Annotated in this window: 43 protein-coding genes (1 of these 43 cut by a window edge); 25 read left to right on the top strand and 18 right to left on the bottom strand. The window is 59.1% G+C overall.

From position 1 onward, the window contains the following. On the bottom strand, nucleotides 1-638 hold the 5' portion of the coding sequence (locus VY732_RS07585) for a UDP-2,3-diacylglucosamine diphosphatase (protein ID WP_025110572.1). It extends 178 nt beyond the left edge of the window; only the first 638 of its 816 coding nucleotides appear in the window; the start codon lies at nucleotides 636-638; its stop codon lies beyond the left edge, outside the window. Between the two features lie 136 nt (nucleotides 639-774). Between VY732_RS07585 and VY732_RS07580 the strand changes: the two genes are divergently transcribed. Both VY732_RS07580 and VY732_RS07575 read left to right on the top strand, forming a co-directional pair. Next, nucleotides 775-1,539, top strand: coding sequence for an AraC family transcriptional regulator (locus tag VY732_RS07580; protein ID WP_331695121.1), 765 nt, complete (start codon nucleotides 775-777; stop codon nucleotides 1,537-1,539). 149 nt (nucleotides 1,540-1,688) lie between these two features. Further along, a complete protein-coding gene (locus VY732_RS07575; protein ID WP_123594733.1) occupies nucleotides 1,689-2,582 on the top strand; it encodes a DMT family transporter in 894 nt (297 codons plus the stop codon). On the opposite strand, the gene VY732_RS07570 is transcribed toward VY732_RS07575, so the two are convergent. Then, nucleotides 2,576-2,863: a SelT/SelW/SelH family protein gene (locus VY732_RS07570; protein WP_116028916.1), complete on the bottom strand. Its 288-nt coding sequence runs from the start codon at nucleotides 2,861-2,863 to the stop codon at nucleotides 2,576-2,578. The genes VY732_RS07575 and VY732_RS07570 overlap by 7 nt on opposite strands. A gap of 71 nt (nucleotides 2,864-2,934) precedes the next feature. Here VY732_RS07570 and VY732_RS07565 point away from each other — a divergent pair, with 71 nt between their 5' ends. Continuing rightward, on the top strand, nucleotides 2,935-5,124 hold the full coding sequence (locus VY732_RS07565) for a patatin-like phospholipase family protein (protein WP_123594734.1): 2,190 nt from the start codon (nucleotides 2,935-2,937) through the stop codon (nucleotides 5,122-5,124). A 119-nt stretch (nucleotides 5,125-5,243) separates the two neighbouring features. On the opposite strand, the gene VY732_RS07560 is transcribed toward VY732_RS07565, so the two are convergent. From VY732_RS07560 to recQ, 3 genes are all read right to left on the bottom strand, one after another. Then, complete coding sequence (locus tag VY732_RS07560; protein ID WP_331695120.1) at nucleotides 5,244-7,022, bottom strand: FimV/HubP family polar landmark protein; 1,779 nt, start codon at nucleotides 7,020-7,022, stop codon at nucleotides 5,244-5,246. Nucleotides 7,023-7,149: 127 nt separating this feature from the next. Then, nucleotides 7,150-7,584 (bottom strand): MarR family transcriptional regulator, encoded by a 435-nt coding sequence (locus tag VY732_RS07555; protein ID WP_007919713.1) that lies wholly within the window; start codon nucleotides 7,582-7,584, stop codon nucleotides 7,150-7,152. A gap of 605 nt (nucleotides 7,585-8,189) precedes the next feature. Next, a complete protein-coding gene (gene recQ / locus VY732_RS07550; RefSeq protein ID WP_077571601.1) occupies nucleotides 8,190-10,319 on the bottom strand; it encodes a DNA helicase RecQ in 2,130 nt (709 codons plus the stop codon). 396 nt (nucleotides 10,320-10,715) lie between these two features. Between recQ and VY732_RS07545 the strand changes: the two genes are divergently transcribed. From VY732_RS07545 to VY732_RS07525, 5 genes are all read left to right on the top strand, one after another. Next, on the top strand, nucleotides 10,716-11,303 hold the full coding sequence (locus tag VY732_RS07545) for a UPF0149 family protein (RefSeq protein ID WP_122593282.1): 588 nt from the start codon (nucleotides 10,716-10,718) through the stop codon (nucleotides 11,301-11,303). A gap of 10 nt (nucleotides 11,304-11,313) precedes the next feature. After that, on the top strand, nucleotides 11,314-11,709 hold the full coding sequence (locus VY732_RS07540; RefSeq protein ID WP_077571600.1) for a YbaN family protein: 396 nt from the start codon (nucleotides 11,314-11,316) through the stop codon (nucleotides 11,707-11,709). 248 nt (nucleotides 11,710-11,957) lie between these two features. Next, complete coding sequence (locus VY732_RS07535; RefSeq protein WP_331695119.1) at nucleotides 11,958-13,889, top strand: hypothetical protein; 1,932 nt, start codon at nucleotides 11,958-11,960, stop codon at nucleotides 13,887-13,889. Next, nucleotides 13,886-16,078 carry a hypothetical protein gene (locus tag VY732_RS07530; protein ID WP_331695118.1) on the top strand — a complete coding sequence of 731 codons (2,193 nt, stop codon included), beginning with the start codon at nucleotides 13,886-13,888 and terminating at the stop codon, nucleotides 16,076-16,078. Before VY732_RS07535 ends, VY732_RS07530 begins: the two co-directional genes overlap by 4 nt. Beyond that, nucleotides 16,023-16,475 carry an Ig-like domain-containing protein gene (locus VY732_RS07525; protein WP_331695117.1) on the top strand — a complete coding sequence of 151 codons (453 nt, stop codon included), beginning with the start codon at nucleotides 16,023-16,025 and terminating at the stop codon, nucleotides 16,473-16,475. Before VY732_RS07530 ends, VY732_RS07525 begins: the two co-directional genes overlap by 56 nt. A gap of 61 nt (nucleotides 16,476-16,536) precedes the next feature. On the opposite strand, the gene VY732_RS07520 is transcribed toward VY732_RS07525, so the two are convergent. The 4 genes from VY732_RS07520 to VY732_RS07505 form a co-directional block, all read right to left on the bottom strand. Beyond that, nucleotides 16,537-18,822: an autotransporter outer membrane beta-barrel domain-containing protein gene (locus tag VY732_RS07520; RefSeq protein ID WP_331695116.1), complete on the bottom strand. Its 2,286-nt coding sequence runs from the start codon at nucleotides 18,820-18,822 to the stop codon at nucleotides 16,537-16,539. 224 nt (nucleotides 18,823-19,046) lie between these two features. After that, nucleotides 19,047-20,978 carry a hypothetical protein gene (locus tag VY732_RS07515; RefSeq protein WP_331695115.1) on the bottom strand — a complete coding sequence of 644 codons (1,932 nt, stop codon included), beginning with the start codon at nucleotides 20,976-20,978 and terminating at the stop codon, nucleotides 19,047-19,049. A gap of 130 nt (nucleotides 20,979-21,108) precedes the next feature. Continuing rightward, entirely contained in the window at nucleotides 21,109-23,079 is a 1,971-nt protein-coding gene (locus VY732_RS07510) for a hypothetical protein (RefSeq protein WP_331695114.1), read from the bottom strand. A gap of 529 nt (nucleotides 23,080-23,608) precedes the next feature. Continuing rightward, nucleotides 23,609-32,221, bottom strand: a complete 8,613-nt coding sequence (locus VY732_RS07505) for a retention module-containing protein (RefSeq protein ID WP_331695113.1) — start codon at nucleotides 32,219-32,221, stop codon at nucleotides 23,609-23,611. 532 nt (nucleotides 32,222-32,753) lie between these two features. On the opposite strand from VY732_RS07505, the gene VY732_RS07500 reads away from it, so the two are divergent. From VY732_RS07500 to VY732_RS07490, 3 genes are all read left to right on the top strand, one after another. Then, the gene (locus tag VY732_RS07500) at nucleotides 32,754-34,112 is read left to right on the top strand and encodes a TolC family outer membrane protein (protein ID WP_064388304.1); all 1,359 of its coding nucleotides are present in this window, start codon (nucleotides 32,754-32,756) and stop codon (nucleotides 34,110-34,112) included. A gap of 156 nt (nucleotides 34,113-34,268) precedes the next feature. Then, entirely contained in the window at nucleotides 34,269-36,428 is a 2,160-nt protein-coding gene (locus tag VY732_RS07495; protein WP_331695112.1) for a type I secretion system permease/ATPase, read from the top strand. A 10-nt stretch (nucleotides 36,429-36,438) separates the two neighbouring features. Continuing rightward, a complete protein-coding gene (locus VY732_RS07490; RefSeq protein ID WP_016985930.1) occupies nucleotides 36,439-37,800 on the top strand; it encodes an HlyD family type I secretion periplasmic adaptor subunit in 1,362 nt (453 codons plus the stop codon). Nucleotides 37,801-37,920: 120 nt separating this feature from the next. Here VY732_RS07490 and VY732_RS07485 read toward each other — a convergent pair whose 3' ends face one another. Next, nucleotides 37,921-38,517, bottom strand: a complete 597-nt coding sequence (locus tag VY732_RS07485) for a tRNA-uridine aminocarboxypropyltransferase (protein ID WP_331695111.1) — start codon at nucleotides 38,515-38,517, stop codon at nucleotides 37,921-37,923. 18 nt (nucleotides 38,518-38,535) lie between these two features. Then, on the bottom strand, nucleotides 38,536-39,429 hold the full coding sequence (locus VY732_RS07480) for a LysR family transcriptional regulator (RefSeq protein ID WP_007956593.1): 894 nt from the start codon (nucleotides 39,427-39,429) through the stop codon (nucleotides 38,536-38,538). 395 nt (nucleotides 39,430-39,824) lie between these two features. Here VY732_RS07480 and speB point away from each other — a divergent pair, with 395 nt between their 5' ends. The 6 genes from speB (at nucleotide 39,825) to VY732_RS07450 (ending at nucleotide 45,414) form a co-directional block, all read left to right on the top strand. Then, nucleotides 39,825-40,775, top strand: a complete 951-nt coding sequence (gene speB / locus VY732_RS07475; protein ID WP_003222717.1) for an agmatinase — start codon at nucleotides 39,825-39,827, stop codon at nucleotides 40,773-40,775. Nucleotides 40,776-40,785: 10 nt separating this feature from the next. Continuing rightward, a complete protein-coding gene (locus tag VY732_RS07470) occupies nucleotides 40,786-41,208 on the top strand; it encodes a YybH family protein (RefSeq protein ID WP_034153227.1) in 423 nt (140 codons plus the stop codon). Between the two features lie 57 nt (nucleotides 41,209-41,265). After that, on the top strand, nucleotides 41,266-42,768 hold the full coding sequence (locus tag VY732_RS07465) for a purine-cytosine permease family protein (RefSeq protein ID WP_331695109.1): 1,503 nt from the start codon (nucleotides 41,266-41,268) through the stop codon (nucleotides 42,766-42,768). A 163-nt stretch (nucleotides 42,769-42,931) separates the two neighbouring features. Continuing rightward, nucleotides 42,932-44,311 (top strand): sodium:solute symporter, encoded by a 1,380-nt coding sequence (locus VY732_RS07460; protein ID WP_331695108.1) that lies wholly within the window; start codon nucleotides 42,932-42,934, stop codon nucleotides 44,309-44,311. An 85-nt stretch (nucleotides 44,312-44,396) separates the two neighbouring features. After that, entirely contained in the window at nucleotides 44,397-45,122 is a 726-nt protein-coding gene (locus VY732_RS07455) for an MBL fold metallo-hydrolase (RefSeq protein ID WP_331695107.1), read from the top strand. Between the two features lie 43 nt (nucleotides 45,123-45,165). Further along, the gene (locus tag VY732_RS07450; RefSeq protein WP_016985936.1) at nucleotides 45,166-45,414 is read left to right on the top strand and encodes a phosphopantetheine-containing protein; all 249 of its coding nucleotides are present in this window, start codon (nucleotides 45,166-45,168) and stop codon (nucleotides 45,412-45,414) included. Nucleotides 45,415-45,519: 105 nt separating this feature from the next. Here the strand turns inward: VY732_RS07450 and VY732_RS07445 are convergent, their stop codons facing one another. Then, a complete protein-coding gene (locus VY732_RS07445; protein ID WP_007914492.1) occupies nucleotides 45,520-45,648 on the bottom strand; it encodes a PA1414 family protein in 129 nt (42 codons plus the stop codon). A 142-nt stretch (nucleotides 45,649-45,790) separates the two neighbouring features. Next, nucleotides 45,791-46,684: a putrescine utilization regulator PtrR gene (ptrR, locus tag VY732_RS07440; protein ID WP_077571590.1), complete on the bottom strand. Its 894-nt coding sequence runs from the start codon at nucleotides 46,682-46,684 to the stop codon at nucleotides 45,791-45,793. Between the two features lie 104 nt (nucleotides 46,685-46,788). Between ptrR and VY732_RS07435 the strand changes: the two genes are divergently transcribed. Next, nucleotides 46,789-47,970 (top strand): MFS transporter, encoded by a 1,182-nt coding sequence (locus VY732_RS07435; protein ID WP_331695104.1) that lies wholly within the window; start codon nucleotides 46,789-46,791, stop codon nucleotides 47,968-47,970. Here the strand turns inward: VY732_RS07435 and VY732_RS07430 are convergent. The 3 genes from VY732_RS07430 to VY732_RS07420 all read right to left on the bottom strand — a co-directional run bounded on the left by VY732_RS07430 (nucleotide 47,915) and on the right by VY732_RS07420 (nucleotide 50,434). Continuing rightward, a complete protein-coding gene (locus tag VY732_RS07430) occupies nucleotides 47,915-48,883 on the bottom strand; it encodes a DMT family transporter (protein WP_442968561.1) in 969 nt (322 codons plus the stop codon). The two genes, VY732_RS07435 and VY732_RS07430, sit on opposite strands and share 56 nt — an antisense overlap. A gap of 206 nt (nucleotides 48,884-49,089) precedes the next feature. Then, nucleotides 49,090-49,494 carry a DUF2177 family protein gene (locus VY732_RS07425; protein WP_116028901.1) on the bottom strand — a complete coding sequence of 135 codons (405 nt, stop codon included), beginning with the start codon at nucleotides 49,492-49,494 and terminating at the stop codon, nucleotides 49,090-49,092. Between the two features lie 103 nt (nucleotides 49,495-49,597). Continuing rightward, a complete protein-coding gene (locus VY732_RS07420; RefSeq protein WP_077571586.1) occupies nucleotides 49,598-50,434 on the bottom strand; it encodes a CvfB family protein in 837 nt (278 codons plus the stop codon). 340 nt (nucleotides 50,435-50,774) lie between these two features. Here VY732_RS07420 and VY732_RS07415 point away from each other — a divergent pair, with 340 nt between their 5' ends. From VY732_RS07415 to VY732_RS07405, 3 genes are all read left to right on the top strand, one after another. After that, nucleotides 50,775-50,963, top strand: coding sequence for a hypothetical protein (locus tag VY732_RS07415; RefSeq protein ID WP_016985943.1), 189 nt, complete (start codon nucleotides 50,775-50,777; stop codon nucleotides 50,961-50,963). Nucleotides 50,964-51,169: 206 nt separating this feature from the next. Next, the gene (locus tag VY732_RS07410) at nucleotides 51,170-51,886 is read left to right on the top strand and encodes a TorF family putative porin (RefSeq protein ID WP_331695102.1); all 717 of its coding nucleotides are present in this window, start codon (nucleotides 51,170-51,172) and stop codon (nucleotides 51,884-51,886) included. Between the two features lie 78 nt (nucleotides 51,887-51,964). Continuing rightward, on the top strand, nucleotides 51,965-52,834 hold the full coding sequence (locus VY732_RS07405) for a DUF6279 family lipoprotein (protein WP_331695101.1): 870 nt from the start codon (nucleotides 51,965-51,967) through the stop codon (nucleotides 52,832-52,834). Nucleotides 52,835-52,956: 122 nt separating this feature from the next. On the opposite strand, the gene VY732_RS07400 is transcribed toward VY732_RS07405, so the two are convergent. Then, a complete protein-coding gene (locus VY732_RS07400; RefSeq protein ID WP_034153215.1) occupies nucleotides 52,957-53,349 on the bottom strand; it encodes a hypothetical protein in 393 nt (130 codons plus the stop codon). 176 nt (nucleotides 53,350-53,525) lie between these two features. Here VY732_RS07400 and VY732_RS07395 point away from each other — a divergent pair, with 176 nt between their 5' ends. From VY732_RS07395 to VY732_RS07380, 4 genes are all read left to right on the top strand, one after another. Continuing rightward, complete coding sequence (locus VY732_RS07395; protein WP_331695100.1) at nucleotides 53,526-54,260, top strand: DUF899 domain-containing protein; 735 nt, start codon at nucleotides 53,526-53,528, stop codon at nucleotides 54,258-54,260. 107 nt (nucleotides 54,261-54,367) lie between these two features. After that, the gene (locus tag VY732_RS07390) at nucleotides 54,368-54,643 is read left to right on the top strand and encodes a hypothetical protein (protein WP_123594750.1); all 276 of its coding nucleotides are present in this window, start codon (nucleotides 54,368-54,370) and stop codon (nucleotides 54,641-54,643) included. 261 nt (nucleotides 54,644-54,904) lie between these two features. Next, nucleotides 54,905-55,489, top strand: coding sequence for a papain-like cysteine protease family protein (locus VY732_RS07385; protein ID WP_150795646.1), 585 nt, complete (start codon nucleotides 54,905-54,907; stop codon nucleotides 55,487-55,489). A 12-nt stretch (nucleotides 55,490-55,501) separates the two neighbouring features. Continuing rightward, the gene (locus VY732_RS07380) at nucleotides 55,502-56,101 is read left to right on the top strand and encodes a hypothetical protein (protein WP_331695098.1); all 600 of its coding nucleotides are present in this window, start codon (nucleotides 55,502-55,504) and stop codon (nucleotides 56,099-56,101) included. Nucleotides 56,102-56,155: 54 nt separating this feature from the next. Here VY732_RS07380 and VY732_RS07375 read toward each other — a convergent pair whose 3' ends face one another. Further along, nucleotides 56,156-57,496, bottom strand: coding sequence for a DEAD/DEAH box helicase (locus tag VY732_RS07375; protein ID WP_007914470.1), 1,341 nt, complete (start codon nucleotides 57,494-57,496; stop codon nucleotides 56,156-56,158). Nucleotides 57,497-57,671: the final 175 nt, after the last annotated feature.

Below are 57,671 nucleotides of genomic sequence, written 5' to 3'. Positions count from 1 at the left end.
ATGTGCCCGCAGACCACGCCATGCAACTCGCGCTTCACGCATTCATGGGCGATGGCTTCTTCAAAGTCGCTGATGAAACTCACCGCGGTTTTCACCTTGTGTTTCAGGTACGCCGACAGCGACCAATAGCCGTAACCATAGCGCGCACGCCAGTGGTTGAGCCAGCGATTGAGGGTCAGGGTGAATTCGTAGGCGGAGTCGCCAAGGAAGGCCAGCCAGCGGTGATAGCGGGTGATGACATCGAACTGATCGCCGTGAATCACCAGCAGATGCCGCCCGTCTGCGGTGACATGCACCGCCTCGTCGACCAGTTGGATATTGCCCAGAATCAGCTTCGAATAACGCCGCAGGAATTCGTCATGGTTGCCGGTGACGTAGATCACTTCGGTGCCGCGCTTGCTCATGGTCAGCAAGCGGCGGATCACATTGGTATGCGCCTGCGGCCAGTACATGCCGCCGCGCAGTTTCCAGCCGTCGATGATGTCGCCGACCAGGTAAATCTTGTCGGCATGGTAGCCCTTGAGAAATTGCGACAGGTGCTCGGCCTGGCAATCCCGTGTGCCCAGGTGCACGTCGGAGATCCACAGGGTTCGCACCCGTTGTTTGCGGCTGGGTCTGGCGAGCTCGGCGCTGGTCATGGGCAACCCTCTGCGATGTTTTCGCCACTCTGCGCTTGTCCGGTTAATCGACCATGACAAGCGTGAGTCAGTCGTGTGACAACGCATCCGGCGTGGGTCGGTGTAGACTGGCGATCACTTCGGAGACGACACTGCCATGCGACCGATCCTCACCCTGCGTCAGTACACCCACGATCTGATCGTGCACAGCCACGACCACGCGCAACTGGTGTTCGGGCTGTCCGGTGCGTTGGATTTCGAGGTCGAGGGTTGTGGCAGCCAGGTTCGTCAGCAGAGTTTTGTGGTGATCCCTTCGGGTGCGCATCACGCTTGCGGCAGTCCCGATGGCAGCCGCTGTCTGGTGATGGATATTCCTGACGGGCAATGGCTGGTCGACTCGTTGGGCGATCATGCCGACGCCAGCCGCCGCTTGCTTGATCAGCCCGCGCGCCTGTCGCTGGATTCCGGGCAGAGTCAGTTGGTCAGTTGGCTGGCGAACAGCCCGGTCAGCGATCCGTTGATCGCCCAGCAAGGTTCAGTGTTGCTCCTGGCCAGCCTCAATCAGGCGCGGCCGGCCGAGCTGGCGGCCCGACGCCTGCCCTATGCCGCGCTGGATGCGCACATCGAACAACACGCCGCTTATCCGCTGCAGGTTGCCGATCTGGCGCGGGTTGCCGGGCTCTCAAGCGCGCGCCTGCATGCACGCTTCATGGCCGAGTGCGGGCAGACGCCGATGGATTACATCCGCAGCCGGCGCTTGCATCTGGCCGTGCAAATGCTCCGCGACACGCTGTTGCCGATGGGTGAAATTGCCAGTCGCGTCGGTTACAGCTCGCAGAGTGCCTTCTCGGCCGCCGTGCTGCGCGAGTTCGGCGCATCACCCGGCCAGCTTCGTCGCGACTCCTGCGACAAAAGACGATAGTCCGCCGACAGACTTGCTGACCTCTACACGCTTAAATGTAGGAGCTGCCGAAGGCTGCGATCTTTTGATGTTGTTTTTTGAAAGCAAGATCAAAAGATCGCAGCCTTCGGCAGCTCCAGTGAGATTGTGTTTGCGATAGAAGGATTGCAATGACTCCGCGTACCGCCCTCGGCGCTCTGCATATCGGTGCTTTGATGTTTGGCCTGACCGGTGTGTTCGGCAAACTCGCTGCCGCGTCCCCCGCTGTGATCGTCTTCGGTCGCGCTGCTTTCGCCGTGCTCGCCCTGGCATTTTTCGCCCGTTTTGCCAGTCAGCACGGCTGGCAGAAACTTCAGGCCGTGGATTGGCGGCGCCTGGCCCTCAGCGGCGTGTTGCTGGCCGGGCACTGGGTGAGTTTCTTCCTGTCGGTGAAGATCGCCGGTGTCGCCATTGCAACATTGGGCTTCGCCAGTTTCCCGGCCTTCACGGTGATTCTCGAAGGGCTGATTTTCCGCGAACGCATCCGTGCCAATGAAATTGTGCTGGTGGTGCTGGTCAGCATCGGCCTGATTCTGGTGACCCCGGCCTTCGACCTGGGCAGCGGCGCGACCATCGGTTTGCTTTGGTCGGTGCTGTCGGGACTGCTGTTCTCGCTGTTGTCACTGACCAACCGCGTCAGCTCCGGGCGGATTCCGGCGGTGCAAGCGGCGCTGTGCCAAAACGTCGTGGTGGCGCTGTGTCTACTCCCAGTTGCAGCACCGCAACTGAGCGAAGTGCGCGCACTCGACTGGCTGTGGATTGCGCTGCTCGGGGTGTTCTGTACCGGCGTCGCGCACAGCCTGTTTGTGGCCAGTCTGGCGGTGATCAAGGCGCGTACGGCGGCGGTAGTGTTTGCGCTGGAGCCGGTCTACGGCATCACCGTCGCCTGGCTGTTGTTCAATGAAAACCCGACGCCGAAGATGTTGATCGGCGGTGCGTTGATCATTGTCGCCATCGTTGTGTCAGCGCGGATGTCCGGCCATGCCGACAAGAAAACCGTCGCCGCCGAGGCCACGTCTCACTGAGTGCGGTCGTTGTGACCGAGATCGCGGTCAGGATCGATCTGATCGCGAACCCGCTGCTTCAACACCTTGGCCTCGGGAAAACCGCCGTCGGCCTTGCGTTCCCAGATCTGCACGCCGGCGCAGGTGATGTGAAATACCCCGCCGGTGCCTGGCACCAACGAGACTTTGCCGAGGTCATCGCCGAAGGTACTGAGCAGCTCCTGCGCCAGCCACGCGGCGCGCAACAGCCACTGGCATTGGCTGCAATAAGTGATGACAACTTCTGCTTTTGCGACAGTCATGTTCGCTGAAACTCCTGAGACAGAGGGCGCCGCTATAATAGCCGGCTTTAACGCTTGCCCCGAGACTCACAATGCGCCGTCTGCTGTTCTGCCTGCTGCTTGGTTTCCTTCCTCTGCTTGTCCATGCCAGTGAGGCGTCACGACCGAAAGTCGGCCTGGTGCTGTCCGGCGGTGCCGCGCGCGGGCTGGCGCATATCGGCGTGCTCAAGGCGCTGGAAGAGCAAGGCATCAAGATCGATGCGATCGCCGGCACCAGCATGGGCGCGGTGGTCGGTGGCCTGTACGCCTCGGGTTACAAGATCGATGAGCTGGAAAAACTCGCGCTGAACATCGACTGGCAAGCCGCGCTGTCCGACGCCCCACCGCGTGAAGACGTGCCGTTTCGGCGCAAACAGGATGACCGCGATTTTCTGGTGAAACAGAAACTCAGCTTTCGCGACGACGGCAGTCTCGGCCTGCCACTGGGCGTGATTCAGGGGCAGAACCTCGCGCTGCTGCTGGAAAGCCTGCTGGCCCACACCAGCGACACCCGCGACTTCGACAAACTGCCGATCCCGTTCCGCGCCGTCGCCACCGACATTTCCAATGGCGAAAAAGTGGTGTTTCGCAAAGGTCATTTGCCTCAGGTGATCCGCGCCAGCATGTCGATCCCGGCGGTGTTCGCCCCGGTCGAACTCGACGGCCGGCTGCTGGTGGACGGCGGCATGACCGACAACATTCCCCTCGATGTCGCGCGGGAAATGGGCGTCGACGTGGCCATCGTCGTCGATATCGGCACACCGCTGCGTAATCGCAAGCAACTGACCACCGTGGTCGATGTGCTGAACCAGTCGATCACCCTGATGACCCGCAGTAACTCCGAAGAACAACTGGCCGCGCTGAAATCCTCCGACGTACTGATTCAGCCCGCGCTGGCAGCGTTCGGTGTCACCGATTTCGGCAAGGCTCAGGAGATGATCGACGCCGGTTACCGCGCAACCCGCATCCTCGACGCGCGCCTCGCGCAGCTCAAACCCGTCGAGTCTCAGGACGCCGAGCTGAACGCCGCGCGCTCACCGGGGCAGCGTACGCCGGTCATCACCGCGATCCGCGTCGAGAACGACTCGAAGGTCGACGACGATATCATTCGCTATTACATCCGCCAGCACATCGGCGAACCGCTGGATCTGGGGCGTTTGCATTCGGACATGGGCACTTTGTATGGCCTCGACTACTTCGAGCAGGTGCAATACCGCGTGGTGCACAAGGGCCAGGATCACACACTGGTGATCAGTGCTCGGGGCAAGCGCAGCGGCACCGATTACTTACGGGTTGGCCTCAACCTGTCGGATGACATGCGCGGCGACAGCGCCTTCAACCTCGGCGCCAGCTACCGCATCAACGGCATCAACCGCCTCGGCGCGGAATGGCTGACCCGTGCGCAGATTGGCGACAAACAAGAGCTGTACACCGAGTTCTATCAACCGCTGGACGTCGGTTCGCGTTACTTCGTCGCGCCATACGCCTCGTTCGAAGCGCAGAACGTTGAAGCGGTGCTCGACAACGACCCGATCGCGCAGTATCGCGTCGAGCGCTACGGTTTCGGCCTCAACTTCGGTCGACAGATCGGCAACAACGGCGAAGTGCGTTTCGGCGTCGGCGAGGCCTGGGGCAAGGCCGATGTGCGGATTGGCGATCAGGACCTGCCGAGTGAAAACTTCAACGAAGGCTTCTACGCGCTGAAGTATTCGTACGACTCGCTGGATAACGTGTATTTCCCTCACGAAGGCAAGGACGTCAGCCTGACATTGATGCAGTTCGAACCGGGGCTGGGGTCGGACACGCGTTATCGACAGTGGGATCTGAAAATCGATAAAGCCATGAGCCATGGCCCGGATACGCTGATTCTCGGCGGGCGCTACGGGCGCACGCTGAACGACGCCAACGTGGTGACATCGAGTTTCCTGCTCGGCGGTGCGCGGCAGCTCTCGGGTTTCCGTGAAGACGCGATTTCCGGACAGAACATCAGCCTGATGCGCGCGGTGTATTACCGCCGGTTGACGCCGCGATCGTATCTGCCGCTGGATTTCCCGCTGTACGCCGGCGCCTCGCTGGAGCGTGGACGGGCTTGGAACAACGACAATGAGTTCGACAGTGGCTACATCAACGCCGCGAGCGTGTTTATCGGTTTTGACACGCCGCTGGGGCCGTTGAATTTCAGTTATGGGCTGAATGATGCGAATGAGCAGGCGGTTTATCTGAATCTGGGGCAGACCTTCTGATCACGGCGCCTGACAATCCGCTATCGCGAGCAGGCTCACTCCTACATTGGAATGCGTTCCCCTGTAGGAGTGAGCCTGCTCGCGATAGCGGCATAAAATACACCGCAAAACCATCGGGTTCAGCGAATCCCCGCCAACAACGTCCGCGCCGTTTGCTTCAACGGCTCATCCCCTTCCTTGAGCAATTCATTGAGCAACGCAATCGCACTGTCGATATCGCCGTCATCAATGCACGTCTGCGCCTGTTCGAGCTTGCCGGAATTTTCGTCGTGGACTGGCTCTGGTGTCTGCAAATCCAGTGGTTGCAGCGCCAGTGATGGCTCGGGATCAGCAAACTCATTGAGAAAATCCTCATCCAGCGGCTCGGCGTCCGATTCAGGGATCCACTCGAGTTCGGCGACTTCGCTGGACTCGGGCAATTCGAAATCCTGAGGCAGGACTTGCAGCCCGGAGCCGAGCGCCGAGGTGTCTGTCTGTGGCTCATCGGAAGTCGGGCGACTGTCTTCCAGATCCCAATTGGAATCCATCGACAACTCGCCCAGATTCAGCTCGAAATCATCTTCAGGTGCCGGTTGGGCAGCGACCAGCGGGGCTGCTGCAATAATCGGCGGCACCGCGACCAACGGTGCCGCAACCGCCAGTTTCGGGTGCCGCGCGCGAACATCCTGCAACGGCTGGGCATCCACGCCCTGCTCACGCAAATGGCTTTCCTGTTGCTCAAACGCGGCGCTGTCACCTTGGCGCCCCAGCACTTCAAGCAACTGCAATCCGATATCGCTGCGCTCCGGCTGCTTGTGCAAGGCATCGCGCAGCAAACCCGCCGCTTCGCCCAGTCGACCATAGGCCAGATAGATCCCCACCGCCTCCAGCACATCGCCAGCCGCCGGCTCTTCCCGGTGTTCGGCTGAAGCGTGGGATCTGACGGGATCGGCGTTCTCTGCCTGAGCGACGTCCACCTCATTGCCTTGCGGCAACTGGGGCAGCGGCTCGGCCACTTGCTGCTGTTGCTGCCGTCGACGGTGTAGCAACAACCCGACCAACGCCCCCGACAACAGCAACAGGCCGCCGAGCAATGGCCAGTTCAAACCGTCATCGCTGGATTCGGCTGACGCCACAGCCGGCGCAGGAGTCGATACCGGTGCCGGGGTCACCACGGTCGGTGGCGGCGTTTTCTGCATCTCGACCAAGCGTGCTTGCAGGTCACTGATCTGCTTTTTGCCGTCGGCAATCTGCACATCCTGTGTCTGCAGTTTTGCGTTCAGTTCATCGATGGTCTTCTGCTGTTGCTGATTGAGCAGAGCACTGGCCGCCAATTGTTCGGCCAGTGCATCGTTGGCGGGCGAAGTTGTCGGCGTCGGCGCTGGCACGGTATCGCGCTTGGCTTGAGGCGCCTGTGGTGCCGCCACGACAGGCTCAACAGTGGGAAACGCGGAGGATTGCGCACGCGGATCCGGCTCATCGGTGGCCGGCACGATACCCTGCGAACCGGGCGGATCGATCAACACCGTGTACTCACGCAGCAACCGGCCGTTGGGCTGATCGAGCTGCACAAGAAAATTCAGAAAGGGTTCGTTGACCGGTTTGCTGGAGGTCACCCGGATCATCTGACGATTGCCATGCAGGATCGGGACGAATTTGAGGTCATTGAGGAAGAACACCCGCTCGACGCCGGCCTCGGCGAATTCATCCACCGTGGCCAGACGCACCGCCAGATCGTTTTGCGTCAGCCCGCCGACATCGACCAAAGCGATGTCAGCCTTGAGCGGCTGATTGAGGCCGGAATGAACAGTGATGTCACCCAGCCCCAAGGCCATCGACCAGGCCGAATAGCTGAAAACACCGGCGACCAGCAGCCATTTGGCGCCACCGCGCAGTACCACGTGCCGACTTGCGAGCATGAGCATCCCTTAAATAAGCAAAACCGACTTCTATGCGTTCGCACATCCGGTACGAACACGATATTGCCCAGTAGTTCTTATAGTCGGCTCAGCGTGATCTCTCAAAGATACGGCACGTGGATGTGCCTCAAGATTTTTCCAGGTTGGCCAGAATGTGCCCGTGAACCCGCATGCACACCTTCAAATCCGCCTCGTCGACACCTTCGAACAACTCGTGACGCAGTTGTGTGGCAATGGTTTCGATTTGCTCGATCAGCGGCAGGGCCGGTGCGCAGAGGACGATTTTTTTCGCCCGACGGTCTTCCATCACGGACTGGCGTTGCACCAGACCCTGGCTTTCCAGACTATCGAGCAAGCGCGCAAGGGTCGGACCTTCGACGCCGACGCTCTGCGCCAGCTCACGTTGGGTCGGCGCTTCTTCAAAGCGCGCCAGATGCAGCAGCACCAGCCAGCGCGCCTGGGACAGCCCCAGCCCGGCCAGTCGGCGATCCAGTTCGGCACGCCAGCCACGGGACATCTGGGCCAGTTGCATGCCAAAGCGGTGTTGATCGGTTAACGGCATAAAACACTCACGGTTAGACTGAAAATAAAGAAAATCTAATTATTAGCCAGCTAAGCATGAGCTGCAGTTATAGGCAAGTGGCGGTCTGTACTGAATCGTTACATCTCGAGGCCCCCCTCACCCTAGCCCTCTCCCAGAGGGAGAGGGGACTGAATGGGGGATGCGTTAGATATTCAGCGACCTGGGAGTGCTTTGCTGAATCCAGAATGGGACGGCCCTCACCCTAGCCCTCTCCCAGAGGGAGAGGGAACTGAATGGGGGATGCTTTAGATATTCAGCGACTTGGGAGTGCTTTGCTGAATCCAGAATTGGATGACCCTCACCCTAGCCCTCTCCCAAAGGGAGAGGGGACTGAATGGGGGATGCTTTAGATATTCAGCGACTTGGGAGTGCTTTGCTGAATCCAGAATTGGCAGGCCCTCACCCTAGCCCTCTCCCAGAGGGAGAAGGGACTGAATGGGGGGATGCTCGGGATATTCAGCGACTTGAACGTGCTTTGGTGAATCCATAATCGACTCGGGTTCTCAGGTCGATGTATAGCGCAAGACACCTCGGTCGGCCCCCTCTCCCTCTGGGAGAGGGCTGGGGTGAGGGTAGGCCGCCAATTACATCTCGAATTCCGACTGCAATGCAGCCCGCACGCAATACAGCACGCCTTCCGGCACCCGCCCGGCAAACAGCTCGGCCACTTCGGCGACCGAAGGCAACTCGCCTTCGCCATCAAGGAACGCGTCCTGCACTTCACCCATCAACTCTTCAGGCAAATCCAGCGCCTGTTCCAGCGACAACTGCTGCTTGCCGATCGCCTCGGCGAGCATGGTGTAGACGTTCTTTTCCGAGCACTGCAACTGACCGGCGATCTGCAGCGGTGTCATGCCCGCACGGGCCAAAGTGATCAACTCGTGGCGCACGTCGGCTACCGCTTTCGGCGCCTCGACCTCGCCGCCGAGCACTTCGAGGAAGGCATCGCCATAGCGTTCCAGCTTGCGCGCGCCAACGCCGCTGACCCGGGCCATCTCCGCCAGCGAGGTTGGCTGGCTGCGGAGCATTTCCAGCAGCGTCGAGTCGGGGAAGATGACGTACGGTGGCACACCATGCTCTTCGGCCAGTTTGCGGCGCAGCGCGCGCAGGGCTTCCCACTGTTCGCGCTCTTCGCCACGCACCAGTTGGCTGGCCGGGCTCTTGCTGGCGGTTTTGGCGGTGACCTGCGGTTTGAGATCGCGGCGCAGTTCCAGCGTGACCTCGCCCTTGAGCAATGGCCGGCAACTGTCATTCAGACGCAAACCGCCATAGCCTTCGTGGTCAACATCCGCCAGACCGCGCGCGACCAATTGACGGAACAGCGAGCGCCATTCGCTTTCGCTCAATGCTTTGCCGACGCCGTACACCGACAGGTGTTGATGGCCGAAACTGCGGACTTTTTCGTTTTCCTTGCCCAGCAGCACATCGACCAGATGGCCGACGCCATAACGCTGACCGGTACGGAAAATCGCTGACAATGCCTGACGTGCAGGTTCGGTAGCGTCCCAGGTCTGCACGCCGTCGACGCAGTTGTCGCAATGGCCGCACGGCTCAGGCATGTCTTCATCGAAGTACGCCAGCAGGGTCTGACGACGGCAACGGGTTTCTTCGCACAGCGACAGCATGGCGTCGAGCTTGTGCTGCTCCAGACGCTTGTGCCGCTCGTCGCCTTCGGAGTTCTGCAGCATCTGCTTGAGCATCACCACGTCTTGCAGACCGTAGGCCATCCACGCATCCGCCGGCAGCCCGTCACGGCCGCCGCGCCCGGTTTCCTGGTAATACGCCTCAAGGGATTTCGGCAGATCGAGGTGCGCGACAAAACGTACGTTGGGCTTGTCGATGCCCATGCCGAAGGCCACCGTGGCGACCATGATCAGGCCTTCCTCGTTGAGGAAGCGCTTCTGGTTGAAGGCACGCAGATCGTTGGGCAGACCGGCGTGATACGGCAGCGCGGGGAAACCCTGCTCGCTCAGAAACGTTGCAACTTCTTCGACTTTCTTGCGCGACAGGCAATAGACGATGCCGGCATCGCTGCGCCGCTCGGCCAAAAACGCCAGCAACTGCTTGCGTGGCTGCTCTTTGGGCACGATGCGGTAAAAGATGTTCGGACGGTCGAAGCTCGACAGGAAGCGCTCGGCATTCTGCAGATGCAGGCGGGTGACGATTTCTTCGCGGGTACGCTTGTCGGCGGTGGCGGTCAGGGCGATGCGCGGTACGTCGGGGAACAGCTCGGCCAACTGGCCCAGTTGCAGGTATTCCGGACGGAAGTCGTGGCCCCACTGCGACACGCAGTGCGCTTCGTCGATGGCGAACAGGGCGATGTTCAGACCTTGCAGGAACGACAGCATGCGCGGCTGCACCAGGCGCTCGGGCGCCAGATACAACATCTTCACTTCGCCACGCTTGATCCGTGCGGCGAGGTCGCGCTGTTGTTCGGCGCTCAGGGTGGAGTTCAGCGCGGCAGCGGCCACACCCAGCTCTTCGAGGGTAGCGACCTGATCGTCCATCAGTGCGATCAGCGGCGAGACCACCACTGCGAGGCCATCGCGCAGCAGCGCCGGCACCTGAAAGCACAGGGACTTGCCGCCACCGGTAGGCATCAGCACCAGCGCATCACCGCCACTGGCCACGCGCTCAATGATTGCACCCTGACGGCCACGGAAACTGTCGTAGCCGAAGATGTCCTTGAGGACGCGTTGAGCCTGTTCGAGCATAAAAACTCCAAAAATCTACCGATACATCCCTGCGCAGGCTGGTTCAGAACAGCCGGGGCTGCTTAAACAAAACGTAAGAACGCATTACGTGACACGCGTAATGCGGGCAGGGATCGCAAAACGCGGCAGTATACCCGAGGCCTCCCCTGCGCAGGGTGCCGCTGATAAGACACTGATAAACCTGCCACACACAAAACCCTGTGGGAGCGAGCCTGCTCGCGAATACGCTGGGTCAGTCAAGACAAAGCTGCCTGATACGCCGCTTTCGCGAGCAGGCTCGCTCCCACAGGATTTGTATGCAGCCCGGCAATTGCGGCAAATCTGCCATGCGGCTGGCTTGAGCGCGCAAGAAGGCCTAGAATTCCCGCATTGTTTATTCCCCAAGGTAGCCCCGTAATGTCCTTCGCTGAGCAACTGACCCGCCTGCAAGTTTTCCTCGACGCCGACGAGCTGCATGACGAGGCGCTGGATTACGTGGCCGCTCACGGCTACCTCACCGCGCTGTCGATCTGCGCTGAAGACGTACCGGAGCGTGAGTGGATCGACGCCCTGTTCGCCGAAGAGCCGCATTACAGCGACGAAGCCCAGCGTGCCGAAATCGAAGCCACGCTGATCGGCCTCAAAGCCCACATCGCTCGTCAACTGGCCTCGGATGAAGAGTTCGAGCTGCCATGCGAACTGGACCTGGGCGAAGAGCCGGACGATTCCGAACTGCGCGGCTGGTGCATCGGTTTCATGGAAGGCGTGTTCCTGCGCGAAGCCGCCTGGTTCGAAACCGCTGAAGAAGAAGTCAGCGAAATGTTGCTGCCGATCATGGTCGGTTCGGGCCTGTTCGACGAACAGCCTGAGTTCGAAGACATCGCCAAGGACGCCAACCTGATGGACGACATGATCGTACAGATCCCGGAAGCCCTGACCGCGCTGTACCTGTTGTGCCAGGCGCCCGACGAAAAACCGGCGATCCTCAAGCCACGTCACCACTAAGATCCGGCCTATGGACAACCCCATAGGCAACCGCCCCCTGATGTTGCGCTACTTCCTGCTGGCCGTCGGCTGGCTCAGCGTGGCATTGGGGGTGATCGGGATTTTCCTGCCCGTCCTGCCCACCACCCCTTTCCTTCTGCTCGCCGCAGCCTGCTTCGCGCGCAGCTCTCCGCGTTTCTATCAATGGCTGGTCGAGCATCCACGACTCGGGCCATGGATCCGCGATTACCTCGATGGCAACGGCATTCCGCTCAAGGGCAAGGTCTACGCGATCGGGCTGATGTGGGCGAGCATTCTGTTCTCGTGTTACCTGGTGCCACTGCCGTGGGCGCGGGGGTTCATGTTGACCAGCGCGGTGTTGGTGACGGTTTATATCGTGCGGCAAAAGACACTTCGCAAGCCTTGAACGCCGCTGAATGGCGAGCGGAAAACGGCGCCTGGTTGATACCACTCGTCTGATTCCCATGCGCACCTGTCAGATCTGACAGGTGCGCAAATCGATCTACACAGGTTCAATCACTCCATCAACCGACTGGAGTGCATTTCCATGTTCGCCAACGCCCCCGAGCCTGAAAGCGCTCTGATCCTCACTGAGCCTGACTTCAGCGGTCGTCGCCACGCGACGCCTGAATTCCCTTCAAGAGGACTTGCCTGATGCCTTCTCACAAGAATTTCCGCTTCCCTGCCCTCACGGAAAGCAACGCAACACTGGCACTGCGTCCCCTGCTGATTCCAGGAATGCACGAGCCGGTGCAGGATGGCGATGGCGGTATCAATATCCAGACCGCCACCAGCGACCCTAAAGGCTTGCAGTGTGTCATCAATCCTTATGGGCACCCCATGAGCGAGGGTGACAAACTCGAGATTTATTACGATACCGAAATTGTGCTCGAACGATGGGTGACGGCCGACGAGGTCAACCAACGGGTGTTCTTTTACCTACCGACGCCTGTCGAGTCTGGCTGGATTGAAAACTGCCACTATGTGCTGACCCGCGTGGGCACAACTGTACCCGACCCGCCCTCGGCGGCCTTGCGGATATGGGTCAAGCTTTACAAGCCGGGAAATCGTGACAAAGAACCGCATTTGCCCGATGGCCACTCAGAGCTGAACATCGTGCAACTGCCGCCCGAACTGGTCGAACAGGGCGTGATAGACGCCGAATGGGCCAAAAAAGGTGTGCTGGCCACAATCCCTCATTATGTGTTTTGCACGCGTAACGATCAGGTCCGCTTAAAGCTGGGCGACTATTCGCTTCCTGCGCACCCCATCACGCAGGCGCAAGCCGACGGCCAGCAACCGATCGAGATCCTCATTGATCAGGACGCCATCCTCGGTGCCGGCGACGGTCTCAGACGGGAAATCAAGTACGACATCAATGACGAAGTCTGGAACTGGGCCGACCGTCACTCCAAACGCACCTACATCGACGTGGATGCGGGCGGCGGGCGCTTGGAGGCCCCCATCATCAAGGAAGCCGTCAACGGCGTCATTACCATCAGGAATTTGAACAAACTGCCGGTGACGATCCAGATCCATGTCAGCAGCCAGTACTTCGCTGTGGGCGACAGCGTGAAAATGACCTTCATCGGCACGCCGCCCAATAACGGTGAGCCGATCATCTGCAGCGAATCCCGCGACATTGAAAACGTCCCCTCAGTGTTGGAAATCGAAGTGCCCTATGCGTTGATCAGGGCCATCGCCCGGGGTCGCGCCGATGCGTCGTATATCCTCTACAGAAAGGCCGGTGGCGACCCGCTGTCTTCCAAGCGCGCTCTTGCCAGGGTAGACGGCGACGTCAACATCCTCCCGGAGCCGAGCATTCGAGAATTGATAGGCGACACCCTCGAACCGGACGTGCTCTATGCCACTGTCGACGTACGCTACACCATGAAAAATGGCGACTTGATCTGCCTGCTATGGTGCGGCATCAAGTCCAATGGTGATGACTATCTGCATGAAGTTCCGCATATCGTCAGTGACAACGAAGAGAAGGAAGGCCTGGTCACGTTCTACATCGATTCCCAGCACATCAGTGTGCTGGATAACGGCACGCTCGACCTGTCTTATGTGGTCGCGAACGATGCACCCGGCCTCCTCGACATCCGGGAATCCGAACGGCTGCTGGCCAAGGTCGAGAAGATCCGGGCGACGCTGCCCAAACCTGTCGTCGAGGAGGCCGATCCGCCGGGGGATGTACTGGACCCGTCGAAGGTGTTCGATATTGTCCATGTACTGATCGCCGCAGCGAAGACCCTCAAGGATGATGTACTGACTTATTACTGGCGCAGTCTCAATCCTTTTGCCAGTACCAGCGACTGGCTGCCCATCACCACAGTAACTGCTGGTCAACCGGTACGTTTTCGGGTGGATGCAGAGTTTGTGGCGAACAATATCGGCCAATACGTGAAAGTGCGCTACGTGTTATTGCGTGCCTCGAACAAACAGTACGAGTACTCGGACACGCTCAATTTGCTCATAGGCGAACTCGTCGGCGAGTTGCCGCCGCCCGAGGTGGTACAGGCACCCGACAAGACGCTCAACCCAATGGATGGGTTGAATGGCGTAGACATCAACACCAGTTGAACCCGGACCGGGACACGATCCGTTTAAAGTTGTTAGGAACGCCCGGCGCAGGCACCTCTGATGATCTGGAGTTGCCGGGCAGTCACACTGGCACCGTTCAATTCCATTTACCACCTTCGGTGGTTGGCGCCAATATTGCGAAAACGGTGTCGGTTGAATACGACGTAACCCGCTATACCCTCACAACGCCCTCAAAAATGCTCGACCTGTATGTTTCAGGCTTCCAGGACCCCGAAAACGAACTGCCCCACCCGCATGTGCCTCAGGCACAGAACAACATCCTGGATCTGATGACCTTAAGCGGCGATGCAAAAGCTGTCCTCGCTATTTGGCCCTACATTGCACTGAAACAGCGCCTCTGGTTCTACCTTATAGGACAAACAAGTTCAGGCGCGTCCCATACGATCCCGCTGATCCGCGGCGAGGAAATAACCCCGACCCAAGTCAGCAGCGGACTCAACGAAAGCTTGCTCAGAAGCGAACTGATGAAACTGGGCCACTCCACGCCCGCCAATGTGATTTGCAAAGTGGCATTCGATGGCAGTGAAAAGGAGAACACTGCCTGCTTATTCCCACAGCTGCCCTTGACCATCAGAACCCGCTACGACTACGTGCAACCGGTCATCACCGGTGTGACGGATTCACGGGGCGAGGTGGCAGAGGACGGTAAAACCCGCGACGAAAAAGTCACCGTCACCGGCTCGGCCACGCGCGGCGAAACGGTCGAGCTGTTCGATGGAACGACGATATCAATGGGCACGGCGCTAGTGGGCGCCGACAGCAACTGGAGCCGCGAGATCGGCCCATTGACCGAGAAGTCTTACCGCATCAGCGCAAAGGCTCTTTATGACGCCGACCCGGTGTCCAGCCAGCCCAGAACGTTCACCGTCAAATTCGCCCAGACCCCGGAAATTCTCTCGGTTACTGACTCGCGAGGAACCGTCGCTGAAGGGGCGACCACCTATGACAACAGCGTCCTGGTGGCTGGCAGCGCGACGCCAAACCTGCAGATTCAGTTACAGGAGAATAATCAGCCAGGCCCAACCCTTGATGTCGATGACAAGGGCAACTGGAACCACCGCTTCAACAACCTCAAAGTGCAGCCCTACAGCATCGTTGCCAAGGCTTTATACGATATCGATCCCGCGCTGAGCCCGCCGCGAACATTCAACGTGGCACAAGCGGTTACGCCGACGATTTCCAGGGTCAGTGATATCCGCGGTGAAATCGCCCCCAATGGCACCACTTACTACCGGACCGTCACCCTGACGGGCAAGGCCAGTCCGAATGAAAAGATTATTCTGCGCAACGCCGACACGGCCATCGATACGATAGATGTCACCGACAGCGGCGATTGGCAATACGTTTTGAATAACCTGAGCCCGTCGACCACTTACTACCTCACCGCGCTGGGCGACTATGGCAGCAATCCAGAGTCCAGCCCGCCCAGAGTCTTTTCTGTTGCAGCCTTTGTTTCACCGACGATTACCACGGTCACAGACTCGATCGGCGCGGTGGGGCCGAATGAAACGACTTATGACAACGCGGTCACCGTCAAAGGCGAAGCCACCCCGCGCGAGCAGATCCAGATGTACAACAAAGGCACTGCCGTCGGTTCGCCGGTCAACGTCAATGCCGATAAACAATGGACGGCGTCTGTCACTGGTTTGACGATCGGCGACCAAAGCCTCAAGGCCCGGGCCTTGTATGCCGCGGTTCCGGTGGAAAGCCCGGCGCGAGACTTCAAAGTCGCCGCGCACATCGCGCCGACGTTGACGTCTGTGCATGACGGCATCAGTGAAATCGGCAATGGCGGGCAAACCAAAAGCACTTCGGTAACCCTGCGCGGTACGGTCACCCCGAATCGTCAGGTCCAGATTTACGACAACAACAACCCAAAGCACACAGTAACTGCCAACGGAAACAACTGGAGTGCGACGCTATCGGTAGCTCTGCACGGCCATGTGGTTAAAGTAAAAGCACTCAGCACCGGACAGGATTCCAATAGCCGGAACTTCACTGTGATCTCGCCGATTCCGCCGTTGAATTTCAATACGGCCAGCGTGACATTGAGTGGCAGGTGTTACCTCATTACCAGCTGGGCTGCATATCCAAATTTTGGTCCGGGCACATATGTACAGCACACGGCAAACGGCGGCGTCCCCCCCCTATCGTTACTCGTCGAGTAACAACAATGTCGCTGCAGTAGAAGACGCTTCAGGGTTGGTGACTGTCAGAGGTAATGGGGTCGCAACGATCACTGTCATAGACAACGCAAGCCAGTCCAAGGGCTACAACGTTCATGTCACAGGGGTGAAATTCGTTGTGGGACTGGACGGTGGAACCTGGAACACCATCAGAGACAGGGCAGCAGCCCGAGGAAAGCGATTGCCGTCAATGGGTGAGTTGCGGGAAATCCATAACGCTTGGGGTGGCCGTTGGCCGATGGGGAACTATTGGTACTGGGCCGCTGACTCCGCAGGTGGCTGGCCATGGGCCCGGTACTGGTTCAAAAATCTGGTCAATGGAGAAGAAGGGCACCACCAGTTCAATGGATCATGCCTGGGAGTTGGCATTGACCCTTAGAAATGAAAAACGCCTCACAAATCGTGAGGCGCATTCATCAGGGAGCACCCTGATGGCTTTTTTACCAAAAGTACCGCAACCCCAGATTCACCCCGTAAGGCTGTTCAATATGCTTCCCCTTGGCATAATCCAGGTCGAAGTGCATCTGCCACCGCTGGGACATCGCCACCGCCACGCCCGCACCAAACTCAGCCCGGGAACCTGACAGGTCATTATTGAACACGTTGTTGTTGACCTTCACTTCGTTGTTCGACGCGAACTCATGAGCAACCGCCGCGCGCACATAAGGCTGGGCGGCTGCGCCGTTAGCGAAACCGAAGTTACGCCCGAATGTAGCACCGGCCTTGCCGAGCAGTGAGCGCATGCGATCGCCGTCGGCGTCCATGTCGTTGTCCAGCGTGTAGTGTTGGCCCTGGATCTGCACCGCCGACAGTTGCGCGAACGGTTCGAAGAAGTAGTCGTTGGCCAGTTTGATATGCCGACCGAACTCGGCGGAACCGCCTACACCCCAGTTGTCGTAATCGCCTTTGGTGCGGCTGCCATCGCTCAGGTTGACCTTGGACTCGTTGCGAAAGCGGTTGAACTTGAGCACGCCGTCAAAGTAATTACCGGTATCACTGTCGAGCCAGGTGACATAAGGCCCGACGTAGTAACTTTTCACCGTTCCCGACGTACCGCGATTGAGGTCCAGATCGGACTCGCTCGTGCCGGCGAGCACCCCGACCAGCACCTGGCTTTCGCCCACCCGGGCATCGGCGCCAAGGGACAAACCCTGTTGCGTCTGCTGATAACCCACGCCCGAGCCATCGGCAACGTTGTACTTGTTACCGTAGGTGCGGATCCAGCCGCCGGCCTGGCCACCGTTGAAACGCAATTCGCCCATGCGGCTGCGCAACGAACTCAACTCGCCATACCACACGGTCGGGGCTGTGTTGAACAAGGCCAGTACCGAGCGCGCGCCGGGGCTGATGACTTCGGTGGTCGGGTCGAGAAACCACTCCTTCGCGCCTCCCTCGATTTCCCGACTGGCCAGGCCGTAGGACCACGTGCCGACATCCACTCTCTGATCGCCGGCCAGCGCAAAATTCGCTCCATCGGTTGTGCCAGTACGCACCAGCGTCAATTGCTGAGGCGACGCCGCATCCAGCCCCGAAGCCTGCACAGCGAGATCGAACTGCCCCTCTGATTGACCAAGAACATTGAGGAAATCCCTCTGCCCGTTGGCAAAATCACCTTTCATCTCAAACGTGCCGGTACCGGCGAGTGAGCCGACCGTCAGTTCAAAGTACGTCGCGGGTGCCTGCGCTGCGCCGAAAATAACCCGACCGCCCTCCAGGCGCATTGCGCCAACAAAGTCATCGCCAGTCAGGGTCCAGTTTGAATTGTCATTGATGTTGACGCTGGCGACCTTGTCCAGGCGACCGGTGAATTGCGACTGGTTCTGCAGGGTGACGTTGGCCGTCGAGCCGTCCTCAACCAGCATGTCTCCGGTCATATGGCCTCGGTCGAAAATGAAGTCAGCCGTGCTGGCACCCGTCACTGAAAAGTTGCCAATCAACGTACTGTTGCCAACCTTTACAGCGGCGGTCGAAGCCTCTTGAACCGCCAGCAATTGATTAGCGCTACCTTGCAAAGTGGAGTTGTTCAGCACCTCGATGATGACGTTTGCACCACCGGCAACCTCTATCGCCGGCCCATTGCGCCCCTCTACACTGGCACCGTCCAGTACCAGCGTATTGCTGCCTGAAACGGACGAGTCATTGACCATCCGCACACCCGCCCGGTCGCCGCTGATACGAGTACCGTTTGTAGCGTGCACTTCACCGCCGATCATATTCAGGCCGACACTGCCCGCGGCCTGTCCCGTCACTTCACTGTCGATCAGTGTCAGGTTGCTTAACGCGGTTATCTGTATCCCGGCTTCGCCCCCCCTGAATTGACTGTCAGTCGCGGTGACAGTCGACCCTTGCGTCGAAGAGAAAGACCGATTGACCATCATTGCTATCGAGTCGCTGGTGACATCGGCCTGCACAAGATTGCCTCGACTGGCCGTGATGGAAATCCCCTCAATGCCACTTTCAGCATTCACTGTGGCGCCATTGATGTTCAGCGTCGATCCGGAAATTACATTCAGGGTATGAGTCATGGCCTGGGCAAGATTCAGTACTCCGTTATTGCGCACCAGGTAATCAGTGGGCGGCACTGTCGAGTCCACATCCAGCGTACTGTTATCGACGATGACCGCGAACGCGGGTGAACCCAACAAAAAAAATGCCGGTATCGCTACCAGCATTCGAAAGCTTCCGGTGGAAGTGATTCTGCAAAATGAAAAGACTTCGGGTTTCATGATTGACTATCCTTCGATTAATTAACTCCGGCAAATTTGTTTACCCGCCAGACAATTCAGCGTCGAACGATACCGGTTGCCACAACCCAACCAACGTAGGATTTTTCTGAAGTTCACAGGGTAAAAGTCCTTAAAAAAATAGTAACCATTTTCCACTGGCTACTCGTTACATATTTAAAAAGGAAGGTACATGCAGTACCTTCCCTTGCGACTTCAGCACCTTCTTAAGGCAGGGGGCATGAACCACCCGCCGGATCAACCATATAAACCCTTACCACATGTTCTGCAGACGGTGTGTCGCGCCCATCAATAACAGCCGAGTAGCTTATGCCTCCCCACGCGTTTTCCGTGGTCAGGATCGCCGGATCATAGGGAACCTTTACAATGAACCCGGCGGTTGCTTCCTGACTGGAGGGGGTGTAGGTAACTTTGGCTTCGGTACCGGGTTTAGTTGTGCTTCCGTTGTCACTGTAGCCTTGATAAGTGAACGTCAATTCCTGATTTGCCAATTGAGGCTCGCCCCCCGCGACCAACACTTCGACTACAACGCCGGCAACGCTATCCCTTCGCAAAGACAAGCAATTCAGCAAGCCGAAGTCGTCATCGAGGTGTTGGAACTTCACCTCCGGGACGACTCCGTCACGAATGAGTACATCAACATCCGTCGCCGTCGAAACATCCACGTTATCGTTTACATCGTGGCCGATTACATAATGGGCCTTGATCGGATTACCGTTACCTGCGTCCTCGAAAACCTTCCATAGAACAGTCCATTCCAATTCGGCTGGAGGCGTAGCACCGATTTTTACAATCCCGCCGTCTGCCTCGCTTACAGGCTCACCTTTCCAGTGAAGTTGTGCCTCGTCATTCTCCTTGGCCCCGGTATAGATCGTAGCCGTTACAATTACCGGGCCAGTGTTATCAGCCTCCCTCAACTGATTGGGAGCCCCGCCATCGTCGCCTTGTACTGACACTGTTGGCAGATCAGGGTTAGGGTTGCCTGGCTTGTCGGGATCTATTGGCGCGCCTGGCTTGCGCAAATCCACGCTAATGTTGTTCAGCTCGACCGGAACAAGAGGATGAGCGACACCCTTGCGCCGTATCTGATAACTGCCTGTAACAGTCTTCAGGCCGGCATTGCCGTTGAAGACATTGCGGAAGGGCACATCGACATAAACAGGAAACCCGGGAATCGTGATAGCCGACTGTAACTGGCCATCCCAAGTGACTTCCAACTGATCGCCATCAATGAAGTTGGTGTATTTATCTTTAATCCCGACGCCAATCGGCTGCTGAGCATCTTCCAGATCAATCAGGTTGTCGCTATACAGGGGAATATCCAGCGGCAGCAAATCTGCAGGAGGATCTGTCAGCGTGACGTTCAAGCGTTTATAAGGTGAATGAAGGCTTTTATTGCCCTTGCGATCCGTCACCTGCCAATAAATAGTCGTTCGTCCCTCTTTATCGTCCAGCATTGCCGCGGTCAGTCGAAATTCCAGAGGCGTAGTCAGATCCGTACGCGTAATGGATCCAATCAACGTCGGCAAAGGCACGGAAGTGCCAATAAAACAATCAACCACATCATTGAGCATGTGGCCGGCATATTCCTGAACAGTTATCAGCACATGACCATTATCGTCGAGATATTTTTTAGTGATACCGTCACGCTCTACTTCGGGTGGAACAATGACCTCTGTTATCGGCAGCGGCGGACTTCTGTCAACATTAATCTCCACGGGTGTTACGACACCGATGTTCCCGCCTTGGCTGAGGTAGTAGCTCAATTCATGTTTACCCTCTTTGTCGGTCAAGTTGGCCGGCAGCGTCATAGGGATCAAGAGAATGGCAGAGTCAAGAGGCGTGTTGTAGCTATATCGCGTTCCTGGCAACCTCGTACCATTCCACATCAAATCAATAAGCCCCGGCACGGAGGGTGTATCACCTGCTCGTGGAGGCCGAGGCACATTCACTTTCAATTCCAGGCCCTGTAATGAAAGCGGAACCTGATTCTTGCCATCACCCACTTGATCCGGCAGCAAGGGATTATCAGGGTGTATTTGAAGGGGCTCTGCATCCATCTGCGGGGCTGCAAAGCGGATTCTCTTGTAATCCAGTCGACTTTGCTGTGCAGAGGTGAGTTTTTTATAAACGGTCATTTTATCGCTCCTGGAGAGGACGCCCACGCATACGCAACCACGCAGGCATACGTTTGGCACTGGTTAAACTTCTTGTCACTGAAAGGCATTACTTGAGTCAGACACGAGAAACGTGAAATTCAGGAACTGCTTATTTCAACAAGCCTGGCAACTTTGCAGACAAGTGTTCTGCAAACTTTTGACCCCATCCGGAATTCTCGCAGGGCGAACCGCAGTAATCCTCGCCCTCCTTATCGGAGCAGACAATACCGCTGGGCAGGGTTCTATTAATAATGACGAATTCCTCTTTTGAACTGCCCACGCCGCCCTTGGCTTTCTTAAGTGTGTAATGACACAGTGCAGAGCCGTTATCCACCATAGGGGCAATCAAACGTTCAAAGTCCGCGACATGCACTTCAAAACCATCACGCGCTTGCGCGTCACTCAATATCGTGGGGAACTTGTCTGTCACTCCGGGAATAGGTTCAGAACCATTCAGTCCTTTACATCCTTGCCAACGCAGAGTCACTTCATCATCTTTGTCGAAGGCAGCATTCCCATCGATTTTCACCCAGACCCCTTTCCACAGTCGCGGACATGCACAACAGTCAAGAACACCATTTTTGTTCGCATGTGGAAAGGATGGCTCCTTCAGGTTTTCGATCACCACAATCGATACATTGACTGATGTTGTCAGAGCCTGTTGCAGATTGACGTTGTTGCTGGTCGTGTAATAGACCGGTAATGCAGGGTTCTCCCGGTCCTGGTCAATGATCGACCAAGGAATGGTGAACGGCACTTGCTTACCGGCTACATCACCGGGCTGGACGATATATTGTGCTGCAGGGGTGGCGATTGCTCCCCAGAACAGTCTGATTGTCTGCCCGGCAAGTGGCGCATCAAACAGCGCGAGAATCCCTTCGGCAGGCTCGCCAAAATCATCCGACGTCAGCGTGTTGAGGCGTTTCGAATTGACGCCGTATATTTCTACTTTTGCCAGATCAGGGTTGAGTAATGCCGGAGCATTGGCGTGGTCCTGCCCTGCGAGGGTCAGATCCACGGGGACCCGGGTTCCCAGAGAAGGTTGTGTGGTGCCTGAAGGACGTCGCACTTTGTAAGTCACCGACGCCGTCAAGGGCCCCAGCCCCTTAGCTGTCAGGGCTGACCAAGGCACTGGCACGACCACGGGAAAGCGGGAAGGATCAACCGGCACCGGCGCTAGCAGTGTGTCATACCAGTCGAGCAGAATTTCGTTGTTACTGTCTGCATTGTCATAACGATCGATTTCTACCGTCACGGCACCCTGAGCCACCGCACCTTCACGGGCATGCTGGCGGTCAATCAACCCTCGGTCCGACAACGGCACGCGAGGCGGCTTGAGATTTCCGGGCGCCGCGTTCAGATCGACCAACAGTTGCAACAGTTCTGATCTGGGGCCTTTATTACCCGCCCAGTCTCGTAGACGGTAGTAGATATAACGGGGCCCCTCACCCCGATCACGAATGTCCTGTTCGCGCATGGTGATAAACAGTTCATCAAGGTCAATGTCTGTCTGACTGAATTCCTGTTCATCAATCTCGGTTTCCGAGTCGGAAGGTTTATCCGTATCGGTCCAGAAATAAATGGCTCTGTCCCGGGCTTGTATTCCCACATAACTGCGCACTTGAAAACGAACCTGTCCATGTTCCTTCAAGTAGTCGTCGGTGATAGCGCCGACGACATCGAGCATTTCCAGCAAGGCGGGTTCCTGACCATCATCCGGGGCCACCCTGTCCACAGTAATACGTTTTTTTTCGGACTCAGCAGGGTTGCCCCCCTGGATCAGGATGTAAGACAGGTCGTAGATGCCATTGTCCAGATAGTCCCTGGGGACTGATACATACTTGTCCCCAGGTTCGATGGGAAAAGGGAACTTAAATTCATTGACTTCGCGAAAGGCATCCCCAAGAGGGCGAAATCCCACTTTGACAATGTCCGGCCCGAGATCAGGATCGGTCGTGAAGCTCCACGCTGGAACAATCAACTGCAGATCACGGTTCAACTCCGTACGCGGCAACAGTCCGTCGGGACTTTCTGCACCGTGTTCGTCCTTGAGAATGACCGGCACTTGCGGAACCGGCAAAGCGGTGACTCCTGATGGTTGCGGATTTGCACTGTGCGGGCCTTGTGTGTGTTCCGGGGGCTGCATGGAGGACGCTCCGCGACAATTAACCAAACGTTGGTGTGCGGTATCAACAGGGTGATACCGCCGCTGCATGGGTTCGATTTAATGCGCAAAGGCGGGCGCTGCCTACTGTCAGAAATTACAGGTTTTGCTACCGTTCGTCGGAATCAATGCTCGTACGCAGGGGGCTTAATCATGTGCGTTTATCAAAAACGTGCAGGCAAAAAATCGAGCTACACGATCTCGCGTCATCGCCTACAGCTACGCCAGAATCCGCCGGGTTGATACAGGTGTGATCAACCGCTGAGTTATTCGGAATCAGATCCGGCGCTTTCGCGAGCAGGCTCGCTCCCACGGTTAACCGCGCTCCAATGTGGGAGTGAGCCTGCTCGCGAAAGCGCCGGAAGAACAACGCCCTGCCTTCAGGCAGACAAAACCCGCCGCCCCGGTTGAACGGGACGGCGGGTTTTGTCGTTTCAGGCGTCGCTTACACCGTATCCACCTTCAACGAATGATCATTCAACATGCCGCTGATGATCGTCGCCGTGTCATGCCCGCCAGCCACCACCCCGCCCGCCCCCGGCGTCACGCCGTAATGGCTGGCCAGATTGACGCCGGCCAGATCAATCGTCTGGTTCGGCGTTGCGCCGGCCATGGCGCTGACGTCGATGCTGGTGAGCACCGAAGCGCCGCTGCCGCTGACAGTGAAGTGCAGGTAGTCATCCAGCGACGCCGTGGTGCCGTTCTCGCCCTGCAGCAGTTGCGACAGGTCGAGTTTGTCGGTGCCGGGGGTGAAGTCGGTGATCAGGTCATGGCCGCTGTTGCCCTTGAGCCACTGGAAGGTGTCGGCCCCTGAGCCACCGGTCATGGTGTTGTTGCCCATGCCGCCGATCAGCAGGTCGTCACCGCCGCCACCGTTGAGGATGTCGTTACCGAGGCCGCCGTTGATGACGTTGTTATTGTTGTCGCCGGTCAGGGTGTCGTTGAAGTTCGAGCCGACGAGGTTTTCGATGCCGGTCAGCGTGTCTGTGCCAGCGCCGAGGGTGTTTTGCGCACCGAGCAGGCCGAGGTTGACCGTCACCCCGGCAGTGGCGTGGGCGTAGCTGGCGGTGTCGCTGCCGGTCCCGCCATCGAGCAGGTCATTGCCCGGGCCGCTGTAGAGCAAGTCGTTGCCGGCGCCGCCGTGCAGCTCGTTGTTGCCCGAGCCTGCGGTGAGCACATCATTGCCGTCGCCAGCGTTGATGATGTTGTCGCCGCTGCCGGCCACCAGCACGTCGTCCCCCGCGGTGCCGGTGAGGGTGTGGCCGTCCTGATAGCTGATGGACACGTTGGCGGTGTCGCTGCCGCCATGGTTGTCGTTGGCGGTGTAAGTGCCGTGGAAGTCCGGGGTGATGTCGTGGGCCCCGGCGTAGTTGACCGTCATGGTCAGTTGATAGTTTTCCGCCGCGTTGGGGTTACCGCCGCCGCTGGGATTGGCGATGTTGGTGACGTGGATCTGGTAGGTGCCATCGGCGCTGGCGGTGATGGTGCCGCCGTCGGCAATGGTGACGAACGCGCCACCGTTGAGCGAGTACTCCATGGTGATGTGCCCGGCCGCCAGGTTGTGATCCAGATTCAGCGTTTCGCCCTGTTTCAGTTTGACCGTGATCAGGTCTTCATCATTGGCATTGGCGTTGGTCACCGCGCCGAGGTAGCCGCTGATCACCAGTACAGCGGTCATCGCTGCGGTGTTGGCCGCGAACGCATTGCGCACATCGGCGAGGGTCTGGTTGGCGGCGGTGTTGTTGTTGCCGTTGAACGTGATCGCGCCGGTACCGGTGAAGTCCGCGCCCTTCGCTATCCAACCGGTGTTGAAGGTGGTCGGCGTAGCGTTGAGCGTATCGCCATTCGGATCGGTGTCGTTGGCCAGCAGCAGTTCGCCCGGCACGACGATATTGCCCGACAGCACGTTGGTGATGACGTGATCGTCCACCGCCACGGGCGGCGCGTTGGGGATCACTTTCACGGTCAGTGTCGAGCTGGCGAGGTCGCCGTCGTTGTCGCTGAGGGTAAAGCCGATGTTCTCGGTAATCACCACCGCCGTGGTTTTCTGCGAGGTGTAGGTGTAGTCGCCGCTGTCGAGGTTGATCAGCAATGTGCCGCCATTATTGGTGGCGATGCTCAACGTGTTGTTGGCGGTGTTGAAGGTGCCGTGATTGGTGCCGCCGCTTGGGGTCAACGAGCCTTGACCGCTGAGGGCTTTTGGATCGTAGGTGTAGGTGGTGCCGTCGACCACGATGGACTTGATGAAACCGCCATCGGCGCCAAAGGTGCCGCCCTCGCCCAGCAACGAACCGGTGACCGGCGCGCCCTGCACGGTGCCCGACAGCACCGAGTTGAGCTGGTTGAGATCGGTGACCACCACCGCGTTGGTGTTGGTGTGGCTGATGCCGTCATACGCCAGCGGGTCGAGGTTGGCGTTGCTCACGCCGCTGCCCAGGCCAATCGCGTAGTTCTTGATGTTGTTGGCATCGAGGAAGGCTTTGAGCGTCGCTTCATCAGCGGTGCCGATATCGCCCTCGTTGGGTTTGCCGTCGGAGAAGAAGTAGCCGACGTTCTGCGCCCCGGTGAGTTTGCCCGAGGTGTTGAACGCGTTGTACATGGTCGCCACGGCAGCGTCGTAATTGGTGCCACCGCCTGCGGTGAGGCCGGCCAGCAGGGTCTTGGCGGTGGCCACATCGACCCACACCGTCGTCCGGTCGGTAGCGTTGCTGCTGAAGGTGACGAGCTGCACTTTCACATCGCCGAGGTCATCGTACTTGTCGAGCAAGGCGCTGATCGCCTGTTTGGCCAGCGCCAGTCGCGACAGACCCGGCACACCGGAGGCGTCGGCCATACTGCCGGAGATGTCGAGGACGATGAGGATGTTGGAATCGATCTCCACCGCCGCCACCGAACGATCCGACGCCACCGCTTTTGGCACGTCGTCGACGATGTTGACCACGAGGGTGCTGGTAGTGCTGTTGCCCAGCGCATCGGTGGCTTGGTAGGTGAAACTTTCGCTGAGGGTGTTCGCGCCGTCGTTGGCGCTCGGCGAGGTTTTCGGCGCCGAGGTCAGCGTGTAGGTGTAGGTGCCGTCGGCGTTGAGCTGGATCTGCCCGTAGGTGCCGGTGGCGCTGCCGACCAGGGTGTAGGTGATCGCGCCTGTGCCGCCAGTGACCGCACCGACCAGCGTGCCGGTGGCGGTTTCGCCGGTGTTGCTCGGATCGCTGCCGGTGACCGTACCGGGGGCCAGATCCGCGCCGTCTTTGCTCAGGTCGAGGGCTTTTTCATACACCGTCACGTCCTGATCGACCGAGGCCACCAGTTTGCTGTCGGCGACGTTGATGGTGATGGTCGTGGTGCTTTCATCACCGTCGCTGTCGCGGATCGTATAGGTGAAAGTGTCGGTGGCGCCCGGTGGGCTCACCGAGTTCGGGTTGCTGTGATAGATGGCGTTGCCCGCCGCATCGAGGGTCAGGTAACCGAAGTTGCCATTGATGTTGCTGTTGAGGCCGCCGATGGCCGAAGTGCCGGTGTTGCTGCCGGCGCGCACGCCGATCACTGTGGCCGCGCCATCGGCACCGCTGATGTCATTGCCCAGGACGCTGACGTTGACCGTACCGCCCTCGGCCACCGAGCCGGTGTCGGGTTTGGCAGTCGGCAAGTCATCGATGATGTTGACGTTGATCTGACCGTTGGCAGTGCTGCCATCGGTGTCCGTGGCCACGACGTTGAAGTTCTCGGTGAGGCTGTTGGCACCGTTGGCGTTCGGGTGGGTTTCGTTGTCGACCAGGGTATAGCTGTAACTGACGACCCCGGTCGCCGGGTTGTAACCGGTGACGGTGAAAGTGCTGCCCAGCGGCGAGACGACCGACTGCGGGAAGCCTGCAGCGACACCGTTAGTGACCACGGCAATGCCACCGACGGTCAGGGTTTGCAGGCCATCGAGCGCAGTGACGGTGAAGGTGCCGTTCTGGGTCAGCGCCGGGATGTTCGGATTGCTGCCGTCGCTGAGGTTTTTCTCGTAAACGGTGAGTTCGCCGCCATTGACGTCGAGGCCATTGAGCAGCACCGGATCGTCATTGTTGTGGATATTCAGCACCAGGTTGGCGGTGCTGATGTCGCCGTCGGCATCGGTCAGGGTGTAGGTGAACGTCTCGGTGCCGTTGCCGCCGCCGTGCAGGTTTTTGAAGTCGGCATCGTTGGGGTTCAGCGTGTAGGTGTACGTGCCGTTGGCGTTGAGCACCAGCGTGCCGTAAGTACCGGTGAAGGTGCCTGCGGTGATCGGCCCGGCATTCGGTCCGGTCGCGACCACATCAGCGCCTTGCACATCGTTGGTCAGCACGTTGCCGGTCAGAGTCAGCTGGGTTTCCGAGGCGCTGTTGGCGTTGCTGTCGTTCACGGCTTTTGGCACGTCATCGACGATGCTGACGACGATGGTGCTGGTGACGATGTTGCCCAGTGAATCAGTGGCCTGATAGGTAAAGGTTTCGGTCAGAGTGTTGGCGCCGTCGTCGGCATGCGGCGTGGTGCTCGCCGGCGAGGTCAGCGTGTAGGTGTACGTGCCGTTGGGGTTGAGAACGATCTGCCCGTAGTTGCCAGTGGCACTGCCAACCAGCGCGTAGCTGATCGCGCCGACCGCGCCGGTGACCGAGCCGACCAGCGTGCCGGACGCGGTTTCTCCGGTGTTGGTCGGGTCGCTGCCAGTGACTGTACCGGGAGCCAGATCCGCGCCGTCCTTGGTCAGGTCGAGGGCTTTCTCGAAGACGGTGACGTCGGTGTCGCTGGTCGCGCACAGTTTGCTGTTGGCGACATCGATGGTGATGGTGGTGGTGCTTTCATCACCGTCGGAATCACGCACGGTGTAGGTGAACACATCCACCGCGCCCGGCCCATTCACCGCATTCGGATTGCTGTGATAGACCGCGTTGCCGTTGGCGTCCAGGGTCAGGTAGCCGTAGGTGCCGTTGATGTTGCTGTTGAGGCCGCCGATGGCCGAGGTCGAGGTATCGGAGCCGGCGCGCACGCCGACCACGGCACCGGTTACGGCCGGACCATCAGCGCCACCGATGTCGTTGTTCAGGACATTGCCACTGACCGTGCCGCCCTCCGCCACCGATGCGGCGTCAGGGTGGGCGCTCGGCAAATCATCGACGATGTTGACGTTGATCTGGCCGCTGGCGGTGCTGCCATCGGTGTCGGTGGCGACGACGTTGAAGTTCTCGGTGATGCTGTTGGCGCCGTTGGCGTTTGGATGGGTTTCGTTGTCGACCAACGTGTAGCTGTAACTGACCACGCCGGTCGCCGGGTTGTAACCGGTGATGGTCAACGTGCTGCCGAGCGGCGTGACGATCGATTGCGGGAAGCCTGCGGCCACGCCACCAGTCACCACGCTAATACCGCCCACGGTCAGGGTTTGCAAGCCATCGAGCGCGGTGACGGTGAAGGTGCCGTTTTGGGTCAGCGCCGGGGTGTCGGGGCTGGTGCCGTCACTGAGGTTTTTCTCGTAGACCGTCAGTTCGCCGCCATTGACGTCGAGGCCATTGAGGTAGACCTGATCATCATTGTTGTGGATGTTCAGCACCAGGTTGGCGGTGCTGGTATCGCCATCGGAATCGGTGATGGTGTAGGCGAAGGTTTCCGTGCCGTTGCCACCGCCGTGGAGGTTTTTGAAATCTGCGTCGTTGGTGTTCAGCGTGTAGGTGTACGTGCCGTTGGCATTGAGCACCAAGGTGCCGTAAGTACCGGTGAAAGTGCCTGGGGTTACCGGCCCAGTCGGTACGCGGTCGGCGCCTTGCACATCGTTGGTCAGGACATTGCCCGTCAGGGTCAGCAAGGTTTCCGCTGCGGTGCCGGTGTTGCCGTCATCCACCGCTTTTGGCAGGTCGTCGACGATGTTCACATCGAGGGTGCCGTTGGCAGTGGTGCCGTTGTCATCGACTACGGTGACGGCGAACTGCTCAGGCAGATTGTTCGCGCCGTTGGCGGTGGGGTGCGCTTCGTTGTCGACCAGGGTGTAGCTGTAGCTGACGACACCGGTGGTGGCGTTGAAACCGGTGATGGTCAGTGTGCTGCCCAATGGCGTGGTGACCGATTGTGGAAAACCTGCTGCTACGCCATTAGTGACGACGGCGATGCCGCCGACGGTCAGGGTCGTCACGCCATCGAGTGCAGTGATGGTGAACGTGCCGCTTTGGGTCAACGCGGTGGAATCCGGTGCGCTGCCGTCAGTGAGATTTTTCTCGTAGACGGTGAGTTCGCCGCCATTCACGTCAAGGCCGTTGATGATCACCGGATCGTCGTTGTTATGGATCTGCAGAACGAGGTTGGCGGTACTGGTATCGCCATCGGAATCGGTGATGGTGTAGGCGAAGGTTTCCGTGCCGTTGCCACCGCCGTGCAGGTTTTTGAAATCTGCGTCGTTGGTGTTCAGCGTGTAGGTGTAAGTGCCGTTGGCGTTGAGCACCAAGGTGCCGTAAGTACCGGTGAAAGTGCCTGGGGTTACCGGCCCAGTCGGTACGCGGTCGGCGCCTTGCACATCGTTAGTCAGGACATTGCCCGTCAGGGTCAGCAAGGTTTCCGATGCGGTGCCGGTGTTGCTGTCATCCACGGCTTTTGGCAGGTCGTCGACGATGTTCACGTCGAGGGTGGCATTGGCGGTGGTGCCGTTGTCATCGACCACGGTGACGGCGAATTGCTCAGGCAGATTGTTCGCGCCGTTGGCGGTTGGATGCGCTTCGTTGTCGACCAGGGTGTAGCTGTAGCTGACGACACCGGTGGTGGCGTTGAAACCGGTGATGGTCAGCGTGCTGCCCAGCGGTGTGGTCACTGATTGCGGGAAGCCGGCAGCCACGCCATTGGTAACGACGGCGATGCCGCCGACGGTCAGCGTGGTAACGCCATCGAGTGCGGTGATGGTGAACGTGCCGCTTTGGGTCAACGCGGTGGAATCCGGTGCGCTGCCGTCAGTGAGATTTTTCTCGTAGACGGTGAGTTCGCCGCCATTGACGTCAAGGCCGTTGATGATCACCGGATCGTCATTGTTATGGATCTGCAGAACGAGGTTGGCGGTACTGGTATCGCCGTCGGAATCGGTGATCGTGTAGGCGAAGGTTTCCGTGCCATTGCCGCCGCCGTGGAGGTTTTTGAAGTCGGCATCACTGGTGTTCAGCGTGTAGGTATAAGTGCCATTGGCGTTGAGCACCAAGGTGCCGTAAGTCCCGGTGAATGTGCCGGCGGTGATCGGCCCGGCACTTTCATTGGTCACCACGCGGTCGGCGCCCTGCACATCGTTGGTCAGCACGTTGCCGGTCAGTGTCAGTTGCGTTTCAGACGCCGTGCCATTGCTGTCATCAACGGCTTTGGGCACGTCGTCGGTAATGTTCACGTCGAGCGTGCCGTTGGCAGTGGTGCCGTTGTCATCGACCACGGTGACGGCAAACTGCTCAGGCAGATTGTTCGCGCCGTTGGCGGTTGGATGCGCTTCGTTGTCGACCAGGGTGTAGCTGTAGCTGACCACGCCCGTGGTGGCGTTGAAACCAGTAATCGTCAGTGTGCTGCCGAGCGGTGTGGTAACCGATTGGGGGAAACCTGCAGCCACGCCGTTGGTGACCACGGCGATGCCACCGACAGTCAGCGTGGTGACGCCATCGAGTGCAGTGATGGTGAACGTGCCGCTTTGGGTCAACGCGGTGGAATCTGGTGCGCTGCCGTCACTGAGGTTTTTCTCGTAAACCGTCAGCTCGCCGCCTTCGACGTTCAGGCCATTGATGATCACCGGATCGTCGTTGTTGTGGATCTGCAGCACCAGATTCGCCGTGCTGGTATCACCATCCGAATCGGTGATGGTGTAGGCGAAGGTTTCCGTGCCATTACCGCCGCCGTGCAGGTTTTTGAAGTCCGCGTCGCTGGTGTTCAGCGTGTAGGTGTACGTGCCGTCGGCATTCAGAACCAAGGTGCCATAGGTGCCAGTGAAAGTGCCCGGGGTTACCGGACCGGTTGGCACGCGATCAGCGCCTTGCACGTCATTGGTCAGGACATTGCCGGTCAGCGTCAGCAGGGTTTCCGATGCGGTGCCATTGCTGTCATCAAACGCTTTGGGCACGTCGTCGGTGATGTTGACGTCGAGCGTGCCGGTCGCGGAGTCGCCATTGCTGTCGCCGGCAATCACCGTGAACTGTTCGCTGAGATTGTTGGCGCCGTCACCGGCCGCGTGGCTTTCGTTGCCGTTGAGGGTGTAGCTGTAGCTGACAACGCCAGTCGCCGGGTTGTAACCGGTGATGGTCAGGGTGTTGCCCAACTGCGAGGTGATCGATTGCGGGAAGCCGATCGGCACACCGCCAACGATAACGTTGATGCCGCCGATGCTCAGGCTGGTCAGACCGTCCGGTGCCGACACGGTAAAACTGCCGCTTTGCGTCAGTGCACCGGGGTTGGCCGACGAGCCGTCAGGCAGATTGGCTTCACTGAGGTTCAGTTCGCCGCCCGCCACATTCAGACCGGTGAGGGTCACCGGATTGTTCACCGGTGGCGGCACCACCACAGCCGGGGTGTCATCGCCGTTGTCGATCACCGCGTTGTGGCGTTCTTCAGGGAATTCGGGAATACCGCCGAATCCGGCGGTGGGGAAACCGATGATCGGGTCGACGCGTCCACCGACCTCCGTCAGCAGGACAAAACTGTGGCCGCCGCCCGCCTCTCCCGGTGCGCCGCCCGGGGCATTCGGACCGGCCGCGGTGGCTTCAGCGGTTTTGCTCGGGTCGTCACCGGCGGCGATGGCTTTCTGGATCTGCTCGACGTCGGTCAGTTGCGCGTCGCTCGGAGTCACTGCCTCAGCGGCATTTACATGCGCCGCCTGACCCGCCAGCAGTTCACCGGTCATGGTCATGCTGCTGCCGCGTCCGAGGGTCAGTTCCTGGCCGTTTTGCAGATGAACGGCGACGGCGCCCTCTGCGCCGGTGATCAGTTGATCGCCGGCATACAGGCGATCCCCCTCAACCAATGCGCGTTTGGTACCGTCGGCTGACTGGGCGAAAACCTGGCCAATGACTTTAGTGACTGTGCCGATGAGCGTTGCCATGTGAAATCCTCCGCTGCCGACCACCGTCGGCACTGGTAAGCGAAGCAGCCCATGGCTCAATCGGGTTGTTGGAGGCGACGCTCGCACCTTCAACAGTTCGTTTCGCAGGTAGCTTCTTTCGGAAACATCAGTGCTATCAAGCACTTCCGCATCCTGATCAAAGCAATACGCCCACTAACGCTACGTAACGGTGGTGAATCACCCGAGTGACAAAAATCTGTCGCTCGTCAGCCGCTACGCGTCCCTCCCCTTCAGCAGTACTTCGCCGTATGTCGCAAAGTGAGTGGAACTTTCCTCAAGCCTTTTTGCGCTCCCTAAAGCGCATAAAACAAAGGCTTTCATGCTGAACAATGTGCCGGTTTTTGCAAAGCGCATAAGTTTTTTTCGGCATAAGCCTTATGAAAATTTTTTCTTAGCTACGCTTCAGGATGTTCTTAGCTCTGTTGTTACAAGAGTGAAACGCTTGCACCTAAAAATATCGTCAAATATTTGGCGACAGTAACACACCATCAGGACTCAGGGAGATGCACCCATGCGCGTTCTAACCCCCCTCTGCAGCGCGGTTTTGCTGGCCATGGCTTGCACTTCCCAAGCCCAGGCCATGAACCTCACCGAGGCCATTCAAAGCACCATCGCCACTCACCCGGAACTGGCCTCGCGCGTGGACGCGCGCCTGTCGGCTGATGAACAAGTCAAAGTGGCCAAGGGCGGCTTCTATCCGTCCGTCGATTTGAACGCCGCGTATGGCCGTGGCTACAGCGACAACACCAACACCCGGGCCTTCGGTAATCACCACACCGAAATCCTCAATTACACCCAGTCGGAGCTGCGCCTGCGGCAAATGCTGTTCGACGGCTTCAACACCGCCAACGAAGTCGAGCGCACCAAAGGCGTGTCCAATTCCCGCGCGTACTACGCGCAAGGCACCGCTCAGGATCTGGCCCTGCGCACCATCGAGGTCTATCTCGAAGTGCTCAAACGTCGCGAGCTGGTGACTCTGGCCAAGAACAACCTGCAGGCGCACTTGCGCGTCAACGACCAGATCGGCCTGCGCACCGAGCGTGGCGTTGGCAGCACCGCTGACTCCGACCAATCGGTCGCTCGTAAAGCGCTGGCGCAAAACAACCTCGACACCGCCGAAGTCGATCTGGCCGACGCCGAATCGAACTTCTACAGCGTGGTCGGGCGCATGCCCGATGAGCTGGAAACCCCGGCTTCGACCCGTGGCGAATTGCCAACCAGCCTGCCGGAAGCCCAACAGAGCATGGTCGAAAACAACCCGTATCTGAAATCGGCACAGGCTGACGTGCAATCGGCCGAGAGCCAGTACGAAGTCGCCAAGTCGCCGTTCTACCCACGCTTCGACGCTGAAGCGGCCGTCGGCGCGAACAACAACGTGCAGGGTGATGAAGGCCACGATAACGAATGGCGGGTGGGTGTGGTGATGAACTACAACCTGTTCCGTGGCGGTAGTGACAAGGCGCGCCTGGCCTCCGATGCACACCAGATCAACCAGGCGATGGACATCCGCAACAATGCCCTGCGCCAACTCAACGAAAACATCCACCTGGCCTGGAACGCCATGGTTAACGCGAAGAAGCAGACCCCGACTGCCCGCGAATACGCCGAAACCACCAAACGCGTGCGTGCCGCGTATCAGGATCAGTTCGGCCTCGGCCAACGCACCCTGCTCGACCTGCTCGACAGTGAAAACGAGCTGTACAACGCCAACCGTCGCTACACCGAAATCCGCTACACCGAGGAGTATTCGATGTACCGCGTGCTGGCGAACATGGGCCAGTTGTTGAGCAAACAACGGGTGGTGCTGCCGGCCGATGCGATCGCTGCGACTGAGGTCAAAAACGAAGCGCGCCTGCCCGAGCTTAAGTAAACGGCGCAGGAGTCAGCTTTGCCCTGATCGTTCCCACGCTCCGCGTGGGAATGCAGCCCGTGACGCTCCGCGTCACTGGACGCAGAGCGTCCCTAGAGGCATTCCCACGCAGAGCGTGGGAACGATCAATGAAGCGGTAACAGGGGAGCGATCAATATGACCAGCATGGAACCCGGCCACACCGGGATCGATCCGCGGCTGAGCTTCGATGATCCGTTACTCGACGGTCTGTTGATCCTCTGCAAACTGCATGGCGCAACGGTCAGTCGCGCCAGCCTGAGTGCCGGGCTGCCGCTGAACAAACAGCGCCTGAGCCTCGATCTGCTGCCGCGCGCCGCTGCCCGGGCCGGGTTACAGGCGCGGGTTCTGCGCCGTGAGCTGAAAGACATCTCACCACTCAACCTGCCGATTCTGCTGCTGCTCAACGACGGTCGCACTGCTGTTTTACGGCGCTTCGGCGACGACGGCAAAGCGCTGATCCTGCCCAGCGAAGCCGATGGCGGCGAGCAATGGATCAGCCGCGAAGAACTCAGCGAGCACTACAGCGGCCAGGCCTTGTTCGCCCGTCCGCGCCATGAACTCGAAGACCTGCGCTCGCCGCTGGTGCCACGGGTGCATGCGTGGTTTCGCGACACCCTGAAGCTGTCGAAATGGTTGTATAGCGATGCGATTCTCGCCAGTTTCCTGATCAACCTTTTAGGCCTGATGGTGCCGCTGTTCGTCATGCAGACCTACGACCGCGTGGTGCCGAATCAGGCGACGTCGACCCTGTGGGTGCTGTCGATCGGACTGTTGATCGGCACCGGGTTTGAATTGGTGCTGCGGGTAGTGCGCGCGCACCTGCTCGACACCGCCGGCAAGAAAACCGATGTGATCCTTTCCGCGACTTTGTTCGAACGCATCACCGGCATGTCGATGAAGGCGCGGCCAGCGACCATCGGCGGTTTCGCCCAGAGCATTCATGACTTTCAGGGCTTGCGTGAATTTCTCACGGCAGTGACGCTGACCAGCCTGATCGACCTGCCCTTCGTGGTGCTGATGCTGGTGGTGATCGGCCTGCTCGGCGGCTGGCTGGTGGTGATTCCACTGCTGGCGTTTCCGATCACCATCGTCTTCGCGATGATCATTCAGGTGCGCCTGCGGGACACCGTGCAAAAGAGCCTGAGCCTAGGCGCCGAACGTCAAGCGGTGCTGATTGAAACCCTCGGTGGCCTGGAGACCCTCAAGGCCTGTAGCGCCGAAAGCGAGCGCCAGCACAAATGGGAAAGCACCCACGGCGCCCTCACCCGCCTCGACAGCCACGCACGCAATCTGTCGGCGCTGGCCACTAACGGCACGTTGTTCATTCAACAATTCTCGGGGATGGCGACGATTGTCGCCGGGGTTTACAGCATCATCGCCGGCAACCTCAGCGTCGGTGCGCTGGTCGCCAGCTACATGCTCGGCAGCCGCGTGCTCGCGCCGCTGGGGCAGATTGCAGGGCTGATCACCCGCTATCAGCAAGCGCAACTGACCATGAAAAGCACCGATGCACTGATGGCCCTGCCACAAGAGCGTGACGGCAAACAGCGGCCGCTGGAGCGCACTCAACTGCAAGGTGCGCTGGACGTCAGCGGCGTGACCTTTCATTACAACGGCCAGAATGCGCCGGCGCTGAGCAATGTCAGCTTCAGCCTGAAACCTGGCGAACGGGTTGGCATCATCGGCCGCAGCGGTTCGGGCAAAAGCACGTTGGCGCGATTGGTCATGGGCTTTTATGAACCCGAGGAAGGCCAGCTGTTGCTCGACGGCCTCGACCTGCGCCAACTCGATGTCGCCGACCTGCGCCAGCAGATCGGTTATGTCGCCCACGACTTGCCGCTGCTGGCCGGCAGTTTGCGCGACAACCTGACCCTTGGCGCACGCTACATCAGCGATTCACGCATGCTCGAAGTGGCGGAGCTGACCGGCGTTACCGAACTCGCTCGCCAGCATCCGCAAGGCTTCGATCGGCCAGTGGGCGAGCGCGGGCAATTGCTCTCCGGCGGCCAACGTCAGGCTGTGTTGCTGGCGCGTTCGCTGCTGCTCGACCCTCCGATCATGCTGCTCGACGAGCCCACCAGTGCCATGGACAACAGTAGCGAGGACTTGCTGCGGCAGAAGCTGCACGGCTGGGTGCAAGGCAAGACGCTGCTGCTGGTCACCCACCGCACCTCGATGCTGAGTCTGGTGGACCGCTTGCTGGTGCTGGACAACGGCCGGGTCGTCGCCGACGGTCCGAAAGAAGCGGTCATCGATGCACTGCGCAAGGGCCGTGTCGGCTCGGCGGCGGTCTAGGAGTTGCCCCATGTCTGCTTCCTCCGATAGCAAAGATCGCGGCTACTTCGACAGTTTCGGCAAAAGCGCCGAAGCCGAATTCATGCCGGAAACCGCCGGCGCGTCCTTGCAGGATTCGCCGCGCTGGTCGCGGATCACCGTATGGCTGGCGGCGGCGCTGCTGATCAGCGCGGTGGTCTGGGCCAAGTTCGCCGTGCTCGAAGAAGTGACCATGGGCGAAGGCAAGGCGATTCCGTCGAGCAAGGTGCAGGTGATCCAGAACCTTGAGGGCGGTATCGTCACCGAAATCTTCGTGCGTGAAGGGCAGATGGTGAACAAGGGCGACACCCTGCTGCGTCTGGATGACACACGCTTTCGCTCGAACAAGGGCGAGAGCGAGGCGGATCGCTATGCGTTGACCGCGCAGGTCGAACGGCTGTCGGCGGAGGCCGAGGGCCGGCCCTTCAAGCTCTCCGATGAAGTCATCGCCAAAGCGCCGCAAGTCGCCGAAGACGAGCGTTCGCTATACGAACAACGTCAGCGCCGGCTGGCCAGCGAGCAGCGCACGTTGAGCGAACAACTGCGGCAGAAGACTCAGGAACTCGCCGAGTTTCGCTCCAAGCAAGGCCAGTTCAGTTCCAGTCTGGCGCTGCTGCAGCAAGAAATGAACATGTCCGAACCGCTGGTAAAAACCGGTGCGGTATCACCGGTGGAAATCCTCCGACTCAAACGCAGCGCGGTAGAAATCCGCGGCTCATTGAACGCGACAACGCTGGCTATCCCCCGCGCCGAATCGGCGATTGCCGAGATCCGCAGCAAGATCGACGAGTCCGAGCAAACCTTCCGTTCGGAAGCGGCCAAAGAGCTGAATGAGAAACGCACCGATCTGTCGAAAATCACCGCGACCAGCATCGCCATCGACGACCGCGTCACCCGCACCACCGTGACCTCACCGGTGCATGGGGTGATCAAGCAATTGAAGGTCAACACCATCGGCGGCGTGGTCCAACCGGGCAGCGACATGGTTGAAATCGTGCCGTTGGAAGACAACCTGCTGATTGAGGCCAAGGTGCGGCCGCAGGATGTTGCGTTCCTGCATCCGGGCCAGAAAGCCATGGTCAAGTTCAGTGCCTATGACTACACGATTTATGGTGGGCTGAGCGCCAAGCTTGAGCTGATCGGTGCCGACACGATTACCGATGACAAGGGCAACAGCTTCTACCTGATTCAGGTGCGCACTGATAAGAACCACTTGGGCGGGGATGTGAAACCGTTGCTGATTATTCCGGGGATGGTGGCGACGGTGGACATTATTACCGGGGAGAAAAGTGTGCTGGATTACCTGCTCAAACCGGTACTGAAAGCCCGGACCGAGGCGATGCGCGAACGGTAAATCTCGCTGTAACCTGCGTTGACTGAACAATTGCTATCGCGAGCAGGCTCACTCCTACCTTTGGAATGCATTCCCCTGTAGGAGTGAGCCTGCTCGCGATGGCGCCAGTCCAAACAACACTTATCTATCGCCATGATTACGCTGAAACGTCTCCTCCCCCATCGCCGCAATCTGCCCCTCGATCAACGCCTCGAACGGTTTGAGCAACGGCTCGAATGACGCCGACGGCTCCAGCGTCTGCAACGCCTGCACAATCGCCTCAATCGTCGACAACGCCCCCGGCCCCGGTGCCTTGCGCAAGCGATAGCGCGACACGCCACCTTCGGCCAACGTCACCCGTGGCAAATCCCCCAGCAACGGATTGAGGTGCAACATCTTGCGCGCCTTGCGCCACGTGCCATCCGGCACCACCAGCAACAACGGCTCATCCGATTCGCCATATGCCTGCATCGGCTGCGCATCGTCAGCGGGAAACAACAGACGTGCCCGATACCCCGGACGGTTCAACAGCGCCGGTAAATCCTCGAATACTTCACCGACAATCAGCTCGGCATTGGTCAGTCCCAACGCCGCCAATCGAGCAGTATTCAACGCATGATTGACTTCACTCGGATGCTGCAACAGCAACACTCGCGTGCGGCTGTCGAGGCTCGGGATCAGCGGGCACAGGCAATGGGTCTGGGGGCGCAGGCAGCGCGGGCATTGAGGTCTGGACATACTTCTTTTCCCTACAAGCTAAGCCTGATTGAGCTGTGCTTTGAGCAAATCGCGGAAGGTCTGGATCAGCGGCTCCCGGCTGCGGCCCCGGCGCATGATCATCGAAAACGGCGCCTGATAACCGAACGTCGCCGGCAGCAAGACGCGCAGGTCTCCCTTGTCGGCCCAGGCCTGAGCATAGTGTTCTGGCAAGTAACCGATGTAGGCACCGGACAGCACCAGAATCAGCTGCGCTTCCATACTTTCCACAGTGGCGGCGCTGTGTTTGAAACCGTGCCGGGCGAGTTCCGCCTGACTCCAGTACCCACGTCCGACCATGCGTTGCTGGGTGATGACTTGCTCGGGAATGCGCCGCTCGTTGAACAACGGATGCCGACTGCTGCAATACAACCAGTGCTGCTCGCGGTACAACGGCATGTAGACCAGACCGCTCATGCGCGTGGAAAACGCACCGATGGCCAGATCGAGGCGGTTGTCCTGCACGCCGAGTTGCAGTTCGTAGGGGCTCATTACCGACAAATGCAAATGCACCGCCGGGTGTTCCTGGCTGTAGGCGCCGATGGCTTCGGCGAACGGCAACGCCTTGTCACTGACGGTGGAGTCGATCACGCCGAGGTTTAGCGTGCCGCGCAGTTCGCCCTTGAGCGCGGCGGCGTATTGCTCGAAACCTTCGAGTTCGGCGAGCAGGCGCAGGGTTTCCTGATGGAACAGCTCGCCCTTGCTGGTCAGGCTGAAGCCGCCGCGCCCGCGATGGCACAACACCAGGCCGAGCGCGGCTTCGAGCTGGCTCATGTAGGTGCTGATCGCCGAGGTCGACAGGTTGAGTTCCTGTTGGGCGTTGGCGAAACCCTGATGACGCACGACGCTGACGAAGATGCGTAATAGTTTCAGGTCGGGTAAAGCGTTGGCCATGTCTGCTCCGGGCTTTGCAACTGTGTGTCTGTGGGAAAAGCCCCTCACCCCAGCCCTCTCCCCGAGGGAGAGGGAGCCTACCGAGCTGTTATGAGGATTTACGCCGACCTGCAATATCGAGTCGAACTCAAAATTAAAAAGCAATGGAGATCAGCTCCCTCTCCCTCCGGGAGAGGGCTGGGGTGAGGGCAGCAATCCCCAGCCGATCACAATCTTGAACCCGCCGAAGTCTAATCCCAGCCTCGCCATTAGTTTAGAAAAATCTGAACTAAGTTTTTGCCCGTAGCGATTCTTTCCCCTCACTACATTTCGCATCATCGGCCCCACAGCGGCGTCCGAACCCGTGCTCAACGGTGCGCCGACATAAATAAAACAAAGACGATGAGGCCTTACCCGTGGACAAGATTCTTCACCAACCACTGGGCGGCAACGAAATGCCGCGCTTCGGCGGCATCGCCACCATGCTCCGACTCCCCCATGTACCGACCGCTGCCGGCCTGGACGCTGCTTTCGTAGGCGTGCCACTGGACATCGGTACTTCGCTGCGCCCCGGCACCCGCTTCGGGCCACGCGACATCCGCACCGAATCGGTGATGATCCGCCCGTACAACATGGCCACCGGCGCTGCGCCGTTCGACTCGCTGTCGGTTGCCGACATCGGTGACGTGGCGATCAACACCTTCAACCTGCTCGACGCCGTGCGCATCATCGAAGAAGCCTACGACAACATCCTCGAGCACAACGTGATCCCGATGACCCTGGGTGGCGACCACACCATCACATTGCCGATCCTGCGGGCGATTCATAAAAAGCACGGCAAGGTCGGTCTGGTGCACATCGATGCCCACGCTGACGTCAACGATCACATGTTTGGCGAGAAGATCGCCCACGGCACCACCTTCCGTCGCGCCGTCGAAGAAGGTCTGCTGGACTGCGACCGCGTCGTGCAAATTGGTCTGCGCGCGCAGGGTTACACCGCTGATGACTTCAACTGGAGCCGCGATCAGGGTTTCCGCGTGGTTCAGGCTGAGGAGTGCTGGCACAAGTCGCTGGCGCCACTGATGGCCGAAGTGCGCGAGAAAGTCGGCGGTGGCCCGGTGTATCTGAGCTTCGACATCGACGGCATCGACCCGGCCTGGGCACCGGGCACCGGCACCCCGGAAATCGGTGGTCTGACGACCATTCAGGCGATTGAAATCGTCCGTGGCTGCCAAGGCCTCGACCTGATCGGTTGCGATCTGGTAGAAGTCTCGCCCGCTTATGACACCACCGGCAACACCTCGCTGCTGGCCGCCAACCTGCTGTACGAAATGCTCTGCGTACTGCCTGGCGTGGTCCATCGCTGAGGGTCGGGTCATGAACGAACGTGATCAGGTTTTGCAAGCGGCCGCCGACCTGGTATCCGCCTTCGCCCGTAACGATCGCGAAGCTTATTTCGGCGCGTTCAGCGCCGATGCAAGTTTCGTCTTCTACACCCTCGAACAGCCGCTGCTGTCGCGCGATGCCTATCAGGCCTTGTGGGACAGCTGGCGCGCCGAGGATGGCTTCGAGGTGCTCTCGTGCACTTCGAGCAACGCCTTCGTCAGCCTGCAGGGTGACGTGGCGATTTTCATCCATGACGTGGCCACCGAGTTGCGCATGCAAGGGGAGCAACACTTCAGCCAGGAGCGCGAGACGATTGTTTTCAAGAAACAAGCGTCGAGCCTAGAACAACAAGGCCATTGGCTGGCCTGCCACGAACATTTGTCCGCAATGCCGGAAGGGCTGCCATCCCCTTAGCCAAAACAGGTGACGCCTCACGCACGATGAGGCGCGCCTTTATGATCGGAGCAGATCATGAATAACAACAACAACGACCAAAGCCTTACGCAGATTGAAACCCACGGGGTCGAACAGATCCCGGACCACGAACGCAGCGCAGGTCCGACGGATTTGTTCCGGATGATCTTCGGTGGTTCGAATACCTTTGCCACCGCCGTGCTCGGCAGTTTCCCGGTGCTGTTCGGTCTGTCTTTTCAGGCCGGCGTCTGGGCGATTGTGCTGGGCGTGCTGCTTGGCTCGCTGATCCTCGCCCCGATGGGCCTGTTCGGTCCGCTCAACGGCACCAACAATGCCGTGTCGTCGGGTGCGCACTTCGGCGTGCACGGGCGGATTGTCGGTTCGTTCCTGTCGCTGTTGACCGCAATCGCGTTTTTCTCGCTCTCGGTGTGGAGTTCGGGAGATGCGCTGATCGGTGGTGCGAAACGCCTGATCGGTCTGCCGGAAACCGACCTGACTCTGGGCCTGGCCTACGGCCTGTTCGCGATTCTGGTGCTGACCGTGTGCATCTACGGCTTCCGCTTTTTGCTGTGGGTGAACAAGATCGCGGTGTGGAGCGCCAGCCTGTTGTTCCTGCTGGGCATCTTCGCCTTCGCCGGTTCTTTCGATGTGAACTACGCCGGTACGGTGAGCCTCGGTCAGCCGGGCTTCTGGGCCGCGTTCATCGGCGCCGCACTGGTCGCGATGAGCAATCCGATTTCCTTCGGCGCGTTCCTCGGCGACTGGTCGCGCTACATCCCGCGTGACACCTCCAAGCAGCGCATCATGGCGGCGGTGGTGCTGTCGCAGATCGCCACGTTCATCCCGTTCCTGTTCGGCCTGAGCACCGCGACCATCGTCGCGATCAAGGCGCCGGACTACATCGCGGCGAACAACTATGTCGGCGGTTTGCTGGCGGTGTCGCCGAGCTGGTTCTTCCTGCCGGTGTGCCTGATTGCGGTAATCGGCGGCATGTCCACCGGCACCACCTCGCTGTATGGCACCGGGCTGGACATGTCCAGCGTGTTCCCGCGAGTGCTGTCACGCGTGAAAGCGACGCTGCTGATCGGCGTTTTGTCGATTGCCTTCATCTTCATCGGCCGTTTTGCGGCGAACCTGGTGCAGAGCGTGTCGACCTTCGCCGTGCTGATCATCACCTGCACCACGCCGTGGATGGTGATCATGATCATCGGCCTGTTGGTGCGTCGCGGCTTCTATTGCCCGGATGACCTGCAAGTGTTCACGCGCGGCGAACAGGGCGGACGCTACTGGTTCAGCCACGGCTGGAACTGGCGTGGCCTGGGTGCATGGATCCCGAGCGCGGCGGTTGGTCTGTGCTTCGTCAATTTGCCGGGGCAGTTCGTTGGCCCGCTGGGTGAAATGGCCGGCGGCATCGACATCAGTTTGCCGGTGACATTGGGCCTGGCTTCGGTGGTGTACCTGACGCTGCTGAGCCTGTTCCCGGAACCGCGCGAAGTGTTCGGCCCGAAGGATGCCCGGCGTGAAGCCGCAGTAAAACCTCAACTGCGCCAGGCCGCCTGACGCAGATCCCCTGTGGGAGCGAGCCTGCTCGCGAAAGCAATCTGTCAGTCACTTCTTTGTTGAATGTGCTGACGCCTTCGCGAGCAGGCTCGCTCCCACAGTGGGCAGCCTTACTGAACCAAATTTGTTTCACCATAAAAAAGACAATCGGAGACACGCCATCATGGCTTTGGATTTATTCGTCGTCCTCATCTACGCCGCCGGCATGCTCTTGCTCGGCTACTTCGGCATGCGCAAGGCCAAGACCAACGAGGACTTTCTCGTCGCCGGTCGTAACCTCGGCCCGAGCCTGTACATGGGCACCATGGCCGCAACCGTGCTCGGTGGTGCGTCCACCGTCGGCACCGTGCGTCTGGGCTACGTGCACGGCATCTCCGGTTTCTGGCTGTGCGCGGCACTCGGTTGCGGCATCGTCGCGCTGAACCTGTTCCTCGCCAAACCGCTACTGAAACTGAAGATCTACACCGTTACCCAGGTCCTGGAAAAACGCTACAACCCGATGGCCCGCTCGGCAAGCGCGGCAATCATGCTGGCCTACGCGCTGATGATCGGCGTCACCTCGATCCTCGCCATCGGCACCGTGCTGCAAGTGCTGTTCGGCCTGCCGTTCTGGATCTCGGTGCTGCTCGGTGGTGGCGTGGTGGTGATCTACTCGGCGATTGGCGGCATGTGGTCGCTGACCCTGACCGACATCGTCCAGTTCATCATCAAGACCGTGGGCCTGATGTTCATCCTGTTGCCGATCTGCCTGTACCGCGTCGGCGGTTGGGACGAACTGGTGCTGAAACTGCCGGCAACTGCCTTCAGCTTCACCACCATCGGCTGGGACACGATCATCACCTACTTCATGATCTACTTCTTCGGCATCCTTATCGGTCAGGACATCTGGCAACGGGTGTTCACCGTCAAGACCGCCAAAGTCGCGCAATACGCCGGCAGCATCGCGGGCATCTACTGCATCGTCTACGGACTGGCCTGCGCGCTGATCGGCATGGCGGCGCACGTACTGATCCCGGATCTGGACAACGTCAACAACGCCTTCGCCGCCATCGTCAAACTGTCGCTGCCGGACGGCATCCGTGGTCTGGTGATCGCGGCTGCACTGGCGGCGATGATGTCCACCGCCAGCGCCGGCCTCCTTGCCGCGGCCACTACTCTGACTGAAGACCTGCTGCCGAAACTGCGTGGCGGCAAACCGTCGAGCCTGGGCATCAATCGCCTGTTTACCCTGCTCACCGGCATCGTTGTGCTGGGTATCGCGCTGGTGGTGAACGATGTGATCAGTGCGCTGACCCTCGCTTACAACTTGTTGGTGGGCGGCATGCTGATCCCGCTGATGGGTGCAATTTTCTGGAAACGCGCGACCACCGCCGGCGCCATCGCCAGCATGGGCCTGGGTTTTGCCACGGCGCTTCTGTTCATGTTCAAGGACGGTCTGGATGCCAACACACCGATCTACTACAGCCTGGCTGTGGGTCTGCTGAGTTTTGTGGTGGTGAGTCTGGTCTCCCCTCGCCCGGCGACGGTGGCGAGTGCGATCTAAGCTCTGATGTAACGACTTGATGCTTTCTTCGACGGGTGTGGCGTCGGTTGCCACACCCGTTTTTTTCGCCTGAAGGAAAGTGCTGATGAAGATTGTTTCTCGCGATAAATGGTTCGAAGTACAACACCTGAGTGACGGCATTCGGCTGATTCACGAGCCGTATATTCGACCGTTCTACCGCTGCAACCTGTGGCACATTCAGGGCCGTGACAAAGACTTGTTGCTGGACAGCGGTTCGGGGCTGGTGAGCCTGCGCGAGCAGTTGCCGTGGATCACCGAGCGACCGCTGGTGGCGGTGGCCAGTCATTGCCATTTCGACCATATCGCCGGGCATCACGAATTTACTGAACGGCTGGTGCATCCAGCCGAAGCGGACATCCTTGCGGCGCCGGATGGTGAAAACGACTTGAGCCGCGCGTTCGTCGGCGATGACATGTTCGAAGCGCATCCGGATTGCCCGTTGTGCTACGCCGAATACCGGGTGAAAGCCGCACCGGCCACCGGATTTGTCGAGGACGGCGATGTACTCGATCTTGGCAATCGCACGCTGCAGGTGCTGCACACGCCGGGGCATTCGCCGGGCGGGATCAGCCTGTATGAGGCGGCGACGCAAACCCTGTTCAGCGGCGACATCATCTATGACGGGCCGCTCATCGAAGACGCCTACCACTCCAATCTTGAGGATTACGCCGTCAGTCTGCGGCGTTTGCAGGCGTTGCCGATTCGCACGGTGCATGGCGGGCATTTCGGCAGTTTTTCCGGGGAGCATTTGCGCTCGATGATTGACCAGTGGTTGCGCGGCCACGCCTGAGGCCTGCTTCACTCAAGCACAACAACCATCAGAAATATCTGCCATGAGAAGAGCTGCCGTGCGTGCCGCCGTACACCGGTATATCCGGCGTCTGCTGGAAACCCGCGAATTCACCGACAACACCAGCCTGGTGCAATTGGGGCTGGAGAAAGCCGATATCGAGGATCTGATCTTTCACCTGGAAGATGAATTCGGGCTGACGGCGTTCACCGCCGAGGAAGACCGCATGCTCAAGACCGCGAAGACCGCGAATGACTTGAGCCGGTTTTTGCTTGAGATCGGCCGTCATTAAAAGCAAAAGATCGCAGCCTTCGGCAGCTCCTACACCGTTTTATGCAGGAGTTGCCGAAGGCTGCGATCTCTTGATCTTGAATCCTTTGATCTCGGATCGGGGGCGTTACCGGCGCCGTTGTTGACGGCGGCGCTGCTCGTCATCGGTGCGGATCGGTACAGGTTGCAGAGGCGGTTCGATCAAACCGAGGGCAACACCCAAATCGTGCAGCCAGTTTTGAATTTTCTCTTTCATCGTCATGCCCCCTTCAGGGTGGTGCTGAGCGGCCGGAATTCTGAGGCCGCTTCGCACTGATAATAGTCCGAAGTCCTACGCAATGCTCGGCCAAATCCGCAATGATCTGTTACTGAATTGAACAGAGTTCGCCGCCATTGGTTCAGGCTGTTTCCCGGGTTTCGATCTGAACCGCGGGATAGACAGCCTGCTGCACCTCGATCCACGCATTAAGGTTGGCGCCCAGCATGCCTTTGCGCCACATGAGCCACGTTGTCGCACCCACAAATGGCTCGGCCAACGGATGCATCGCCACGCTGTCGCGGCCCGGCAGACTGGCCAGCATCGACTCCGACATCAGCGCCACGCCGCTGCCGGCAATCACGCAGGCGAGCATGCCCTGATAGGACTCGATCTCCATCGCCCGGCCCATGGTCGCGTGGTAGTGCGAAAACCAGGCTTCCAGACGCATGCGATAGGAGCAGCCCCGGCGAAAGGTAAACACCGACCGCCCTTCGACATCCCGGGCACTGCGTACCGGCGGATGATCAATTTCAGTGATCAGCACCAGCCGCTCTTCGCACAACGGCACGCCGTCGAGCCCGGCCAGTTCCAGCGGGCCATCGACCAACGCGGCATCAAGACGACCGGTGAGCAAGCCTTCCAGTAACTCTCCACTGGGCGCTGACTGCACCTGCAGATTCACCGCCGGATACTGCTTGTGATACTGCGCCAGCAGCGCCGGCAAATGGATCGCCGCCGTGCTGTACATGGTGCCCAGAGCGAAGTCGCCGGCCGGTTTGCCACCCATTACCGCGGCACTGGCTTGATCGCGCAGGGCGAAAAGTTTGCCGGTGTAGTCCAGCAAGACTTTTCCCGCAGGCGATAGCTGCAAACGCTGACGCTCACGGACGAAAAGTTCGACACCGAGTTGTTCCTCAAGCTGCTTGAGCCGGGTCGACAGGTTCGACGGCACCCGGTGCAGTCGTTCGGCGGCGCGGGTAATCGAACCCTCCTCGGCCACGGCCTGAAAGATCCTCAGTTGGCTGAATTCCACAACCTTTCTCCATAACAGAACAAGTTACTCACTATTATTCAATTTTAAAGAAAGTCAATCAGTCCTAGCCTGACGGTCATTGATCCTTCCAAGGAATCCCGACGATGTCGCCTCTGATTCGCTTATCCGCTTGCTTCGTTGCCTTGATGATGGCCATGGGCATCGGGCGTTTCGCCCTCACCCCGCAAATGCCGCACCTGCTCAGCGAAGGCCAGATCGACCTGACGGCCGCCGGTCTGATTGCGGCGGCCAACTACCTCGGCTACCTGCTCGGCGCGGTGGACGCGATGTTCGCCCATCGCCCGCAGCAGGTTCAGCGGCGCCTGCACGGCGGACTGTGGTTGTGCGTGCTGCTGACACTGGCGTCGTTCTGGGCCAATGGCTTCTGGTCGCACTTGCTGCTGCGCTTCGGCACCGGGGTAGCAAGTGCCTGGGTGCTGGTGATGATCACTTCGTTGAGTCAACCATTGGCGGCGGCAGCAGGTCGTCCGAGATTGGGCGCTCTGGTATTTGCCGGACCGGGTTTGGGGATTTTTCTGACGGGGTTGTTGGCGCTGGTCTCACATCTGCTGAATCAGACGTCCGCAACGTTGTGGCTGATTTATGCCGCGGCTGCGTTGGTGATGATGCTGGGGGTCTGGCGACTGCTGCCAACGCCTGTCGCAACGGCGACGGTGGTTGCAGCGCCGGTCAGTCCATCGAATCGGGGCATTGGCCGGCTGGCGGGAATTTATGCGCTGTACGGCGTCGGCTACATCATTCCGGCGACCTTCCTTTCGCAAATGGCCAATGCACAATTTCACGGGCAGTGGCAGGCAGACCTGTTCTGGCCTTGTTTCGGTCTGGCGGCGGCGCTTGGCGTGTTGCTGGTGAGCTTGCGGCGTCACGATCCCGCAACCACCCGGCACTGGTTGATGGCAACGCTGTGGCTGCAAGCGGCCGGCGTGTTCGCCTGTCTACTGGGCAGCGGCCTTGGCCTCGCACTCGGGGTGATCCTCTGCGGCACGCCATTTCTGGCTTGCATGCAATTAGTCATGCAGCGCTCGCGGGAACTGGCGCCACATGCCACGCAACGCAATGCCGGGATGCTTACCGCCTGCTTCGCCGTCGGCCAACTCAGCGGCCCTCTATTGGCAGCGCTGAGCAGCCATTTCAGCGGTGGCCTGCATCCGGCGCTGGTGATCGCCGGCAGCGGCTTGCTGATCGCTGGCGGCCTGGCGATGCAGTCGACTAACGCTGACCCAGCGCTTTGCGCAAACGCCGACGCAGCCACTGCTCGGCGCTGACAAAAGTGATGCCAAACAGCACCAGCACGGCGCCGACGACGAAGTTAACCGTCAACTGTTCGCCGAGCAGCAACACGCCAAAGGTCACGCCGAACAGCGGCGTCATAAACGAAAACACCGCGAAGTTGGCTGCCAGATAACGGCGCAGCAGCCAGAACCAGATCAGGTAGCTGAAGAACGACACCACCAGGCCCTGGAACAGCACGCTGGCCACCGCCACGGGGGTCAGGCTGACGTGGGTGATCTGGCCGCTGAACAGCGCAATCAGCAGCAGGCCGAGGAAGCCGACGATCAACTGATAGAACAAGGTCAGTGTCACCGGTGCTTCCGACAGCCGCGAGGCGCGCACCACCACCGTGGTCGCGCCCCAACAGGCGCCAGCCAGTACGCCAAAGGCATCGCCGAGCAGCATGCGCCGGTCGAGGTTGTCCCACGACACACCGCCGGCGAAGGCAATCGCAATGCCGATGAACGCGAGCAAAATGCCCAGCCATTGCAACGGTCGCAGGCGCTCACTGGCCAGCAGAAAATGCACGCCCAACGCGGTGAAGATCGGCGCGGTGTAGAGGAACACCGACATGTGTGCAGCCGTGGTCAGTTGCAGACCTTCAGCGATGAAAAGGAATTCCAGACCGAACAGCGCACCAGCCAGCAAGCCGCCGCGCCAGGTGTTGCCGACCTGATCCCAGCCGCCCTTCCAGCAGATCAGCAACGCCACCAGCAACGCAGAGATCCCCGAGCGCGCGGCCGCTTGCATGACAGGCGCGATGTCCGGCGCCGCCCATTTGATCATCACTTGCTGCACGCCCCAGATCAGGCAGAGGCCGATCATCACCTGCAAGGCAAAACTGTCGGCATTGCGCCGCTCGACAATCACCGCAACACCTCGAACACACACAACATGGCAGGCCATCCAATGGTCAGAAAACAGTGCTGGGGATTATCAATCAGTCGGGCGGAAAAAAGGCGTCTGGGAAAGACATTTAGTGCTTCAGTGGCGGCAGTGGTGAATGGCTGTCGGCTACGCCGCCATTCGCGAGCAGGCTCGCTCCCACTTTAGAGTGCGTTCCCCTGTGGGAGCGAGCCTGCTCGCGAAGAGGCCGGCACTGCCAACACACATTACCGAGCAGACTTGCCAAACCTTTTGCTCACCAAAAACCCGACAATACAAGCCATAGCAGTAGCAAACGTCCCCCACGCCCAATCCATCAGCGTCACCTGCACCGACCATCCGCGCAATGTCGCCCAATTGGTCAGGTCATAGGTGCCGTAAGCTATCAGCCCTAACAACGCGCCCCGCTTCGCCGCCCATTGCCATGTCACGGCCGGCGTCACCACAAACACCACGCAGCCAAAAACATACAGGCAATAAAAAACCGCTGCCGGAACCAGCAGCGGTTTTTCGAGCATCAGCGGACCGAGCAGTTCGCGATAGGTCGGCGCCATCAACAGGCCGAGCCAGAGACCGTCGAGCAACAGAAACGCAATCAGCGTCGCAACATAGGCAACCAGAGACTTCTTCATCACACCCACCCTCATGTAGGAGCTGCCGCAGGCTGCGATCTGTTGATCTTCAAAGTCAAAAGATCGCAGCCTGCGGCAGCTCTTACATGGGGCCAGCGGTGTCTCAGGTTAGTTCAATGCGATCAGCATGAATGACGATCTTGCCTTCCTTGTACAGCGCACCGATGGCCTTCTTGAAGTTGCCTTTACTGACGCCAAACAGGCTGCTGATCAGCGCCGGATCGCTCTTGTCGCTGACCGGCAGCGTGCCGCTGTTGTCGCGCAACTTGGCGAGGATCTTCGAGTTCAGGCTGCTCGCTGCTTCCTGGCCAACCGGTTGCAGGCTCAGGGCGATCTTGCCGTCGGCACGGACTTCCTTGATGTAGCCCTTCTCGATCATGCCGGCGCGCATGAACTTGAAGATTTCGTTCTTGTGAATCAGACCCCAGTGCTTGTTGTTGATGATCGCCTTGAAGCCCATGTCGGTGGCTTCGGCAACCAGCAGATCAACTTCCTGGCCCTGGCTGTAGTTGGCCGGGGTCTTGTCGAGGTAGCGATCCAGACGCGCAGTAGCGGTGATGCGGCGGGTATGCTTGTCGAGGTAGACGTGCACCACGCAGTATTCGCCGGCGGTCATCTGGCGCTTTTCTTCGGAATACGGCAGCAACAGATCCTTCGGCAGCCCCCAATCGAGGAACACACCGATGCTGTTGACTTCAACGACTTTCAGACTGGCAAATTCGCCGACCTGAACTTTCGGTTTTTCCGTGGTAGCGAGAAGTTTGTCTTCGCTGTCCAGATAAACAAATACGTTGAGCCAATCTTCATCTTCGGTAGGAATATCTTTCGGGATATAACGATTAGGCAAAAGAATCTCGCCATCGGCACCGCCATCCAGATATAAACCGAAGTTAGTGTGTTTAACCACTTGCAAACTGTTGTAACGCCCGACTAAAGCCATTTCCAGAACCCTCATTACGTGGGCGGCATTCTACCCGTTTTTGGCGTGGCCGTCGGGCGGCAGATCCGCACGCGTCGGAATTCTGCGCAACGCCTTGATTTTCCTTGTGTGCGGCTGGGCTGAGATGCCGCTCGTCAGGGAGGCACTCACGCTAGCGGTGGAACAATTCAATGCACCGGCGACTAAATGTTCTTATTTAAAACAGCAGGTTAGCCGGATATATCGAATATTCAATCGAGAATAATGCAGCACAGCGCTGGGTTATTCCGGGGGATATTTACCAAGCAATTGTCAAGTTATTCCTGTACGATGCCTGGCCGAGTTACTTTTCTACAGGTTAATGGCCGCCATGCGTGTAAAAGCATCCACCAGCAAAGCAAAGCCAGCTCCAGCCGTTGAAACCAGCGAATCGATCAACGATCAGATCGCAGCGTTCCTCAAGTCTGGTGGCGAGATCCAGCAAATTGCCAAAGGCGTCAGTGGCCAGACATTCGGCCCGTCCAAGCAGATCAGCCTGGGCAAGAAGTAACACCCGGTTTTACACCCGTCCAGAGGCGCTTTGAGCTTCGAAGCGTCTGGACTGGCACCGCGCAACATCCCTCCCTTTTAAACAAAAATCCTTGTAAATCGACGAACGGCCTTCAATGCCGATCATTCGCCGGTATCCTTGCACGCGTCTAGATCAAGCGTTTCAGCAGGCCCGCCGTCCTGCGCTCGCCGTTCATGGAGTGACGCATGCGCAAATCTTCCTGTTTATTGCTCGCAAGCCTGTTGGCTAGCTCGACTGCGCACGCACAGATTTTCCAGCGTGAACTCGGCGACTTCGATCTCAAACTTGGCACCACACCGACGCGCAGCATGGCCCAGGGTCTGGTCAAACCGGCAGCCGTCGGTTCGTTCCACGGCGGCCTCGACCTGAGCCACGACAGCGGCCTCTATGTCGGCCAGTACGCACCGAGTATGGGCATCAGCCCAGGCAAAAACCTCGAGATCGACTCCTACGTCGGTTTTAAACAGCCTTTCGATCAAACCCTCGGCTATGAAGTCGGGATGATCCACTACAGCTATCCCAAGGTAGACACCCTCGACAGCCAGGAGCTGTTCGGTGGCCTGACCTTGCTCGGCAGTCGTTTCGGCGTGGCCTTCAGCAACGACCCGGACAAACAGAACAACACCTTGTTTGCCGATCTTGGCGGCAACCAGCCGTTCGGCATCGGCGTCAGTATGAAATACACCACCCACCAACTGAACACGCCAGTGGCCGTGGACGGTGGTTATGTCGGCAGTTTCACCGATTGGTCGGTGAAATTGTCCCGGCCATTCATGGGCGTCGACCTCGACCTGATCTACAGTAACTCCAGCCTCAGCGGCAGCGATTGCTCAGCCTATTCCGGGCACAACAGCGAGTGCGACGGTCTCGTCACCCTCAAGGCTGCCCGCGCGTTCTATTGATCGGCTGAACTGCCGGGTTCATTCTGCGTTCACATAGGAATCAGTCCCTCGAAGCCAGGCTCACGCAAGGATTCGCCCATGTCTCGCTGGTTCACGCACATCGCCGCACTACTGATTTTCACCCTCGCCCTCGGCGCCTGTAGCCGTGTCGGCCTGGCCTATCGCAATCTCGACGTCATCATTCCGTGGACGCTCGGCGATTACCTGGACATGAACGGCGAGCAGAAAGACTGGTTCAACGAACGGCTCAAGGATCATCTGAGTTGGCATTGCACCACGCAATTGCCGGGCTATCTGGACTGGCTGGATCGCCTGCAGACCATGGTCGAAACCAATCAGGTCACCGATGCCGCATTGCAGGCGCGTACCACGGAAGCCAAGCAGGCCATTGCCGAAACCGCTCGAGAGATCACCCCATCGGCCATTGAGTTGCTGCAAGGGCTGGATGACAAGCAAGTGGCCGAGATGAATGACGCGTTTGCCAAGGATCTGCGCAAACGTCAGCAGGAATACCTCAAGCCGCCGCTTGATCAACAAATTGCCGAGCGTGGCGCACGAATGGTTAAACGCTTGAATGACTGGCTCGGCCCCTTGAGCGCCACCCAGGAACAGCGGGTCATGGCGTGGTCGACCGCCCTGGGCGATCAGTACACGCAATGGATCGCCAACCGCGCCCATTGGCAGAAGCAATTCAGTGCTGCCGTAGCGCAACGCAAAAGTCCCGAATTCCCACAGAGAATCGAGACGCTTCTGGTCAATCGCGAGAGTTTATGGACAGCGGATTACCGCAAGGCCTTCGCCGCTACTGAAGCGCAGGGACGCTCTCTGGCGGTGGATTTGATGGCCGAAAGTACGCCGCAACAGCGTCAGCGGTTGTTGAAGAAGATCGAGGGTGTGCGTAAAGACTTCAACGACCTCAAGTGCCTCAAGGCCGCGCAAAAAACCTGAACATACCCGAATCCAATGTAGGAGTGAGCCTGCTCGCGATAGCGGACTTCCAGTGACATCAATGTTGACTGGAAGACCGCTATCGCGAGCAGGCTCACTCCTACAGGGGGATCTGCGTAAACTCAGGCGATCTGGGCTTTGGAAGCCACTTCATCAAACGTCGCCTCGGCCAGCGCATCCTCCTGCTCATCCAGCACCTGACGCGGGTGATCATTACCGGGAATGCTGCTGTCGATCAGGCTCAACAAGCTGGAACCGCGTGGGGTCAGGACAAAATTGTTTCCGGTGCTGCCCTCCTCATCCGGGCGCGGTGCAATGTAACCGCGCAGGAGCAACAACCTTTCATAGTCGCAGGCCAGCGTTTTCAGGTGATCAAGGTTCTCGATCGGCTCGCCGGCGCTGGCTTTTTCCGCCGCATAGTCTTCGGCATAAGCCCTAGGGGCAAAACTGTGGCCGGCGCTGTTCTGCACTTCGTGCAGCAAACGTTCAATCAAATCCCAGTTATAAGTCGTCATCCTGATTCAACCTCCGGTGCGCGTGATTTATGGCGCGTTCATAGGTTGTGACCGGAGTGGCTCGCAGCCGTTCAGCCGCATTTCCCGCAGCGACCGACCGGCGGTCTGTCGATTTCCAGCAGGGTTAAACGACTAGTCTGAAACAGACGGTTTCAACCCCCGCAGGAGAAATCATCATGAACGTTGAGAATCATCCGGTGGTATCGCGCGAAGAATGGCTCGCCGCCCGTAAGCAACACCTCGCCGACGAAAAAGCCTTCACCAAGGAACGCGACCGCCTCAGCGCTGAACGTCGCGCGCTGCCGTGGGTAAAGGTCGACAAGGACTACCACTTTCAGGGGCCCAACGGCAGATTGAAGCTGGCTGACCTGTTCGGCAAACACAGCCAATTGGTGGTTTACCACTTCATGTTTGCCAAGGATTGGGAGGAAGGGTGCCAGGGTTGCTCTTTCCTCAGCGACCATATCGACGGTGCCAATCAGCATCTGGCGCATCACGACATCGCCGTTGTGGCTATTTCTCACGCCCCCTTCAACGAGTTCCAGGACTTTAAACGGCGCATGGGCTGGAGGTTTGACTGGGTGTCGTCAGAGGGTTGCGACTTTAACTATGACTTCGGCGTGTGCGCCCGGGCAGAAGATGTCGCGGCGGGAAAGGCTACCTACAACTACGAAAAAACTGACAGCGCCGAGGAAGAAATGCCCGGGCTGAGCGTGTTTTATCGGGATGCGAACGGCGACATCTTCCACACTTACTCAACGTATGCGCGTGGCCTCGACATGCTGGTCGGCGCCTACAACTACCTCGATCTCACGCCCAAGGGCAGGAATGAAGACGAGATCATGGAGTGGGTTCGGCATCATGATCGCTATGCGCTAGCGACTAAATCCAGTTGCTGCCACGGAAACTGAAAGCCTTTTGTGGGAGCGATCAAGCTCGCTCCCACAGAGTCTGAACTTTTCGCCAGTTTCGCCGCTCAACCGGTTAACCGCCTTAACCGGAACTGAGGCCTGCCCCGATGAAAACCCTGATCAAGCTTACCCTCGCCGCCACCCTCGTCTGCGCCCTGCCCGTCTGGGCCTGCACGCCTGAAGAAGCCACCGCCAAGCGCGAACAATTGGCCAAGGAAGTCTCGGAGCTGACCAAGCAGAATCCGGCCAAGGCCAAAGAGATCAATGCCGAATTGCAGAAGATGGATCTGGGCACGGCCAGCAAGGATCTGCCGGACAAGTGCCAGTTGATTGATCAGCGGCTGAAAGAACTGAATTCTGCCGAGAAGAAGACCGAGGGCTAACAGCAAGATCAAAAGATCGCAGCCTGCGGCAGCTCCTACATAACCCCCTGTAGAGCTGCCGAAGGCTGCGATCTTTTGCCACCGAAAATGCATTAATGCATTTATTTATTTGCATTAACGCATATCTCTGACTAGGGTTACCTCGAGCAAGGAGATCGGAACCGGCCACAGAAGATGGCAACCGTTAAGCACCGATCGCTCAGCAACACCGCTACACCCACACAAGCTGGACGCTTGTTTTCACTCATGGAGGATTGAAAAATGTTAACCACAGCAGCAACACAATTCACCGGCGAATCACTGCCAAGGTGCCTGGCCGGTCACCTGCTCGACCCGCAACTCGCCGAAGTCGAAGCCGCTGAACAGCTCAGCGCCCGCGCCGCTGGCAGCCTCAACTTCAACATGCAGAAACAGACCCAGACCAACTGGTGCTGGGCGGCAGTTTCCGCCTCGGTCGGCAACTATTACGGCACCGGCAACTGGACGCAGTGCGGCGTGGCCAGCACCCAGCTCGACCGCAACTGCTGCAATCAGCCGGGGCCGTGCAACGTTTACGGCTATCTGGATTCGGCCCTGCAAACCACCCGCAGCTACAACGGCATGAATCAGGGTTCGCTACAGATGTCGGCCATTCAGAACCAGATCAGCATGGGCCGCCCGGTCGGCTTGCGCTGCGCCTGGTACGGCGGTGGGGCGCATTTCCTGACGATTTACGGCACCAACGGCGATTACCTGTTGGTGGCGGATTCGATCTACGGCTACTCGACCCGCGCACTGAACGCGTTCCCGCGTGCCTATAACGGCGGCGGCAACTGGACCCACACTTACTTCACCGTGAAAAACTAGGAGGGCGACATCATGCAACTGACTTATCCAAAGGCGCCTTCCAACGGCGTACAGACCTTGCGTCCGGCGCTGCAAGCCGCTTTGCAAACCCAGGGCTTTGGCGCCAATCGCCAGTTCGCCAACGCAGCACCTGCAAAAATCAGCCTCAGCGAGGCCTATCGTGGCTACTCGCTGAGTCTGGATGATCTGAGCCAAGGCAAAGGCCTGAAAGATGCCCGCCTCGGCGACTGGCATTACCTGGTGTTTGCCGACGGCGTGACGATTGCCGATGCGCAACTGGCTGAGGTGCGCGGGCATGTCGAATTCGCCTCGCTGAATCACGGCGATCACGCCGCAGCTACGGTGGGTGCGCTGAAACTGGCGGAACAAGCGCCGCAATTGCAGGGCAAAACCGTTGAGCTACGCGTGCTGTTTGTCTCGGCGCTGCACGTCGTGGCGATCTGGCTGCATGCCGACGGTGAAGATGTGCTGATCCCGATCGAGCCGACGCCCAAGGAATTGGCGGTTACCGGGTTGTACAGCGAAGCAGCACTGCTCGCCGCATTGAAACCGGCGGCTGATCAGGCCAAGCGGCGCTTTGACACCGACACCAGTGGCCAGCTCGGCAACTGATGGACGAAAAAAAACCGGACACTGTCCGGTTTTTTTATACACGTCTGAAACGCCTTACTCAGCCGCAGGCTCTGCCGGCTTACGACGCTTGAGCGGCGCCATGCCGTCGCTGCTTACCAACGAGTCCGGCTTCGGACGGTTGGCGCTCTTGCGCTTGGTCGGCGTCTTGGCAGCGGTTTTCTTCTTGTCGCCCTTGGCGTCAGTCTTTTTCTTCTTCACGCCAACGGCTTTGCCCGAAGCCTTGACCTTTTTCGGTCCGCCGTAGGTGCCTTTGACTTCCTTGATGGTGCGGCGCTCGAAGCTTTGCTTCAGGTAGCGCTCAATGCTCGACATCAGGTTCCAGTCGCCGTGGCAGATCAGCGAGATCGCCAGGCCATCGTTACCGGCACGGCCAGTACGACCGATGCGGTGAACGTATTCGTCGCCGCTGCGGGGCATGTCGAAGTTGATCACCAGATCCAGACCATCGACGTCCAGACCACGGGCCGCAACGTCGGTCGCTACCAGAATCTTCACGCCGCCCTGCTTCAGACGGTCGATCGCCAGTTTGCGATCCTTCTGGTCTTTCTCGCCGTGCAGCACGAACGCTTTGTATTCCTGAGCCACAAGACGACCGTAGATGCGGTCGGCCATGGCGCGGGTGTTGGTGAAGACGATGGCCTTCTGATAGGTCTCGTTGGCCAGCAGCCAGTTCACAATCTGCTCTTTGTGCTGATTGTGGTCGGCGGTGATGATTTGCTGACGGGTCGTCGAGTTCAGCTGGCTGACCGCGTTGAGCTGCAGGTGCTCAGGGTTGTTCAGTACCTTGCCGATCATGTCGCGCAGGCCGGAACCGCCGGTGGTGGCGGAGAACAGCATGGTCTGCTGACGGTTCGGGCATTCGTCGACCAGACGCTGGACGTCTTCGGCGAAGCCCATGTCGAGCATGCGGTCGGCTTCGTCGAGCACCAGCACTTCGACTTCTTTGAGGTCGAGGTTGCCGGCGTTGAGTTGCTCGATCATCCGGCCCGGGGTGCCGATGAGGATGTCCGGCACTTTGCGCAGCATCGCCGCCTGGACCTTGAAGTCTTCACCGCCGGTGATCAGGCCGGACTTGATGAAAGTGAACTGCGAAAAGCGTTCAACTTCCTTCAGCGTCTGCTGGGCCAGCTCGCGGGTCGGCAGCAGGATCAGCGTCTTGATGCTGACGCGAACCTTGGCCGGGCCGATCAGGCGATTGAGGATTGGCAGAACGAAAGCGGCGGTTTTGCCGCTACCGGTTTGCGCCGTCACCCGCAGATCACGCCCTTGGAGCGCCAGCGGAATGGCCGCGGCTTGCACAGGCGTTGGCTCGACAAATTTCAGCTCGGCCACAGCTTTAAGCAGGCGTTCGTGCAGGGCGAATTGGGAAAACACGGGTGCTACCTCGAAGATATGCAAAAAAACAGCTGCATAGGTTACCGGTTTCGAGCGCTCAGGCCGAGTTTCTTTATACAAACGGACGTAATCAGTGGCTTTTTTGTTGCTCGATTTGTCTCCAACGGTAATACACGGCGGCTTAAATGCTCTAATCACCCATCGCGTCCTACAG

Origin of the sequence: Pseudomonas sp. ZY71, from assembly GCF_036542145.1 — a bacterium.
GTDB lineage: Bacteria > Pseudomonadota > Gammaproteobacteria > Pseudomonadales > Pseudomonadaceae > Aquipseudomonas > Aquipseudomonas koreensis_A.
This window is presented reverse-complemented; position numbering and strand designations above follow the sequence as displayed.

What these genes read in the sequence shown, in the direction of transcription:
- VY732_RS07400 (WP_034153215.1), bottom strand. Translation starts at nt 53,349, where the DNA reads ATGACGACTTATAACTGGGATTTGATTGAACGTTTGCTGCACGAAGTG.
- VY732_RS07450 (WP_016985936.1), top strand. Translation starts at nt 45,166, where the DNA reads ATGAGAAGAGCTGCCGTGCGTGCCGCCGTACACCGGTATATCCGGCGT.
- VY732_RS07485 (WP_331695111.1), bottom strand. Translation starts at nt 38,517, where the DNA reads ATGTCCAGACCTCAATGCCCGCGCTGCCTGCGCCCCCAGACCCATTGC.
- VY732_RS07490 (WP_016985930.1), top strand. Translation starts at nt 36,439, where the DNA reads ATGTCTGCTTCCTCCGATAGCAAAGATCGCGGCTACTTCGACAGTTTC.
- VY732_RS07455 (WP_331695107.1), top strand. Translation starts at nt 44,397, where the DNA reads ATGAAGATTGTTTCTCGCGATAAATGGTTCGAAGTACAACACCTGAGT.
- VY732_RS07425 (WP_116028901.1), bottom strand. Translation starts at nt 49,494, where the DNA reads ATGAAGAAGTCTCTGGTTGCCTATGTTGCGACGCTGATTGCGTTTCTG.
- VY732_RS07430 (WP_442968561.1), bottom strand. Translation starts at nt 48,883, where the DNA reads ATGGCCTGCCATGTTGTGTGTGTTCGAGGTGTTGCGGTGATTGTCGAG.
- VY732_RS07460 (WP_331695108.1), top strand. Translation starts at nt 42,932, where the DNA reads ATGGCTTTGGATTTATTCGTCGTCCTCATCTACGCCGCCGGCATGCTC.
- VY732_RS07405 (WP_331695101.1), top strand. Translation starts at nt 51,965, where the DNA reads ATGTCTCGCTGGTTCACGCACATCGCCGCACTACTGATTTTCACCCTC.
- VY732_RS07570 (WP_116028916.1), bottom strand. Translation starts at nt 2,863, where the DNA reads ATGACTGTCGCAAAAGCAGAAGTTGTCATCACTTATTGCAGCCAATGC.
- VY732_RS07525 (WP_331695117.1), top strand. Translation starts at nt 16,023, where the DNA reads ATGTACAGCACACGGCAAACGGCGGCGTCCCCCCCCTATCGTTACTCG.
- VY732_RS07445 (WP_007914492.1), bottom strand. Translation starts at nt 45,648, where the DNA reads ATGAAAGAGAAAATTCAAAACTGGCTGCACGATTTGGGTGTTGCCCTC.
- VY732_RS07395 (WP_331695100.1), top strand. Translation starts at nt 53,526, where the DNA reads ATGAACGTTGAGAATCATCCGGTGGTATCGCGCGAAGAATGGCTCGCC.
- VY732_RS07555 (WP_007919713.1), bottom strand. Translation starts at nt 7,584, where the DNA reads ATGCCGTTAACCGATCAACACCGCTTTGGCATGCAACTGGCCCAGATG.
- VY732_RS07535 (WP_331695119.1), top strand. Translation starts at nt 11,958, where the DNA reads ATGCCTTCTCACAAGAATTTCCGCTTCCCTGCCCTCACGGAAAGCAAC.
- VY732_RS07385 (WP_150795646.1), top strand. Translation starts at nt 54,905, where the DNA reads ATGTTAACCACAGCAGCAACACAATTCACCGGCGAATCACTGCCAAGG.
- VY732_RS07415 (WP_016985943.1), top strand. Translation starts at nt 50,775, where the DNA reads ATGGCCGCCATGCGTGTAAAAGCATCCACCAGCAAAGCAAAGCCAGCT.
- VY732_RS07575 (WP_123594733.1), top strand. Translation starts at nt 1,689, where the DNA reads ATGACTCCGCGTACCGCCCTCGGCGCTCTGCATATCGGTGCTTTGATG.
- recQ (WP_077571601.1), bottom strand. Translation starts at nt 10,319, where the DNA reads ATGCTCGAACAGGCTCAACGCGTCCTCAAGGACATCTTCGGCTACGAC.
- VY732_RS07515 (WP_331695115.1), bottom strand. Translation starts at nt 20,978, where the DNA reads ATGACCGTTTATAAAAAACTCACCTCTGCACAGCAAAGTCGACTGGAT.
- VY732_RS07560 (WP_331695120.1), bottom strand. Translation starts at nt 7,022, where the DNA reads ATGCTCGCAAGTCGGCACGTGGTACTGCGCGGTGGCGCCAAATGGCTG.
- VY732_RS07540 (WP_077571600.1), top strand. Translation starts at nt 11,314, where the DNA reads ATGGACAACCCCATAGGCAACCGCCCCCTGATGTTGCGCTACTTCCTG.
- VY732_RS07410 (WP_331695102.1), top strand. Translation starts at nt 51,170, where the DNA reads ATGCGCAAATCTTCCTGTTTATTGCTCGCAAGCCTGTTGGCTAGCTCG.
- VY732_RS07435 (WP_331695104.1), top strand. Translation starts at nt 46,789, where the DNA reads ATGTCGCCTCTGATTCGCTTATCCGCTTGCTTCGTTGCCTTGATGATG.
- VY732_RS07420 (WP_077571586.1), bottom strand. Translation starts at nt 50,434, where the DNA reads ATGGCTTTAGTCGGGCGTTACAACAGTTTGCAAGTGGTTAAACACACT.
- VY732_RS07505 (WP_331695113.1), bottom strand. Translation starts at nt 32,221, where the DNA reads ATGGCAACGCTCATCGGCACAGTCACTAAAGTCATTGGCCAGGTTTTC.
- VY732_RS07580 (WP_331695121.1), top strand. Translation starts at nt 775, where the DNA reads ATGCGACCGATCCTCACCCTGCGTCAGTACACCCACGATCTGATCGTG.
- VY732_RS07380 (WP_331695098.1), top strand. Translation starts at nt 55,502, where the DNA reads ATGCAACTGACTTATCCAAAGGCGCCTTCCAACGGCGTACAGACCTTG.
- VY732_RS07495 (WP_331695112.1), top strand. Translation starts at nt 34,269, where the DNA reads ATGACCAGCATGGAACCCGGCCACACCGGGATCGATCCGCGGCTGAGC.
- VY732_RS07520 (WP_331695116.1), bottom strand. Translation starts at nt 18,822, where the DNA reads ATGAAACCCGAAGTCTTTTCATTTTGCAGAATCACTTCCACCGGAAGC.
- VY732_RS07545 (WP_122593282.1), top strand. Translation starts at nt 10,716, where the DNA reads ATGTCCTTCGCTGAGCAACTGACCCGCCTGCAAGTTTTCCTCGACGCC.
- VY732_RS07470 (WP_034153227.1), top strand. Translation starts at nt 40,786, where the DNA reads ATGAACGAACGTGATCAGGTTTTGCAAGCGGCCGCCGACCTGGTATCC.
- VY732_RS07465 (WP_331695109.1), top strand. Translation starts at nt 41,266, where the DNA reads ATGAATAACAACAACAACGACCAAAGCCTTACGCAGATTGAAACCCAC.
- VY732_RS07480 (WP_007956593.1), bottom strand. Translation starts at nt 39,429, where the DNA reads ATGGCCAACGCTTTACCCGACCTGAAACTATTACGCATCTTCGTCAGC.
- VY732_RS07500 (WP_064388304.1), top strand. Translation starts at nt 32,754, where the DNA reads ATGCGCGTTCTAACCCCCCTCTGCAGCGCGGTTTTGCTGGCCATGGCT.
- VY732_RS07390 (WP_123594750.1), top strand. Translation starts at nt 54,368, where the DNA reads ATGAAAACCCTGATCAAGCTTACCCTCGCCGCCACCCTCGTCTGCGCC.
- VY732_RS07565 (WP_123594734.1), top strand. Translation starts at nt 2,935, where the DNA reads ATGCGCCGTCTGCTGTTCTGCCTGCTGCTTGGTTTCCTTCCTCTGCTT.